Here is a 57671-nt window from a genome sequence, read left to right as displayed (position 1 = left end):
TGACGTATCACGAAGAACTGTGGCCGCGCTTCATCTATGCAGCGATCGCGGTTTTTCTCTTGGATCTCTTCGTTCGTCGCGTGCGCATCTTCGATCGTAAGTTTTTGCCGCGGCGGCAGTCTCCTGGTCGTCCATTCAGGGTCTCGTCTTCTTGAGTGCTTTTCCGAAAGGGGTTGGCGGCACCTTTTCACGACGTCGCACCGTCTGTGGTTCCGTGTTGCGGCGTGAAGTGATAAGAAGGGACGCAAGTTCGTGCCTTTGCGTGAAGTCGTGAGTTTACCGAACGCTCTAGCCGCTCGTCTCGACGCGGGATTGCCGCTGATCATCGGGGGTGATGCGGCTTCGGGTCTCATCGCTCGTGGTGCGGATCTTTCGGGGCCAGCGCCGCTCGGGCGGCTCGTGCGCGAGCACGAGACGGTCTTGACGGATTATTACGGGCACGAGATCTCGGCTGGAGTCGACGTGCTCTTAGCGCTCACAGATGAAACGATGCCGCGGGCGCTTGCGCAGATTGGCATGGCGTTTCGTTCGGCGGCGCTCACGGGCACGGCCATCGAGCTCGCACTCGATGCGGCCGGCAGTGCAAAGCGACCCGTTGCGGTGGCAGGCCTGCTTGGATCGCGCTGGATCGCGCCCGTTTTGCCCGAGCGCATCACGGAAGAGTACGCGATGCATGCGACGCGGCTGTCCACGTCGGGCTGCGAGCTCGTTCTGGCGCGCGGCGTGTCTCCCGAAGCGTTTCAGCACGGCACCGAGCTTGCGCGCGCATCAAGATCGTCCGCGATCGCGAGCGCATGCGCGACGCAATTGCCCACGTGGGCCATCCTCGAAACATCCGACGGCGAGCGTCTCGTCGATGGTGATTCGGTCGAAGATGCGACGCGCGCGGCCCTTGGAGCAGGCGTGCACGCGGTTCTTTTCGACGTACCCACCGAGGCAGCGGGGCGGGTAGCGATCGACGTGGCGTCCCGCGTGGGCGCTCGGGTGGGGGTGCTTCTCGCGGCCAGCTCCACCGCTCGACACGGCGCGCCTGTCACGGGCGTGCCGATCGATGCTTGGACTTCCGCGTGTAAGCGTCTTGTCGAAGGTGGTGCGAGCATCATTGGTGGTGGTGCTGGCACCACGTTGGCGCATCTCTCCGGCTTGTCTCGTGTGTTTGGTGCATCGGACACTCGGTTCGGATCGCACGGCACCACAGCCGCAGGCCATGCGGAGCGACAAACCTCATCCGAGTAAAACTGATGGCTGAAACGAGCGTTTCCTCCACGCCGGACATCATCCGGAACATTGACGACCTATACATTCCGCTGCACACGGCCATGAAGCCGCGTGATCGTTATCGAATTGGAGCGGAAGGCGAAAAGTTCGGGGTTTTCGTAGCCGACGGTTCTCCGCTTCCTTATGAAGGGTCGCGTAGCGTGCTCACCGTCCTACAAGCTCTCGTGGAGCGGCACGGGTGGAAGCCCGAGCCTGAATATCCCGGAGGGCCCCTCATTGCGCTCGAACGAGCCGGTGCGTCGATTACGCTCGAACCTGGCGGACAGCTCGAATTGTCCGGTGCCGCATTCGACAACGTGCATCAGATTTGTCTCGAAATGAGCGGTCACTTGGCCGAGCTTCGCGACATTTCCGGCGAGCTTGGCATTACCTTTCTCGGCGTCGGTTTTCATCCCTTGGCGCGTCAGGAAGATCTCTCGTGGGTGCCGAAATCTCGTTATGGCATCATGAAGCGGTATTTGCCATTGCGAGGGACGGGCGGTCTCGACATGATGCGCCGCACGTCGACGGTGCAGGCCAATTTCGACTATTCCAGCGAAGAAGGAGCGATGCGTTCCCTTTGCATTGCGCTTCGCCTCTCTCCCGTCATCACGGCGATGTTTGCCAATTCCCCATTTTACGAAGGCAAAATTTGGGGCGGCAAGAGCCGCCGAGCGCACACGTGGCTCGACGTCGATCCCGCTCGTCAAGGTCTGCTCGCCAGCGTCATCCACGGGCGCCGCAAGTTCATCGATTACGTCGAATGGGCACTCGATGCCCCCATGTTCCTCATCAAACGTGGCAATACGATCCTCGAAAATACCGGACAATCGTTCCGCAGTTTCATGGACTACGGGTTTCGGGGTCATCGCGCGACGCAAGCCGATTGGAACATGCACCTCAATACACTTTTTCCTGAAGTGCGCCTCAAGCGAACGATCGAAGTGCGAGGTGCGGACGCTCAATCGTCCGCCACGACGTGCGCGCTTTCCGCGCTCTGGACGGGCATTTTGTACGACGACCGAGCGCTCGACGAAGCCGAAGCGCTCACGGAAAGTCTTACCTTTGCCGAGCTCGACGCGCTGCGGCCCGCGATTGCGCGCGATGCGCTCGGGGCCACGTTCCGCGGCGAACCTTTGGCGGCGCTGGCCGAACGCGTGATGTCCATCGCCGAGGGAGGTTTGGCCAGGCGCGCGCGTATGCGCAATGGCCAGGACGAACGAGTGCATCTGGCGCGCCTCGGAGCGCTCGTTTCCAAGGGGCAATGCCCGGCCGACGTGCTCCTCGAGGGGCTCGATGCGAACGCGAGCGGCCCCGATTTGCAACGTGAAATCATCGCGCGCACGCGCCTCGTTTAGTCACCGTGTCGTACTGCGCGTGTTCCGCGAGGTAGGGGGTTCATTCAGCAATGTCGACCATTGGCTATCTTCTTGGGACGGCGCTGCTGATACTGCTCAATGCATTTTTCGTCGCATCGGAATTTGCCATCGTCAAGATGCGCCCGACGCGCCTCGAGCAGCTCGTGCACAGCGGCGATGCGCGTGCCAAGCGCGCGCTCGCCATCTCGCAGCGTTTGGATGCGTATCTGTCCGCCAATCAGCTTGGCATTACGCTTGCCAGCCTGGGCCTTGGCTGGATTGGCGAACCTGCCATTGCCCATCTGCTCCAGCCTCTGCTCGTGCGTGCTGGATTCGGACCCGACGCGACGCACGCCGTATCACTGGGCGTCGCGTTTGTCCTGATCATGTCCTTGCACACGATCATCGGTGAATTGGCGCCGAAAAGCTTGGCCATCCAACGTACCGAAAGTGTTACGCTTTTTGCTGCAAGGCCCCTGCACTTTTTCTACGTGCTCGCCTGGCCGATCATTTGGGTTCTCAATTCGGCAGCCAATGCATTCGTTCGCCTGTTCGGCCTTACGCCGGCGCATGAACAAGAAATTGCCCATACCTCGGAAGAACTGCGCATTCTGCTCACGCGCAGCCCAGCGGGCCTCGATCCTGCCCTGCGCAGCATGCTCGTCCGCATTTTCGACCTGCGCAGGCGAACCGCGCGTCACGTCATGTCGCTACGCAGTGATGCCGCGACCCTCCGCGCGGAAATGACCATCGAAGAAGCCGTCGCCGTCGTTGCCGAGGCGGGATATTCGCGATACCCGGTGCTCGATGCAAAGGGCCATTCGGTTCTCGGATATCTCCATCTTCGCGACTTGTTCGACGTGCTCAGCGGCCGGCGCAAAGCTTCGCGCGTCGCCGAGCTCTTGCGAAAACCCATTTTTGCCAGGGAAACCACGTCCGTCGAACGCTTGCGTCTCGAAATGCAGGCAAGGCAAGTACCCGTCGCGATCATCACGAGCTCCACGGGCGAATTCATCGGGCTCGTCACGATCGAGGATTTGCTCGAAGAAATCGTCGGTGAAATTCGCGACGAAAACGACGAAGAAGTTCCGCCCATTCATCGGCGCGGGCCGGGGATTGTCGAAGTGGATGGTCGCGTGCTCTTGGCCGACCTCGAACGCGAAGAGCAAATTGTTTTATTGCCGGAAGCCAAAACCGTGGAAACCGTCGGCGGCTACGTTCTCGAGCGGCTCGAGCGTCCCGCCGAACCTGGCGAACGAATCGAGTGCGAGGGGTACACGGTGATTGTCACGGACGTTTTTGGAAGACGCGTGCGTCGAGTACGTATCGTTGCAACCGATGCGACCGACAAGCAAGCCGCACCTGCCAACGAGTCTGAAACGAGCGACGTCGCGAAAGATGGTTGAAACGGCACGCGTCCCGGTCTAATCGACTGGGCATGAGCGAGACCAGGGTTCTTCGTACGGGGTTTGTCTTCGCCGCACTCGTCGCGGGTTGTGCAGGACAAACCGATGCTCAACGTCCATTGCGCCCGCTCTTGAGCGAGATGGCCAAAGAAGCGCCGAACGCGTCGCAGAAGGGCGATTCTTCGCGCGGTGCGATCCTTGGCGCGGACAAGAGCCGCATTGGTTTCGAGCGCATCGCGAAGTATCCCGAGCCCGGCGCGAACGTTCCGCGCAAGTTTGGCGCATCGCCCGACGGCAAGCTCGTCACGTGGCTCGCCAGTGAATCCGGCGACATGACGTATTCGCTTTTTGCATTCGACACGTCGACGAAATCGTCGCGCGTCCTTCTCCGAGCAGCCGATCTTCCGGGTGGCTCGAAACCTCTCAGTCGCGAAGAAGAGCTTCGGCGCGAGCGGCAGCGGCAAAGAGCGTCGGGCATATCGACGTACGAATGGGCCGAGAATGCTCCGGTGATGCTCGTGCCCGGCAGTGGCGATATCTTCGTGCGTGCGGCCGATGGCGCATTGAAACGGCTCACGGAGACGCCCGAAGCCGAAATCGATCCGCGCCTTTGCCCCACTGGGGAACGCGTCGGGTTTGTCCGCAATGATGATTTGTTCGTCATCGACGTAGCGACTGGAAAAGAAACGAAATTGACGACGGGAGGTCCACCGGGCACCACGCGAGGTCAAAGCGATTTCCTCGGCCAAGAAGAGCTCGGCGAACCGCATGGGTTTTTCTGGTCCCCGAGTTGCGATCGCCTCGTTTACTTGGAAGTGGACGAACGCGGCGTTGCGGAGCATCCGGTGCTCGGGTATCGCGGACAAGGCCCGGACCTGATGATGCAAAAGTATCCTCTACCGGGCGCGGCGAATCCGAAAGTACGCGCGGGGATCATCGACGTGAAGTCGCGCAAAACGACGTGGCTGTCGTGGCCTGCGGATACCGAGCGATACATGGGGCGTTTTTCATGGGCGCACGATGGATCAGCGGTCTACGTGCAAACGCTCGATCGCCGGCAGCGCCGCCTTGCGCTCGTCAAAGTCGATCCGGCGAACGGAAAAACCAAAGAGTTGGTCGTGGAAAACTCGCCTTCGTGGATTGAGTTTACCCAATTCAAGTCGCTCGAAAAGAAACCGCAATTCTTGTGGCTGCACGATGTGGGAGGCTTCATGCATCTCGAATTGCGGGATGCAGCGACGGGCGCGCCTGTGAAGACATTGACGTCGGGAGCTTGGAACGTGTACGGCATAACGCGACTCGACGAGGCTTCGGGGCGGGTATTTTTCATTGGCAACAAGGACGCGACGCTCGACAGGCAGCTTTATTCGGTGCCTCTCGAGGGAGGCGAAATCAAGCGCTGGACCGAGGAACCCGGCGTGCACATGGCCGGGCTCGACCGTAATGCAAAAATGGTCATGGACATGCATTCGGCGGCCGATCGTCCACCGAAGGTCATTTTGCGCAAGCTTGGTGGCCAAGTGCTCTTTGATCTCGGGCCGAAGCCCGATCCGGAAGTAGCGAGTTTGGAATTGCGAACTCCGGAATTTTTTACGGTAACTGTGGGGTCGGGCGTCGAATTGCACGGGGCGCTGCTTCCTCCGCGGGTCATCGAGCCGGGCAAGAAGTATCCGGTCGTCGTCATGGTGTACGGAGGTCCGCATGCGCAGACCGTGCTGAATTCCTGGAGTCCGCGGCTCATTTGGCAACATTTGGCCGACCGAGGGTTTGTCGTCATGCAAGTGGACAATCGAGGGAGCGGGGGTAGGGGTCCCGCATTCGAGGCGCCGCTCGCTGGAAAGATGGGCGACGTCGAGCTTGCCGATCAAATTGCGGCGCTCGATGCGGTCGCCAAAAGGCCGTACGTCGATGCAAACCGCGTCGGCATTTACGGGCATAGTTATGGTGGTTTCATGGCGGCCCTCGCGATGCTCAAGGCGCCCGACAAGTTCCACGTAGGCGTTTCGGCGTCACCCGTCACGGATTTCCGCTTGTACGACAGCGCGTACACCGAGAGGTACTTGGGTTTGCCCAAGGACAACGCGGCGGCGTACGACACCACGAACCTCACGAAGATGGCGGGCAACCTGCGCGGCAAACTGCTGCTCGTGCATGCGCTCATGGATGAGAACGTTCACTTCCAAAATGCCGCAGCGCTCATCGATGCCTTCGTCGCGGCGAACAAGACCTTCGACCTGCTCGTGTTTCCGGGCGAACGTCACGGGTATCGCAGTCCTGTGGTACGGAAGTACGCTTACGAACGGGTCATCGAGTACCTGGCAAAGAACCTCGAGTAGGGGCGCCACAAACTCTCTTGCTCTTCTGCCCGTCGTCGTCTAAAGTGCGCGCCGTGTGTTGCCCGGTGACGGGTGACGCCAGCAGAACGTGGACACGTCCACGCGCTGCGAGCTCGGGGAGTCGCACAGCCTGGTAGTGCACGAGCTTTGGGTGCTCGTCGTCGTGGGTTCAAATCCCTCCTCCCCGACCAAAACCGTTCGTCAGCTTTTCACCGATACAGATACGTGACCGTGCGGTACCGCACGAGCGTCTCCGGTATGCCGGGACCAATCTCCAGCTCGAGCTCGGCGCTCTCTGCAAAGTCGATGGTGTCCCCGAGCACGTGAAAGCGACAAGCGCTCGATTGGCCCACGAGTCCATCCACGCGCGTGCCCCACCATTGCGCAAAGGGCGTCGAATGCGAGCCAGCCTCGTAATAGAATGCGCCATTGAAGTAATCTTCGGTGCCGGTACCGCGAATGGTCAGCTCGCCGTCGAGCGTCCCCAGCTCATCACCTTCCAGAAAATTCAGGGGTTCATCGAAAAGAGTGCCGTCACCAATGCCTTGGCCTTCGAGCATCATGCACGTTCCCGCCCATCGGCCTCGTCCCGTCACGCTTGCGAGCGGATGCGTTTTTCCCGCGGCAGGCGCAATGGTTTGTCGCCTTTCGACATGGAGATGTCCGAAAGGTGCGGTTGGGACAGTGGACGATCCGCGCATCGAAAGGGTGAAATCTACCGGGTTTGCGTGATTGTTCGTCGCGACGAACTTTACGTTTTTCTCGAACGGCATGGGCAAACGGAGCTCCAGTTGAACCGTGCCGTCCGGTGCCTCGAATCCCGCGAGTCCCAGGCTTGCATTTCCGTTTTCCGGCGCATCGAGTGATGCCGCAAAAAGATCCGACATGGGGAGCGCCATTGCGGGGGTCGCAGCGTCGTCCCAGGTGACTTGAATATCCACGTCCGCGAGATGTGGCAATGCGTCTTTTGCGACCCCCAATCGCAGCGCGCGAATCGTCGTCGGTCCTGGCAAATCGATGATCGTTGCAGTTTGTCCCGGCATGAGCGACACGACCGTAGGTGCTCCGATGGGCTCGCCGAGGTCCCCGCCATTCTGCACCGCCCGGAGGACGATGGACGCATCATCGCGTGCCGGCAAACGTTTGGCAGCCGCTTTTCTCGCCACCGGCACGCGATCCAGCACTACGCCGACTTGATCGTAATAATATTCGAGCGGGCCGAGGTTGTCGAGACCAACGATGATTTTCTTCGCAAAAACCACCGGATAATACCACGCCACGTGATCTCCAGGGCCGTCGCCGAATGGAGGGGCAAACATTTCGCCCGCCGATCCATCGATGATCGCCGCGAGCGGTTCTTCCACGACGGGCGATGGATCATCGTCGACCCATATGCGAAAGATTTCGTCATTCGCAACCCCCCCATTTCGCAGCGAGCTCGCGGTCATCCAAAACCGCGCCAGACGCCCGGATCCTTCGATGCGAGCGAGCGCCACACCGCGCACATACGATTCGGGACAAACCTCGTCGTCGTAGAGGGGCGGGACGATTTGCGCCTCGCTCACCGATGCTTCGACGCCTCGACACGCGAAATGGTTCATGTCGCGATTGCCCCGATCGACGAAGCTCGCCGGCGGAATCGCTCCCGATTCACGGTCGTAGCTACCCGTTTGGAAGTATTTGCCGTCGCCGAATATCGGTAAGCGCCCGGGATCCGTCAGCAATTCGAGCGACGCTGCGTCCGCGAGCTCGTCGCGCGTGCCCACGATTTGCGGCGGCGGGTTACTCGTGGGGTCGGGACCGCAACCCGTGCAAAGCACGAGACCCAACGCTGGTGAGCAGAATCGAAGCAAAGCGCGCAGATGGTTTCTCGAAGCGTTCATCGCTCACGATGATAGCGCCTTCTGCGCCTTCGGGGGCATCATCGAGTCATTTTGACGATGAAGACGTCATTGCTCCCGGCGCTGGTGAGCGGGCCATTGCCAAAGTCCAGCGTACCGCGAAATTCGCCGGCCACCACGATGGCATCCGTACCGCTCAGCGCGATGGCGCGGCCGTATTGCGGATTATCGCTACCCGCGCGGATACTCCATACGGTTTGCCCATTGGGAGCCAATCGCATCACGAATACGTCCGCGTCACCGGGGCCCGCGACCTGGCCGCTGCCAAAATCGACGGTTCCAGCCGCATACCCGGTGACGAACACACCGTCGCTCGTGGCAGCAACGTCCGTCGCGTGTTGATCGTCGGGAGCCATCATCGGATTGGCATCGCCTATCGACCGAATCCATGAGACGGCGCCCGAGTCGCTCATGCGCGCAACGAATGCGTCGACTTTACCTTTGCTCGTGATGGCATTTCCTGCGAGGTCACAAGCTCCTTCGAATTCGCCCACGAGCACGATTCCAGATCCCCCGACGAGCGCCAGCGCATTCGGCTTTTGCGTATTCGTATCCCCCATTCGATGCGTCCACGGCACGGTCGCGTTCGATTGAATCTTGCCGACGAATACGTCGCCCGCTCCCGCACTCGTCACCGGCATGGGGCCCCAATCAATGGCGCCATCGAAAAGCGCCGTCACATACCTGGCTCCAGACTGATCGACCACCATGCTGCGCGCCGTTTGTACCTGCGCATCACCCGAACGCACGGCATCCACGAACGTGCCATCCGACCCGAAACGCGTCACGAAGAGATCTTCGAGGCCCGAGCTCGTGAGCGTAAATCCGCTGAACGTGACCGTACCCGAAAAATCACCGAAGCAGCGAACGTCTTGCGAATTCGGGACAACCGCGACACTCGCGCAACGCTGATTCTGCGCGTCGCCGAATCGACGATTCCATACGAGCGATCCATCCATTGCGGAGAACTTGATGACGAATCCATCGATCCCACCTGCATGCGTGAAATTCGTGGCATCAATGGAAAACGCGCCGCCAAACGAGCCACCTACAATGGGATCCCCGGCCGACGTGAGCGCAATGGACTCAATGCGATCCGGCCCCGCGCCGCCAAATCGCAAGCTCCAAAGTGGATTGCCGTCGGTATCGAGCTTGGCCATGAAGGCGTCCGTGTCACCGGCCGTCGTGAGTGGTGAACCGGTGCCGAAATCGAGCGTTCCGGCAAAGTATCCCACAACGAATACGTTTCCCATGGCGTCGACGGCAACATCCGTAACCGATTGCGACGAGCCATCCCCGAATCGCTTGCTCCAAAATACGGTCGTTGGCGGGCCGCCCCCAGCGCCTCCAGCGCCTCCAGCGCCGCCAGCTCCACCGGCCGATGACGAAACCACGCTGCTCGAGGAGCTTTCGCCGCCCAAGCCTCCGCTTCCGCCACCCAATCCACCGCTTCCGCCCGAAGAATCGCCCAAACGCAATTCTTCGAGCCCGCCGATGATTTGGCAGCCGCCGATGGTGAGAAAGATTGTAAGGAGGGGAAAAGTGGGTCGTAAGGTGCGTGGCATGAACGTGCGGGCCCCGAAAGTGGCCCGCATCGTATCAGATTTGCCCGTCCTGCGAAGGACTCAACTGCACGCCGGGACCAAGGAACACCACGGCCAGTGCCAGTCCGACAAATTTCAGAACCTGGTGAACACGTCCACGCATCGCCGCCCTCCTTGGTGTCAGGTTGAAGAACAATATGTTACAGGACGGTGACAACAAACGCAAGATTTTTCTCGAGCTGCGCCAACAAATTTTGCTTCTAGTCCAGACGTTAAATTTTGACCCTGCTGTCCAAGCGACCCCCCAAAACCTCGGTAAAAACCGCTTCGAGCTCTTGGGCGTGATGCGTCCAGGTGTAACGGGACCGAACGAGAGCCCCACCCGCTTTTGCCACACGCTGACACAATTCCCGATCCTCGAACACCCGACAAAGTAACTTGTGCAACGCGTCGTGATCCTCGGCCGGGTAAAGCAACACCTCGTCGTCCGCCTTGAAGAGCTCTCGCATCCGGGGCGTGTCGATGGTGATGGCCACCTTTTCAAGCGCCATGTATTCCAGCACCTTGATCGGATCGCGATTCATGCCGTGAACACGAAAGATCGGATGCTTCGATGGGGCGTAAGGCGCAATGCATACATCTGCCGCTTCGATGTACGCGCCAATTTGATCGTGCGACACTCGTCCAGCAAAACGGACGCGATCCGCAACGCCCGCAGTTTCCGCAGCTTTTTCGACGCGCCGTTTGTCTTGGCCGTCACCCACCAACAAAAAGACCACATCCGGCCCCGACCATTTCCGAGCCACCGAAACCAAAATGTCCGCACCATGCCAATCGGGAAAACTCCCGGTATACAGCACGATCCGCTCGCCTTTGGGCGCAAATCGCGCTCGCACGGCGTCGGGCGATTGTCCCGCGAGGTGCTCGATGTCGACGCCCCAATGCACGATGCGCAGTTTGTCTCGGTATACTTCAGGAATGAACTCGCCGCTCGTCGCCACGATGCGCGCAGATTCACGAAACGATCGCTCGCTGGCGTCGCGGTCGAGCGTCATGAGCACCGTGGGCACGGAAAGGGCTTTGCCCAGCATGGGTCCCAAGCCAAACGCCGAATAACGTTCGTAAATGACATCGGGCCGAAAACGCTTGATGGCTCCATACACGCGCGCAAACGAGAATGGCAAGAGCGCCTTTTGCAGCACCGGATGCACCGCGAGCCCGCGGGCGAGCACATTCGGTTCGGTCGATCCGGTGCGGCAATAAAGCAAAACGTCGTGCCGCTTGGATAGCTCGCGGTACACGTGCGTGACGTGTGTGGATCCGCCGTGTGTGCCAGGGATGGGAATGTTGGGAGCAAGGTAGACGATGCGCATGGATAGGACGAATGGGCGTCAGGCGGAAGGGTCGGTTTCGGCCTCGGGCGCAGGAGGTTCTTTCGCTGGGGAACGCTTGTTGAGCATCACGAGGAATGCTGGGAGAATGAGCACCGACGAGAGCAAGCAGGTCAATTCACCAATGGCCGCTGCAACGCCGAAGCTCGCAATGCCCTTGTTGATCGAAAACATCAAGGCCACGTAACCGATGGACGTCGTGAGAGAACAAAGCACGAGCGCTCCGCCCGTTTCCACGAATACGCGTTCGAGGTTTTGACCCTTTTCGGCAAGGTAGCGCTGCATCAAGTTGTGCGAATAATCCGCACCAATGCCGAATGTGATGGGCAGAACGATGAAGTTCAGGAAGTTCAGCTTGATGTTGCGGAAGTAGAGGTACGTCACCAGCATGCTCACGCCGAAGAGCCAGGGGACGAAGACCCCGAGCGCCCAGCGGCTGCCGCGGAATGCGACGAGAATGATGATGACGACGCCGATGACGGCGACGAAAATGGGTTTGGGGGCATCTTCGACGATGGCTTGGATCATGTCGGCGTAAATGACCGCGCGCCCCGATCCTTTGATTTCTTCACCCGTCGGCAATGCAGTCTTTCGAAAGCTATCGGCCCAGCGAATGAGGTAACGCGCATCCCATACGCTCTCGCCGCTCTTCGGAACGATGTACACGATGCGTCCGCGCGTGCCGTCCTTTTCCGTGAACGCTCGCGCCACTTTCTCGGGCAAGTCGGCGATTCCAATGGGCTCTAGCTGGCCTTCCGGAATGAAGGGCGACATTTCCACCCAATCTTTTTCCGGAATGAAACCGCGCCGCTGCGCTTTGGTCACGACGCGACGAATGTCTTCGATGAGCGGGATTTTGGCTTCCTGCTCATTGGGAAGCAACGAATGAATCGTGACGATTTTTTCGAATGGCTTCTTTTTTTCCGGGGGCCGCGTCGTAACGCGTTTGTAATTCCTTTTCGAGCAGCGGGACCTGATCGAGCCTGTCGGTCATGATGGCCATGCCGTCTTGCGACAATCGGCCCACGATGGGTGACGCGCGCACCGAAAGCGCAACGGCCGCACTCTTGTTGCGGATGTCGTTGCGCACGTTGCGCATGTCGTACTCCATCGGGTCGCTCGTGAAATACTTGTACGAAAAGAAAACGGACACGAGCCCAGCCAAGACGCCAATGGTCCCGAGCACGCGCGGCGCGCCGAAAGCGAGTTTGGCGAAAAGAACGCCGTAATACCCTCGAAGCTTGGATTTTTCCTTCGTTGGGAAAAACGCCGGACGGATTCGTTCCGTTGCAGCGAGCATGGCGGGCATGAAAAGATACGTGGCGATCCAGCAAATGATCATGCCGTAACCACCGATGATCCCGAAATGCTTGAAGCCCCGGAAATCGGTGAGCACCAAGGCGCCGTACGCCACCATCGCCGTCGCCGAAGACGAAAGGGTTGCGAGCCACGTCGTATGCGCCGATAAAATGGCCGTTTCGACGTTCGCCCCTTCGTCCCGGCGCGCTTCGATGTAACGCGCCATGTACATGATGCCGTAATTGATGCTGTTTCCGGCGATGATCGTCGTGAGAAATCCAGTCGCCGTATTGAAATAGCCAATCGTGAAATACGTCAGGCCAAACGTCCACAAAAGCCCCACGAGCAGGCTTCCCGCCATGACGATGACCGAACGAATGCGCAGGAAAAAGAGGAGCACCGGGACGAGCACGCCGAGCACGCCGGCGACGCCCACTTCATTGAGATCCTCCACGATCGCGTCGTATTCTTCGCCGCTGATGACGAGATCTCCCGTGAAACCCACCTCCATCGTGGAATCGAACTTTTTCGGATCGGCCTCGGCGACGATCGTGCGAACTTTTTCGATGAATTCGAGCCGATCCTTCTTCGACGACAAGCTCGTTCGCGCCACGACCACGGCAAACTTCCCGTCGGCGCTCATGTAGTAGCCGTTCGGGTGTTGCGTTCTTGCGGGATCCGTCTTGACTTCTTCTTTGTCTTTTTTTCCCGTCAAACGCTCACGAATCGACGCGGCCGATATCGGTGGCGGGGCATCCGCATCGGATTCGTCGAGCAGCATTCCCGCCTGCTTCTGCACCTCGTATTCGTACCGCTCGACGACTTCGTCTCGGGCTTTCTGCAGGTCGTCGAGCTTTGCGAAGAGCAGTTTGTTTTTATCGAAAAACTTTTTGGTATCGTGCGATCCCCATTCGACGCGTTCGACCCAAGGCGGCCCGAGGGCTTCGAGCTTTGGTACGATCGTGTCGACGAACTTCACGAGCTGGGCTTCGTTTTTCCCGTCCGCGATTTCCGCAGTCACCGTGAGCGTCGTGATGCCGGGCAGGCGCTTGCTGACGCGCCGCATCTCGACCACGCTGTCCTTGTGATCCGGCAGAAGCTCGGAAAAGTCGGGGCGAAACCCGAGGCGCAGCGTAAAAAAGAGCGACGGCACGAGTGTCAGAAGCGCGATGAGCAGCACGGTGAAAGGCCGACGCGCTTGCACCTGCGAGAGCGAAACGAGGAATTGTGAGGGGGGACGGTCGTTCATCGTAGGGGCCGATCTTGACAGGCCGCGGAGACTAGCAGGTTGTGGATAAGGCCGCTACGCGACCTGTTCAGCATGCTTGAAAACGGTCCCGGAGTTTGGACGCTTGCTTTGCGCCCGGCATGCTCGAAAGCGCGTCTGGGTTTGCACGCTCGCTTCGCATACGGTCGAGATCCTGGCCCGTTTTCCGGCACTCGCGGGACCCCAAACTCGCTCGCTTCGCGGGCTCGAACAGTGGGGCCCCCCGCGCGAGCGCCGGAAAATCGAGCCAAGACCTCTCACCTGGTCCCTGTTATCGGAGTAACCTGTTATCAGAGCCCTGCTACGCTGATTTCGCAGTTTCCCGAACGGCGTGAATGTCTTTCACAGGTGCGAATGTTTGTTTCGAGAGGTTTCCTTTTTTGCTTTTTCGTGTCAAAGGGATGCGCCTCACCCCGGCCCCCTGTCCCCGACGCCGATGAAACTACGCAAAAGCGACGTGATCAAGTCTCCGGATGTCGAAGATCCGGTGAACTTCTACATCCACAGGTCGCTTCAGCTCGTGCTCGCCCGGCCGCTTTTGCGCACGCCGATCACGCCGAACCAGGTCACGTTTCTGTCGCTGTGCGCAGGGCTTGTCGCAGCGTACTTCATTGCGTTCGGAAGCGCAACCGAGCGAGCGATCGCGGCTGGATTGATGTTCGCATCAGCCATTCTCGATGGCGTGGACGGCATGATTGCCCGCGTGAAAAAGCTTTCATCGGAGACGGGTCATGCCATCGACGGAGCGGCGGATTATTTCGTCAACGTTTCCACGACGGTTGCGGCGGCCTATCATCTTGGACAAACCTCGGGCAAACCCATCGTTGCGGCCGCTTTGGGGCTCGCTGCGCACATGGCGTGGGCGCACCACTTGATGCTTTATGACTTCCACTGTGCGCTTTATTTGCGGTTTCTCACCGGGGGCAAACATCAAGGAGGCGACCGAGCGCGCGCCGAAGCGTCATTACAAAAGGTGCGTGAAAGCGGGTCACTGTTCAAACGTGTGCTCATGACGATATTCGTGTGGCAGCTCGGGAATCGCCAAGGATTGCTCGAAAAAGTCAGTCCGCTCGGGGCTCGATTGGCAACGCAGCCGGCCGACGAAGCGTTTGCCCGCGAGTACGTCGAGACGCACCGAGCGCCGATGCGTCTGTGGGCTTATTGCGGTAATGCCCTGCATATGGACCTTTTCGCATTGGCCATCCTCGTCGACCGCTTCGATGTCTATTTCATCCTGCGAATCGTCGGGTTTTCTCTCGTGGCCGTCGTGGCGACCGTTTGGGAGCGTCGAGTGCTCGGCCGTCACGCCATCTTTCGCGAGGCTTCTTCGTGACGAGTGACAATTCCGTGCCCGTTGTGCCTTCGTCGAATGCGGAATCTGCGGAGCGGGCTCGCGTGCGCCGCGTCGTGGGATACGTCATTCTTTTTACGGCGCTATTTTACGTGCCGTCCATTCGTTGCGGCTTTTTTGCCGACGATTGGCTCCACCGCCTGGCGCTCGACCAAATGCCGGACATTTTTCGCGAGCACCTCAACCTTTTCGGGCTCATTCGTTCGACCGAAGAGGTGATTGCGTTCAAGCGATTCGGGCTTGCGCCGTGGTGGACCGACCTCGACGTGCGCATCAATTTTTGGCGCCCCATTCCGTCGATCACGCATTACTTGGAATACCAAGCCTTCGGGCACAGCCCGATCGCCGCGCACCTCATCGGCATCGCATTCTACGCGCTCGGTGTTTTTCTCGTCTACCGGCTCCTTGCGCGATATTTGTCCCACGCGTTGCCGCTCGTGATCGGCGTGGCCGTGTACGCGCTCGATGACGCGCATGCGCTGAACATCGTGTGGATTGCGAACCGGAATGAGACGATCGGCGGCATTTTCGTCGTGGCGTCGCTGCTCGCGTTCATACGTTACCGGGAGGGAGACGGCGCGAAATTCGCGTGGGCTTCGCTCGTCGCTTACATTTGCGCGCTTTTGTCGAAAGAATCGGGGCTCGTGCTCCCGCTCTTCGTCTTGTCTCACGTGTTGGTCTTTCCGGAAAAACAAGGACAACCGTTGCTCGGGCGTATTCGCCCGTTCGTGGGGATCCTCGTCGCGTTTGCCGCCATCAGCGTCGTTTTTCTATACGTGTATTTCGTCGTGCTGGGGCACGGGGCGAACACGGTGTATTACCTCAATCCGGGGAAAAACCCGGGGCTGTGGGCAGCGAACTTTTTCCGCTCGGCATTTTATCATGCGGTGATCTTGGCGACGGGCGTGCCGCTGCACGTTTTGTCGAGCACTCCTGTGCGCGATTATCCGCTCGCGGCCGTGCTTCTGGGTGCCGTGACGGTCGGCTTTTGGGCGCTCGCTTGGAGGTGGCTGAGAAGCGACCGTCCATTGCGCTTTTTCGTGCTCACGATGCTTGCCGGTCAAGTCATCGTGACGACGAGTTTCCCCGATCCGCGCAATCTGCTTTTGCCGTCGATTGGATTTGCGTACATGGTGGCGCGGGTCTTCGAAGAGGCGATGAAGCGGTTCGAGGCGACCAAAGATCGTCGATATCGGGCGGTCAGTTGGGCGCTCATGGGCCTGCACTTGATCCTCGCGCCGGTGCTTTGCCAAGTGTGCATTTACGTCGTGGGCACGTTCGAGGGGCGGTTTCGCGTGATCTCGACGTCGCTCGCGGAGACCATCGATTACCAGCGCTTGCCGCCGGAAAAGATCGAGGTGTTCTTTTTGAATTGGCATCAACGCGAAATGACGGCGCTTTACGGGCTCTATTTGCGTCGCGTCTTGCCGACGGGTATATCGGATTATACGCCCATTACGCACAATCCAAAATTGTCGTACATCGACAAACTTTACCAGGGTTTGGGCGGCGAACGAATTCACTATCATTCGCTTTCGTATGCGATCAAGGACGTGGACGTTCAGGTCGAAAACGAGCGCGAATTCACGATTCGTCCGAAACATGGATCGTTCTTCCCGACGATCTTCGAGCTTTTGTACACGACGGGAAAACCCTTTTTCGTGGGACAAACGTTCGAGCCGGGGCCGTATCGAGCGACGATTGAGAAGATGAACGCGGAGGGGGAAGTCGTGGAAGTGCGGTTTACGTTCCCCGAGCCGCTGAGCTCACCTCGGTACTACTTCATGAGGTGGAACGGGGAGAAGTTCGTCCGGGAATCGCTGATGACATTTGCCGAGCGCAACTGAGGAGGGCGCTGCGTTGGCGCTGCCGGTCGTGCGTTTTCCCTCTTGACAGCCTGCCGGACTGCGACTTGGCAGCCCGGCAGGCTGTGGAGAGTGGAGGCGTTCACTTGCCCTTGGAGGCTTGCTTCTCCTTCTTCTTCTCTTGCTTTTCTTTGGTGGAGAGCTTGGGCTTGTTGTTCTTTCCGGGCTTCTCTTGTCCCTTGGCCATACGTCCTCCTCCGCCGCTATCTGCGGCGCAGCAGCGCAACCATAGCAAAGCGCACGTCGAAAAACTACGCCTTGGTGGGTTCGTCGAAAGTGTTACGGGGCCGCGGCCCGTCGCGATGGATCCTTCTTGAAAAATGCCGAGAGGAGTGAGAGTCTCACAGGCCGTGAGCCGTTCACGCGGTGAATGCTCGCTGCGCTGACGATCCAACGATGGCCGACGAAATCTATGGTGGAACACAAGCGACTGCAAGAGTTCATCGCGCGGCTTCGCGACTCGAAATACCTCGAAGATGCAGCGTCGGTCATCTTGCAGGAAGCGCTCGGGTCGGCGAACGCCGCGCTGAGAGCAAGCCCGTTTGCAAAACTTGGTCGAGTCTTGCGGGGAATGGTGCATTTGCGCCCGGCCGACGGATATCAGCGGCTCGTCGTCGTCGATGAATCTTCGCCCAAGGCGGGGCAAACCGCATCGATGCACTTGCCGAGCGCGAGTGCATGGCGCTGGGTCGTGCAGCGTGTTCGTCCCGTGGCCATCGATGTGCCGATTGGTCGCGTTTGCACGTTTTCGGACGGAACGCTCGAAGTCGTGGCGGAGGGCGGGTTTTCCAGCTCCGAAACCGTGCAGCGACTGACGAATCGCGACGCGACGCATATGATTGCCATTCCCATTCGATCGATGCGGGGAGCCATCGAAGGAATGGCGACCGTGGAGATGGGTTGTCCTATCGCCGTCGGAGACGAATTCATCACGTTGCCCGTGTGCGAGGACGTGCAAATGCTCGTCGACATTGCCGCGCCGTATTTGGTGGGTTTGCCGCTGCGGCCCGTGTCGACGTGTCCCACGGACGATCTTCTGCCCGTCGTGGGTCCGGTCATGGCGCCGATTGTCGAAATGTTACGCGTATTTGCACAGCAAGAGGAGACGCTGCTCATTGGTGGGCCCACGGGCGCGGGCAAATCGCGGCTCGCGCAATGGTGTCATGCGCAATCGGGACGGCGAAGCGGGCCGTTCGAAGTTCTCGACCTGATCACGGTGCCGGAAGACCTGCAAATGGCCGAGCTCTGCGGATGGCGCAAAGGGGCTTTCACGGGCGCCGTGCGCGATGCTCCGGGCGCGATCGCTCGCGCGATGGGCGGGACGCTTTTCATTGATGAAATCGACAAACTTTCGCTCAAAGCCCAAGCAGGGCTTTTGCAATTACTCGAATCCCGAAAATATCGAACGCTCGGGGATGCGGGACGCGAACAGCGTGCCGATGTGCGGTTCATCGTCGGCAGCAATGCCAATTTGTTCGAATTGGTACGGCAAGGGCAATTTCGCGAGGATCTTTATTATCGAATCAATGTGTTGCCCGTGAAAATGCCGTCACTCGACGAGCGGCGCGACGAAATTGCCGAATGGGCTCATTTCATGACGCTGAGGCGACATCGAGAATCCATTCCGGACGGGCAAGTGCGTATTGCGGCGGGCGTCGATCGCGTCCTCTCCGAGCGGACTTGGCCTGGAAATCTGCGGCAACTCGACAATGTCGTTCGGCGCGCCTATGCGCTCGGTCTGATGAATCATCCGCCGGGCGCGCATGAAATCGTCCTCGAGGAGCGGCATTTCCTTCGGGCGCTGAGTTACGAGTCGGGAGGCGGTAAACGATCGCTCGTCGATTGCATGCAAGCTGCGGCGGTGGCATTCGTCGAGGAAGCGGAGCGGCTCGAAGAACGGGGCGGGTGCCTCGATTTGGATCATGGCGAAGCTTTGCGCGGATTCATCGTGGGCACGGCGGTGGAACGCACGGGAAGCCGCGAACATGCTTTCCGAATGCTTGGCAAGGGACAACAAGTGCAAAATCGAAATCACCACAAGATGCTCCGCCGCGAAGTCGAGCGAGTCGATGCGCTTTGCAAAGCCGTGGGCGACGAGGGCAAAAAGCTGTTCACGAGGCTTTTGGACGAGGACGGTTAGCGGCCATGGTCAGCCTGCTACTCGACAAATACGAGATTGTTCGAGTCATCGGCAAGGGTGGCATGGGGATGGTGTACGAGGCGCGCGAGGTGAGTTCGGGGCGTCGAGTTGCGGTCAAGTGGATGCATGGGCAATCGTTTGCCGAAGACGATCCGAATTTGCTCCGATTCGAGCAAGAAGCTCGCATTGCCGGGACGCTCGATTCGCCCCACGTGACGGCTGTCTTCGAATGCGCACGGGAGCCGGAAAAAGACGTCGTCTTTCAGGTGATGGAGCTGCTCGAGGGGGAGGACCTGCGTTCGCTGCTCGATCGCGTGGGCGCTCTGGAGCCGACGGTTGCGCTGCGTATTGCGACGCAGGCGTGTGCGGGGCTCGCGGCGGCGCATGCGGCGGGCGTGGTGCATCGGGACATCAAACCGGAGAACATTTTTCTTTCTCGCAATGAAAATGGTGACGTCATCGTCAAATTGCTCGATTTTGGCATAGCAAAAATTCGCCAATCGAAAGACGGTGTGCCGGGAATGACGGCGCCTTTGAATTCGATGACGTCGAGTGGGGAGATGCTGGGAACGCCGCTTTACATGGCGCCCGAGCAATTCGATGGTGCCAAGCACGTGGACGCTCGAGCCGACGTGTATTCAATGGGCGTGACGCTTTACGCGATGCTCGCAGGGGCGCCCCCGTATGCGAATCTGAAGTCGTTCATGCAGATATTGCGAGCCATCATGACGCAGCCGCCTCCACCGCTATCGCAAGAGGCTCCCTGGGTGCGTCCGGCGGTCATCGGAATCGTCGAAAAAGCAATGCAATCGGATCGGGATGCTCGATATGCCCATGGTGCGGAGCTCTTCGGGGCACTCGAGGCGGTCATGGCGGGCGCGTCGGACATTCGCGCGGAGATGCTCGTTGGTATGACCGAAGCTGAAAAGGCGAGCGGAGCCAAAGGTGGGCAGGCGGGGCGTTCGGCCGATACCGTGACGGAAAAAGCGATGGCGACGGCGGAAACGGTGGTGGATGCAAAAGCGCCGTGGTGGCGGCGGCTGCTCGGACGCTGACGTGTGTCGCTCGTGCCACCGAAAAGGTGCCAGCCACTTTTCGAGGGCGAGCCGCGTCCTTTCGGAACGCGAGCCGCGTCCCGTAGGAACGCAGGGAATGCGCCTTTCGACAACACACATCTCGCGCCATTACTAGACGCGGTACGTTTTGTTACGTCATGGACCGCACACCGTGCCGTACATGGAGGAGAAATCTTTCAGGCGCGAGCCGACGTGCTTCATGCCGCTATCAGGGCATTGGTAACCGCTCTTTACGGGCGTGCACACGTCGCTGCATGGCCCGAGGATGTTCAGGTTGCATTCGAGGGTCGGGTCCGAGTCGCAGATTCGCGTATCAACGACCGTAAATTCCGTGCATGCGTCGTTCAGGTCATCTTCGTAACACGCATAAGCGACGAAATCGGTCGACGTATCGAAGAGGTTCCCCCACAAGCGAGAATCTCGGTAGACGAATTCCGGGTGACTTGCAGACGGTGAATACAGCTCCGTTCGTGCGCCGTCCAGCAGAAGGGGCACTTCCACGTGGTATCCATTCAGGTGCTGGAGCATACACGCCGTGACCCACCACTGGTCGTCGGTTGGCAATGCGCCCGTGAGCCACGGCGTCGACAAATTCAGCCAGCCCCAATATCGATCGCCCGTGAGCGTATCGTAGACGAAGGTATCTTTGGGCATGGCGCATCTCGCGAGGTACTTGAGCGCTTCGGCGCGGCATGCCAGCGGGACCAGGTCCATTGTGCTGTTGGCCGGCAACGTGCCGTAGGTTGCGTTGCTGGGGCTCGTCCAGATGGCTCCGACGGCGTATTTGCGCAGGCCTTCGATCACGTTGGGATCCCAAAAACATGCGGGCAGAAAGCCGTTCTTGCTCCCAGGGGGATCGTCTTGTGGATCGCCTGGAGCCATCGTATCGAGCGGTACGGAAAGGAGTTCCCCGTCGACCGGATTGCCGGTGGGCTCCGTTGCGCACCCAACCGCGATCAAACCGATCGTAACCACGAGACACGAGACCATTCGTTGTGCAAGCATGGGGACCTCCGTAAAGGGCTTCGATAAGTGATATCGCAGGTATCGTGCCAACCCGATCAGGGAGTTATTTGTGTTACACCAAAGAGTCTGACGCATTTCGTTCCAGGTGTCGACGTTTAACGAAGTTCCCGCTGCAAGGCTTTTCGTCGATATGCATATTGTGCTGACATGATGGGGTTGCGGCGAGCGGCGTCTTCGAATGCGGTGGTTGCTCGTGCTGAGGCTTCGGCGGCCGCGGTTGACGTTTTCGCGCGATGCGCTCGAGCGAGATGAAGGAGCCCTTTGATGGCAAAAATCTGTGCGAGGTCCGGGCTCTTGGCGAGAGCCTCGGATGTCATTCGAAGGCCTATTGCAATGTTGTGCTCGGGATCATTCTCCGTGGCAGCGCGTAATGCATACACCTCGGCCATGATTTCGTACGGTGCCGATTCCTCGCTTTTCGCATCGACCAAAGGCCGCACGTATTGAAGGACGGCCTCATGACGGGCGCCACTTTTCAATTTCAACGGTAACGTGCTCCACAGGCTTTCGAGCTCGATGCGCGCAAGGAGAATTTGGGTCGCGAGCGTCATGCTTCCACGCGCGGCGACGACGGCCAGCGCGGCTCGACGAGCCTCATCGATATGGGCTGTCGCATCGAGGTTCTGGTGCAGGGCGTGGGTTGCTCTTGCCCAATGGCATCTAGCGATTTCCGTGAGAAAAAAGGCGTCTTTGGGTGCGTCCCCCGCAAATTTTCGAATAGCGTCGAGTGCCGATTGTATGAACGACGAAGGGTCGCGGTCGAGATACAATTCATGCATGCCAATCGTGCGATAAGCTCGAGCGCTCCAGTAGGCCGTTCGCCATGGATCGCTCGTCTTACGCCGCTCGATGCGTTTTAATGCTTCGAGCAGGTTCTTTACGTGTTCGTCGGCGGCTTTGCCAATGTCGAGAGCATTGTCGACGAGTTTGGTCAGGGCATCAATCGATGCGAAGATGGCGAGCGAAAAATTGGGATCTTGCGCTTCGGCTCGACCGAATTCTTCGAGCGCTCGTTTGATGGGATCGCGCATGTCTTTTCCACGGCGTCGATCCAACTGGGCCGCGTGCATGAATGCTTCGCCGAGCTCGTGGTGTGCCCAGGTGAATTGCGGGTCTTTTTCGAGGACACCTTGGTATTCGCGGATGACATCGTCGATGGGGGCCTCTTCGCCCCGGCCCAGCGCGAGTCTTGCGCGTTCGAGCAATACCGCCGCATGGGCATAGAGTGCCATGACGTGTCCGGGATTCGCACGTAATGCACTCTCCGCCGCCTCGACGGCTTCTTTGATGGCCGCCGTGGATGCCTCTCCCTTGTCGTTGCGGCCGAACGCATGACTGCGCACGGCCAGCGCCAATGCTCGCTGCAAGATCGCTCGCCCATCCCGGGAGCTCGATTGAACGGCTCGCGTACATGCTGCATTGGCAAAATCGATTGCCTTCCAGGGGGGGCCACCTTGACTCAATTCAGCGAACGCCATTTTCTCCCACAGCTCGCATTCCGCTCGATGGACCTCCGGATCGCTGCTCCCCATCTCACCTGCCAATTTGTACGCTTCCGCCGCAGGATCGAAATACTTCTTCATCTTGTCGTAATCGAATGCCGCGTCGTGCCGGTATTTGCTCCCCTCGGCAAAAAGCGCGTCTGCTTCGAGCTTCTTAGGCTCGTACATCCAAGGCGCCTTTTCGAATGCGGCCCGCGCTTTCTCGATGGCTTCTTCGTTTTTCCCTTCGTAAAGCGCCACAAGCCCCTCGGCATACAGTGGCGATTCGAGCCGCGCGCCCCTTGCCGCGCGCAAATGCAAAAGCGCCGGATCACGCAACGATGTTTCCAGCTCGGCCACCTTCTTTTTGCGTTCTTCTTCATTCGCAATGCGCTTCGTCTCCGCGAGCGCTCGATGAAAAAGCTCACCGTAGGCTCGACCGAGCGCATATTCGACATCGGGCGTCGAATATCCCGCCGCAATCGCGAGCCGCAGGTGTTTTTGCGCCGAATCAGGATCACCCAATGCCAAGTGCCCTCGACCAATCGCATAATACCCGGGCCCTTCGCCAACATCTCCCGCCAAACTCATCCGCTCTTCGATTTCGCGCAGTCTTCCCCGCACCACGTCCCGTTCGCGTTCGACGTCGTGCATCGGCAATTCGTACGCGGCTCGTAAAAATAACTCCATTTCTTTGACGCTTTCGCCAAGCTCCCGAGCGAATGTTTCTCGCACGGCAGCCTGCCGCTGAGCTCGCACCCATACGCCCGTGAACGTCAACGAGCTCGCCGTGAGCACCACGAGCAACGTCGTCAATAATTTGTTTTTCCGCGCCTTCTTGAACAGCACGTACCCAACCGATGCGCGTTTTCCCAAAATGGGCTCGCCATCGAGGAACCTTTGCAAGTCCTCCGCGAGCGCCCTGGCCGAATCGTAACGCCTCGAAGGCTCGCGCTCGAGACACTTCATGATGATGGTCTCGAGGTCCTCCGGGACGTCTTTCTGCACTTTCGTGATGGTAGGCGCGTCGTCGTAACCGACCATCATGAGCAGTTTCCACGGATGTTCCGCGACAAACGGAGGGCGTCCGGCGATGACGTCGTACAGCGTCGCCCCGAGCGCATACACGTCGCTGCGGCGATCCATCGCTCGAACGTCGCCTCGCGCTTGCTCGGGCGGCATGTACGCGACGGTTCCAACCACGGCCCCCGTTTGAGTTTGTCCTTTCGCATCGACTTCGCGCGCCAAGCCGAAATCCATGACCCACGGCTTTTTCGTGCCGTCTTCGCGCTCTTCGACGAGGATGTTGGCCGGTTTGATGTCCCTATGAATGATCCCGATGCGATGCGCTTCGTGCACCGCGAGCGCGACTTCCTTCATCACGTGCACGCATTGCTCGACGGTGAGGCGATTTCGCACGACAGACAAAGGCTCCCCATCGATGAATTGCATCGAAATGTACGGCTCGCCGTCCACCTCGCCCGCCTCGTAAATGCGGCAAATGTGCTCGTGCTGAATGCGCGCTTGTGAACGCGCTTCGCCGACGAAACGGTCTCGCATCTCCGCATCGGCCGCTTTGAGCAGCTTCAGTGCAACGGTTCGACCGAGTTTTGGATCGACCGCGCGGTAGACAGTGCCCATGCCGCCTTCGCCGATGAATTCTATATCTTCGTAACGTTTGGAAAGCGACGAAGGGATGGTGCGGCGCGTTGGGCGTGCTGATGGCAGGTCGATAGGGTCGATGCTGGGCGTCGGATCCGACATGGAGCCGGTGATTGTATGCCGGGATTTCGCGGGCGGGCCACGGAAAAATGCGGGCAATTCGAAGGGCCGAGCGTTGCGGCAGCTCGATTCGTGCCTTTTCGGGGCGCCCAGTCGAATTCGCTGGCCTGCTGGCGAAACATGCGATGAAATGGTCGTTCTTCAACCGTTACGTTACGGTAACGTGAAGATGGTTCTTAAGGAGAAACTATGCGCAAGATCAGGTATCTTCAGGGGGCCTGTGCCCTCGCAATCACCGCCGGGGCCGCGTGGGCCATCGCGGCAGATCACCTCGACGGCCCCACCGTCAAGATGGATGCAGCGGCCGATATCACCGATATTTACGCTTGGGCCGCGAGTGACAAACTGAACCTTGTCTTGAACGTCTCGCCGCTCGCGACGACGTCGTCGAAGTTCTCGGATGCCGTTCAGTACGCGCTTCACTTGGAGACGAGTGATGCGTATGGCGTGCCCGGCAAAAAGAAGGACATCGTCTGCGAATTCGACGCGGATCAGAAGATCTCCTGCTGGCTTGGCGAGCCTGGGGGGGCGGTCGAAGACTTTGTCAAGGGCGATGCAAGCCCGACGGCGGGAATCACGAGCGACACGCTCAAGATGAAAGTGTTTGCCGGCCTTCGGGCGGATCCCTTCTACTTCAACTTGGCGGGCTTCAACGACGCTGTCGCCACCGTGAAGGCGGCGGCCCCCGGACTCCAATTCGACGCTACCGGTTGCCCCACACTCGATGCCGCTACGTCGACCATCCTCATTGGCATGCTTCAAGGCACCAACATGGGCGCAGGCGCGGCTGAAAACTTCTTCGAGAAGGTCAACGTACTTTCGATCGTCATCGAGCTCGATAAGTCGTACGTGACCGGTGGCGGCAATATCGTTGCGGTGTGGGCCAGCACCCACCAAAAGTGAGGTTTGACATGAAAATCCGAACAATTTCGCTGGCACTCGTCGCACTTCTCGGTCTGGTCGTCATTGGCTGCGAAGAAGAAACGCCAACCACGACGACCAGCTCGGGTGCCTCCAGCTCGACTGCCGCGGGCGGCGGTGGCGGCGCTGGTGGCAATGGCGGTGGCGGCGCTGGTGGCGGCGGCATGACGATGCCGGCGCTTGGCAAGCAGGTTGATCGAATGGGTCGTCCGGCGATCAACACCGCGACGAACGAGACGTTCAACCCCAACGACGCGCAAGCGAACACCAACAAGGATGCATACAACGCCGCCATGCCCGACAAGTGGGCGGACTACGTGGGCGAAATCCAGGCGAACTTGGGGATCCTCGACAGTCTCGACACCGTGTGCGGCAATCAGCTCCTTGCCGACATGAACAAGAACGACCCGACGCGCTACAGCCAACTTGCGACGGTGCTCGCGGACGATCGGCTCTACGTCAACATGGTCGGCCCGATGTGCACGACCTACCTTGGTGTCGAGGCGAATGCCGTGGGCGTCATGAACAATGATTGCGGTGGTCGTACGTTGGGTTATGACGTCATCGACGTCAGCTACACGGTCCTCGCGACGGGAGCGCTCGATGCGAGCGTCGGTGACGACGTTCCCATCAGTGAAGCGGCCAAGGGCACGACGTTCCCGTATTTGGCCAATCCGCAGTGACCTTTGCCATTGGCCGCCATGCTCGACCTCATCCGACGAAGCTTTCCAGTGCGGCCAGCGGTAATCGTGACGATTGCGGGAATTGCGATTGCATTCGCATGCAGCAAGGCCGATCCGAAGGGCGCAGCGCCCGTCGGATCGGCCGCATCTTCGGCGCTTCTGCCCCACGTGCAAAAGCACCTTCCGCCGTCGAAATCCACCCGTCGCACGACGTCGGGCGATATTGCGCTGGGCAATCTCGACGGGCAGATCAGCAGCCTGGAGCGATTGGTGGCCAAGCCATCAGCAGACCCTCAGCGGCGGCGCAATTTGATTGAATTGCTGATGGTTCGGGGCGAGATGGCGGGGCGAATTGCGGATATCGAGCGCGCGGCGGCGCTGGCCGAACGTTTTCCGCAGGATGTGCCGGACAAACCCGACGCGTACATCACGCGTGCAAAGGCGCGAGCGGCGCTGCATCGTTTCGACGATGCGTGGGCGGACCTCGACGAAGCCGAGCGTCGTGGTGCGCAGCCTGGGCAAACGCGGAGCAAACGGGCGACGATCCTCGCGGCGCAGGGGCGTCTGGAAGACGCGCTCAGGCTTGCGCTCGAGGTGCGAAAGGAGCGGCCGAACATCGACGCGATTGGCATCATTGCGGTGTTGCTCGGACAATTGGGGCGACAAACCGAGGCGATTGCGGCATTTCGTGAAGCGTTCGAGGCGAATGACGACAGCTCTCCGTTCCCCGTTGCTTGGCTCTTTTTCAATCAGGGTCAATTCTGGGAGCGAGAAGGCAACAAGGATTTGGCGATTGCGTTTTACCGGGCGTCGCTCGAGCGGCTGCCCGCTTATGCACACGCGGCCGCGCATTTGGCGCGGCTCGAAAAGCCCGATGTTGCCGAGGCAATACTAAAACCTCTTTTGGGGACGTCCGACGATCCTGATTTGCATTTCGTTCTCGCCGTGAAGCTGAAGGCGCGCGGTGACGATGCTGGCGCGAAGGCGCATGTTTCATCGGCAATGGCGCGTTACGACGAGCTCGTCGCGCGGCATCCGGCGGCGTTTGCGGATCATGCGGCGCAGTTTTGGCTCGACGCGGGCGGCGATTCCAAGAAGGCGTTCGAATTGGCGAAGCGTAATGTACTCGTGCGAAAAACCCCGGAGGCGTACGAGCTTGCGGTCACTGCGGCGCTTGCGAGTCATGATCGAAAGGCGGCGTGCGAGATTGGGACGGAGGGGCTCGAGCTTTCGCGTGTATCGTCCATGTTCCGAGCGATTGTCAAAGGCGCGTGCGAGCGGCGTTGACGGGCTTTGCGCAATCGGAGATGGTCGAATAAGGCGTAGGCGGCGTGTGCAAGCGGCGTCCACTTGGCAAAACCTTCCCGTTCGTCATGACGCATTCGCGCTTGCGCCGACAAACCTTTTGGCGCATCGTGCGCGTATGCCCAAATCGGATCGAGCTTTTCGAGCTTTATCGCGAGCGCAGCCAGACGTCGTTGCGGCAATGCTGCGTGTGCTCACGCCTCGCCTTTTGCCTCACGATGCGCAGCTCGTTCCGGACGACGTGGTTCCGACGCAGCTCGATGGTCTTCCTCCGGAGCTGGATGCGGACTGGGCGGCGCGTGTCAATCAGGACGAGCTTTTGCACATCGAATGTCAGGGTTACAAGGACACGACGTTTGACGAGCGGACGTTGTGGTATCACGTCGGGTTTGCCCTGCGCAACCGGGGCAAACGTCGCGTTCGCACGGTAGCGTTGTGGCTGATGCCGCTTCCGACGGGGCAGCGGCGCAATGTCGTGGCGGTGGCAGATATCAGCGTGCGAGTCAAGACCATCGTTCTTCCGGACGTACCCGCGGCGCGACTGCTTATCGATCCGGCGACGGCGTGCTTTGCAGCGGGGGCCAACGCGGGAAAGTGGACCGACGAAGCGTTGTGCATGCGTGTTGCGTCGGTGCTCGCACAGCGTCGAGCAAGCTGGGCCGAGCGGCACATGGCGGTGGTTGCGGCCGCGATGCGGAAGCGGTATGAAATGATGGTGGCAGCCATGGAACAAGCGCACCTGGAACCCGTCATCATCGAGGATCTCGTCAAGTTTGGCGAAGATCGAGGCGTCGATCGCGGTCGCACCAACGCTTACGCGAGGTGGTTCGCGCGAGCCCTTGGACGCCCGCTCAGCGAGCGCGAGATTGCAACGCTTGCACAGCGTATCGAAGTGCTCGGTATGGACCGTCTCGATGACGTGTACTTCAACTCGAGCCGAGACGCGCTTGCCGCATGGCTCGCCGACCCAACAGCACGGTGATCGTCACGGCGCGCTGAGTGCCGTTGCTTGGTTATGGTGGCGATGTTCAGCCGAAAACGTGTGCTGGGCTCAGTCCGCTCAACTCTCCGTCGCACCTTCTTCGCCGGACGCTGACGTATCCTCGACCTCTTCGACCTCGGCAGCCGTTTTGCTCGGCCTGCGCGTCGACGGCCGCATATTGCATTGCAAAGGCCTTCATTTCGCCCAAAGCGGGGCCTTTTTCGCGGCAATGCGCCATCCATGGTCGAAGATCGCTCCTTGTCGTCGAAAGCCAGCGATTTTTCTCCAAAAAACGCGACTTGCAACGAGAACATCGCGTTTTCTGGCGGAAACCGTGAGGTTTGCGCCTGGTAAAACGCAAATCTTGACTTTTTCTGCACCTTCGGGCAAGACCGCCGTCCATGCCGCGTTGGTTCAACACTGCCGGGCCGAACAATCCTCGCAACAACTACACGCTTCCCGTACTTCGGCGCTTGCCTCGGGTGCGCGAGCTTGTCGAGCAGGAGCTCTACTTCGTCGTGCATGCGCCTCGTCAGGTCGGCAAGACGACGGCGCTGCGGACGTTCGCCCTCGAGCTCACGGAGGAAGGCAAATACACGGCGCTGCTCGTATCGATGGAGACGGGCGCCGGGTTGCTCGATGACACGGGGGCTGCGGAGCTGGCGATGCTGCAGGCATGGCGGCAGGCAGCCGAGATTGATTTGCCAGCGGATCTTCAGCCGCCGCCGTGGCCGGATGCGCCAGAGGGATCGCGCATTGGTGCGGCGCTGGCTGCTTGGGCAAGAGCTTCATCCAGGCCGCTCGTCGTGTTTTTGGACGAAATCGATGCGCTCGAAGGCCCGCTGCTCGTTTCGGTGCTTCGACAACTTCGAGATGGTTATCGTTTGCGCCCTCGTGGTTTTCCCATATCGCTAGCGGTCATCGGCATGCGCAACGTGCGCGACTACAAATTGGCGTCGGGCGGTACCGATCGAGCGCATTCCGCAAGTCCTTTCAACATTGCGGCGGAAGCTCTCACACTGCGCAACTTCGCCCTCGGTGAAGTCGGCGAGCTTTATGCGCAGCACACGGCCGAAACGGGGCAGGTGTTTCTACCGGAAGCCGTGGACCGAGCGTTTCATTGGTCCCAAGGCCAACCGTGGCTCGTCAATGCAATGGCTCGGCAGCTCGTATCCGTCGTCGTGCCGGATCGCGCGATGCCCATCACGAAAGCGCACGTCGATCAGGCGAAAGACATTCTCATCGAACGACAAGACACGCATCTCGACAGTTTGGCCGAGCGTTTGCGGGAACCGCGGATAAAGGCGGTCATCGAGCCCATTTTGACCGGAGGGCGCATCAGCGACGTGCCACCGGATGATCAGCAATTCGTCTCTGATTTGGGGCTCATCCGGATATCATCGGGGGGACGCGTCGAGATTGCCAATCCCATCTACGAAGAAATATTCATCAAAGTGCTTTCCTGGGCGATTCGTGCATCCATCCCCGAGCTTCGCCCTACGTGGCAAAAGCCCGACGGTCGTATCGACTTCGACAAATTGATTGAAGCGTTCCTTCTCTTTTGGCGCCAGCATGGTTGGCCCCTGCTCGGGTCGACGTCTTATCACGAGCTGGCCCCGCATTTGGTGTTGATGTCGTTTTTGCACCGAGTCGTCAATGGGGGAGGCTCCATCGAACGCGACGTGGCGATTGGTCGCGGTCGCATGGATTTGCTCGTTCGCCGAGGGCTGGACGTTTTTGCCATTGAAATCAAGGTATGGCGAGCCGATGGGGACCCCGATCCATTGCCCGAGGGCCTCGAACAAATCGAGGAATACCTTTCCGGGCTCGATATGCGCTCGGGCTGGCTCGTGATTTTCGATCGGCGTCCGAGCGCTCCGCCACTTTCGCAAAGACTCGGAGCATCCAAAGGAGCGACGGCGCGAGGGCGAGAAATCACGGTCGTGCGGGCGTGATTGGCGCTCTAGGGCGAAGGTCCACGTTGTGATTGTTCGGTTGAGAACGAGTGCCTTGCGCCAAACGCGGCGCTGACCGGTGTTACTCCGACGCCGGACGGAAAAGCAAGCGTTGCGGGGGCTGGGACGAAAGCGGTGCGGCTCATCGCCTTCGTTCAGAGATGAACGGTTTTAGGTGACAACTGCGCGCGAGGCCGTGTAGGGTGAGAACGTGTGCGTGTGAAGGAGGTCGTCATGGGTCCGCGCGTCGTTTTTAGCTTGGGTCTCGCTGGTGCGCTTGCTTTGGGCTGTGAAGCGTCTTCGTCCAACAACAACCTGCAGGACCAGACGGGGGGCAGCGGAGGAACCGCAGGCGCCGCAGGCATGGGTGGTATGGGGGGCGATGGCGGCGCCGTCGGTGGCGCAGGTGGTGACGCCGGTACGTCCGGCAGTGCCGGGATGGGAGGGGGAGGTCCGCCGCCCGAGTGCACGACATCGGTCGATTGCGCAGCATCGCCCAAAGGGCCCGTTTGCAATCCGACGACCAATACGTGCGTCGCGTGTCTTCCTGGCGGAGCCGACGACGTATGCCCGCAAGGGCAATATTGCACGAACTTCAATACATGCGAGGTGGGGTGTACGGATGCGATCGACTGCCCAGCGCCATTGATTTGCAATCCGCAAGAAAACAAGTGCGTCGGATGCGTCATCGACACCGATTGCCCGCAAGGTTCCGTTTGCGGTGGCGGTACATGTTATCCGGGTTGTTCGGGCGTGCAGCCGTGCATGCCTGGAATGTCCTGCTGCGGCGGCAATTGCTACGATCTGGCGACCGACGTCAACAATTGCGGATCGTGCAACAATCCATGCCCGACCTTGCCGAACGCGACGCCGGCTTGCGTGGATGGTTTGTGCACCATGGGGACGTGCGCGACGGCATTTGCCGATTGCGACAAGAACGTCATGAATGGTTGCGAATGGAACGTCCTTCAGGATGGGGCGTGCAAGTGCGTGCCAGGGACGACGCAAGCATGTTATCAAGGGGCTCCGGGCACCGAGGCGGTGGGACCCTGCAAAGCTGGCGTGCAGACGTGTAATGAAACGGGCACGGGCTGGGGAACTTGCGTGGGCCAAGTGCTTCCCAAGGCCGAGGTTTGCAGCAACAACATCGACGAAGATTGCAATGGCACGGTCGATGACGCCGCCGATTACGACGGCGATGGCTGGACCATGTGCGGTGGCGACTGTTGCGATTCGGTCTTGCAGGGTTGCACGAGTCCGAAGCTCATCAATCCGGGCGCGTTCGAAGTCGTGGGCAATGGCATCGACGACGATTGCGATCCGACGACGCTCGATACCATGCCCCCGGCGGCATGCAGCACGGCTGCCAAGTTCACCGGCGTGACGGCTGCCGATGTCCACAAAGCCATGGAGCTTTGCGAAACGACGACGGCCAATCCTCCGCAAGCTCAAAAGAAGTGGGGCGTCATTTCCGCTGATTTCGTCCTCGCCAGTGGATTCCCGCCAAACGCGACGGAGCTCGCCAACATGCAGAACAAACAGGCGGCCATCATGGTCGATTACGGCACCGGCGGCATCGTGCCCAAGAAAAACCTCACGATGGCCGGCTTGTCATCGGGCTACATGCGCGATAAGAACGACCCCGGCTGGCCAGGTTCGTACAGCACGAGCAATGGTTCCTATGCCGATCCGCCCTCGGCGTACCTCAACGCGCACGGCGGCAACTTGCCATCGTCCGCCAGTTGCAACGGAGCTTGCCCGGCAGGCGACGGAGCCAACGACTCCATCAACGTGAAGCTATCGATTCGCGTGCCGACGAATGCGCAATCGTTCTCGTACCAGTTCAAGTTCATCTCGTCGGAATACTGGATCTACTCGTGCTCCTCCTTCAACGACTTCTACCTCGCACTGCTCCAGTCCAGTGCCATGGGCATCCCGGCCGACAAGAACATTTCGTTCGACAGCCTGAACAACCCCGTGTCGGTCAACAATGGTTTCTTCGACGTATGTACGCCGAAAGGCTGCTACACGTGCCCCGGCGGCTATACCGAGCTGACAGGGACGGGCATGGAAGATGGGAATTCGGGTGGCGGTACGAAATGGCTCACCACCGAAGCCCCGGTCGTTCCTGGCGAAACGATGCAAATCGAATTTATGATTTTCGACGTCTCCGACACGGCGCTCGATTCGGTCACTCTGCTCGACAACTTCCAGTGGGGCCTTGCCTCGGCGAGCGTCAACACCCACGAATAGCCTCACCCCCTGGCCCCCTCTCCCTATGAGGGAGAGGGGGAAAAGGCCTCACCCCCTGGCCCCCTCTCCCTATGAGGGAGAGGGGGAAAAGGCCTCACCCCCTAACCCCCTCTCCACAAGTGGAGAGGGGGAAATAAGGCGCAAAAGCGGGATGAGTTTCGTGACCGTGTCGAAAAACCGTTTCAACATTGCTGAAGGCTCTTCACCCCCTCTCCCATTTGGGGAGAGGGGGTTAGGGGGTGAGGCATGTCCCCCCTCTCCGCGTGCGGAGAGGGGGCCAGGGGGTGAGGCAAACCTCCGCATCTGCATCGTCTCGTCCATCGGTGGTCACCTGACCGAAGTCATGCACTTGGCGCCCATTTTGCGCGATCACGAAGTCGTGCTCGTGCTCAATGATGCAGCTCCACTTCCCGATTTCCCATTCGCTCGCGTCTATCGCATCGTGCACGCCGAACGGGACGTGAAGGTGCTCTACAATTTCCTCGAATCGGCGCAAATTCTCCTCCGCGAAGATCCAGACATCGTCCTGTCCACAGGGGCCGGTCCCGCGGTTCCTTTTGCCCTGCTCGCTCGCCTCTTCACCCGCTCGCGCATCATCTTCGTCGAATCCGCGGCAGCCGTGTCACGCGCGACGCTCACGGGACGCTTGATGTACCCCCTCGCGCATCGGTTTTTCTATCAATGGGACGGAGTCGCCCGTTTTTATCCCCGCGGCGAGAAAGCGAGCGTGCACTTCGGATGAGAATTTTTGTTACTGTCGGCACGGCGTTCAATCCGTTCGAGCGGCTTCTGCAATACACCGACGAAGCCATTGCAGCGCTCGACGTGCCCGTCTCCGGCGTTTGCCAATACGGCTACAGCCAAACGCGCCCGCGTGTTTTGTCGTGCCAAGAAACGCTCTCCCGGGCTGAATTCGACGCCGAAATGGCTCGAGCAGACGTGGTCATTTGCCATGCGGGCGTTGGAACTTTGTGGTCGGCCCTGCGCGAAGGTCACAAACCACTGGTCGTTCCACGGCTCGGATCGCTCGGAGAACACGTCAACGACCACCAGCTCGAAATCGTGGAAGCCTTGAACCAGGAAGGGCGGATCGAAATCATCGAAAGCGCGGCCCAATTGCGAGAAAGTCTTTTGCAGCACGCTCGAGGCGACGTTCGACGTGGTCCGCGCTCAGCGGATGACCCATCGCGCCTTTCAAGAGTCGCCGCGGCCATCGCCGAAGGCCCGATGCGCGAAAAAACGCCGGCCCTCGGAAAGCTCGTGCTGCGCGCTCTCGCAGCATTCGGCCCGTCCATTGAAAGCTTGCGCTTCGATTGAAGCCACACTTCAATCGCTCGGTGGTACACCATCGCGGCGCCGCGACCGAATGACGGTTTCGTCGTCGAGTCCCATGGCTTTCAGCTTTCGCCAGAGCGTGATGCGGCTATACCCCAACAAGGCCGCAGCCTCCTGCCTGTTTCCTCGCGCCTCACGCAATGCTGCAAGGATTTTCCGTTCTTCCGGACCAAGCTCCCGCGCAGGCGTTGCCTCCGCCTCCACGTCCACATCGTCCACCGGATCGTCGGCAAAGTCCAATCGTTCTCCACGTACTTCCGGCGGCAAATCGGCTTCCGTGACAATGGGACCGTCGCCCATGACGAACGCATATTCGATGGCGTTCATCAGCTCGCGCACGTTTCCCGGCCAATCGTACGTTTCGAGCGCGTGAATGGCTCCGGGGGACAGCCGAGCCACGTGACGATCGCCGCTCGCATTCATGCGTTCGATGAACCGCCACGCAAGGAGCGATATGTCCCCGCGTCGTTTGCGAAGCGGCGGCAGAAACAAGGGTACGACACGCAATCGAAACATCAAGTCTGCGCGAAATCGACCCGCCGATACCTCCTTCCGCAGTGCCCTGTGGGTCGCTGCGACGAACCGCACGTCCACGTCGATGGGATCACGACCGCCCACGGGCACGACCACTTTTTCCTGCAACACGCGAAGCAGCTTCGCCTGCAATTCGAGCGGCAATTCGGCGACTTCATCCAAAAACAAAGTTCCTCCGTGCGCAAGCTCAACGTGGCCTTTTTGATCCCGCACCGCACCCGTGAATGCCCCACGCACGTGTCCAAAGAGCTCGCTTTCCAATAATGCCGGCGGCAATGCTGCACAATTGAGCGTCCGCAAAGGACCTTTGCTGCGCGGACTTAGCGTATGCACGGCGCGGGCAATCAATTCTTTTCCGCTGCCCGTCTCTCCCCGCACGAGCACGCTTGCATTGGTGCGCGCGACCTTGCGCACGTCGCCCAATAACTTTTTCATGTTTTTGTCGCGCGTGAGCACGCCGCATATCTCCACGGGCGCATCGGGATGCTCCGCCGCAAGCAAGTCCGTATCGAGGAGCAAGAGCCAACCGATTTTTGCATCATTGCGCCGCAGCGGAATGGCTCGCACGGATAAAAATCCCGTATTTTCCGCAGCTCCTTTTCGATGAATCGTCGCCGAAACCGGACGCCCCTGCGACAGCGCTTCCGCAACCGGACGCTCGGGACCGTCTCCGCAAAGAGCCTCGGGCGCCAATGCTCCCATGGGCAGCGATTGACCCACGAGCACTTCGGCCTCGACCGTGCGATCGACGATGCGCAAGTGTTCATCGAGCACGATGGCCGCTCCAGCGACCTCTTCGAGCGCCGCGAGGATGACTTCGTGTGAATCGGTGGGCTTCATGCGGAGGGCATCATGGCACGGTCAGGCTTGCCAGGAAAAGGTGCCAGCCACTTTTGGAGAAGGTTGTTTGTGTTGCAAAATGACCAGGGAGCTGATCAATTGGAACAAGCTCAATCGGGGGGTATGGGGGGGCCGAGCCTCGCCGTGCTTTGGACGCAGTCCAAAGCACCGGGAGGCGAGCCTCGGCCCCCCCATCGTAAACTAGCCTCGCGAAGCGGGCGTTCCACGCCCGCGAAGCGAGCGCGCGAATCCTGGCCCGGATTCGAACGGAACGGCTGCCATCATTTCGGCTGCGGAACGACGCGCAAGTACGGCTTCACCGTCTTCCAACCGCCCGGGTACTTTTGCTTCGCTTCCTCGTCGGAAACCGACGGCGCGATGATCACGTCTTCGCCTTGCTTCCAGTTCACGGGCGTCGCGACTTTGTGCTGCGCCGTGAGCTGCATCGAGTCGAGCGCGCGGAGGATTTCGTCGAAGTTGCGGCCCGTCGACATCGGATACGACAGCATCAGCTTGATCTGCTTGTCGGGCCCAACTACGAAAACCGTGCGCACCGTGGCATTGTTCGCCGCCGTGCGACCTTCGGACGTCGTGCCTGCGTCTTCCGGAAGCATGTCGTAAAGCTTCGCGACCTCGAGCTTCGGGTCGCCAATCATCGGGTAGTTGACCTTGTGGCCCTGGGTTTCCTCGATGTCGGCTGCCCACTTGCTGTGACTGCCGACCGGATCGACGCTGAGGCCGATGATCTTGCAGTTGCGCTTCTTGAACTCGGGCTCGAGACCCGCCATGTAGCCGAGCTCCGTCGTGCAAACGGGCGTGAAGTCTTTGGGGTGCGAGAAGAGGATGGCCCAGCCGTCGCCGATCCATTCGTGGAAGTTGATGGTTCCATGCGTCGTTTCGGCCGTGAAATTCGGTGCTGTTTGGTTGATTCGCAGGGTCATGGTGTTCTCCGTCGGAATGGTGCGAGGCGCGGAGAATACTCCGGAACAGGCGGAAATCAATCCTCGAAACGAAGACCGCCGTGCGCGACGTCCGTTCACTTGGGACGAACGCTGGTCTCGGCCGCTTCGAGCCGCTCGCGGGCGCCCTTGACGCCGTAAATCGTATTGCCTTCGGGAGGAACGATGGGGGCGAGCAGCACGGACGCCAAGATTGCTGCGACACGAAGAGGGGCATTTCGATCGTCGCCGCTCGTGAGCTCGTTCGACACTTGCCAAATGCGTTTGGCACGGGCGACGAGAACATCCATGCCGGCGCCACCGATGGTTCGAGCGGCGGCATCGCCGACGTTGCGGATGAGGTGATCTCTTTCGATGGGCCACGTGACGACGAAGACGCGGGTGACGGCGCTGCTACGTTTGCCGAGCGGCGAGACGTCGACGTAGGCTGCGTCGGAATCGGGCGTTTGCCCGTCGGGGTACGCTTTGGCCTGGCCAAGCTCGAAGCCGGTCGCAAAAAATTGGCGGGCTTTGTGCGCGCAGAGGGCAATGTCGATGCGGGCCGAAGGATCGGCGGAAAAGAGCGTATAGGCGGCGTTTACCGGCAATGCATCGATGGTACTGATGGCCCAGCCGTGACGATCGAATTGCACGGGCGGGAGCATAGTCGGGTAGGGGCGAGATACAAGGAGAAATCCGGGATCAAACCGACGGCGCGAGCGTAAAGGAAAACGTCGTTCCTTCGCCGGGTTTGCTTTCGACCCAAATGCGGCCACCGTGGCGGTGGACGATACGCTGTACGGTCGCCAAACCGACGCCGGTTCCTGGAAACTCTTTATTGGAATGCAAGCGCTGAAATGGCGCGAAGAGCTTGGCGGCGTACTTCATGTCGAAACCAGCGCCATTGTCCCGCACGAAAAACGTGCCCTTGTCGCTGCACCCGACTTCGATTCGTGCATGCGGCACGCGTGCCGTGAACTTGAAGGCATTGCCGAGCAGGTTTTCGAGCACCGCGCGCACGAGCGACGGGTCCCCTCGACTTTGCAGACCATCGGCAATCACGATGTCGAATTGCCGGTCCTTTGCCTGCCGCACGAGATCCTCGGCAATGGAACGCGCAAGGCTCGAAATGTCGACCACTTCGTCGCGAAGTTCGCCTCGGCTGACCTTCGACAATGTCAAGAGGTCGTCGATGAGCACGTTCATCCTCGAACAGGCCGCGCGAAGGCGTGAAAAATGCTCGCGATCCTTCGCGCCGAGACGATCGGCGAGGTCCTCTTCCAGCGCAGTGCCGTAGCCATCGATGCTTCTGAGCGGCGCGCGTAAGTCGTGCGAAACCGAATAGCTGAACGCTTCGAGCTCGCGGTTGGCTGCTTCGAGCTGCGCGGTTCGCATGCGTACGCGCGCTTCGAGCTCCGAGAAGAGCTGCACGTTCTCCATGGCAATGCTCGTGCTGTTCGCCAAAGCTTGCAGAAGCTCGAGCTCGTCTTGGGTCACGCGTCGCGTGGTCGCCCAATAAGTGCCGATGGCACCGATGGGCGCTGCCGTGCGAATGGGCACCATGGCCAGACTTTTCACGAACGTGGGTCGGTACGCGTCGTGAGGGATTCGCGCGTCGGCGTAGATGTCTTCGATGATGACCGCTTCGCGGTGGAGCATGGCCCAGCCGCTGATGCACGCTTCCATGGGGAAACGCTTGCCCTTCCAGAGCGGCGCGATGGCGTCTTCGTCCGCGTAAAAGCACTTGCCGTCGTCACGCAGCACGAACGTGGCTCCATCGGCGCCACACAGCTCGCGCGCCACGCTGCGCACGATGCGCATGACCGCGTCGAGGTCGCGCGTGAGCGACAACTCTTGGATTGCGCCTACGAGGCGCTCCATTCCACGCAGCTTGACGGAGGAATCGCTCGACATGAAAGCAAGATAGCGCATGGATTCCGAGGCGCGCATAAAAAGTGCTTGTGCCACGCGCTCGACACGTGCACCTTGCGAATGTCCAATGGCAACCGAGCTACGCGTCTTGATGGTCGAAGACAACGAAGACGATATGTTTCTGACGTTACGTCAGCTTGAAAGAAGTGGTTACGCGCCCACGTGTCTGCGGGTCGAGGATGCGGCGGCGATGCGTGCTGCTTTGGCGGAGCGCGCGTGGGACATCGTGATATCGGACTGGTCGCTGCCGCAATTCAGTGGCCCGGAGGCTCTGCAAGTCCTGAAGGAAAGCGGGATCGACATTCCGTTCATCATTGTGTCGGGGACCGTTGGAGAGGATGCTGCCATCAGCGCGATGCTCGGAGGGGCGCGTGACTTTATCGTCAAGGGAAAGCTGGGACGATTGGCGGCGGCGGTCGAACGTGAGCTGAACGAGCACGAGCAGCGGATTGCGCGTCGCAAGGCGGAGGATTTGCTTGCACGCACCGAGAAGACTCGGGCGATTGGTCAAATGGCCGCTGGTGTGACGCATGACCTCGTGAACATCTTGAACCCGCTATCTCTCCACTTACAAGTGCTCTCACGCGCGATCGATCGTGGCAGGACCGACGAGGCAAAGGAGAGCATTGCTGAAATGAAGCAAGTTCTCGAATGCGGCATGCAGACGCTGGTGAGATTACGGAATTACAGCAGACAGACGGCCGAGGCACGGGCGGAGCTTGTCGACTTGGATCGTTTGGTCCGTCAGGCTGCTGAAATCGCGAAGCCTCGAATGGCTGCGCGCGGGCGATTGTTACGCATTCGGGAAGAGCTGGGCGGGCCGCCGGGCTTTTGGGGGCATTCGGGCGATATCGTGAGCGCTCTCGTCAACTTGATCGTCAATGCGATCGACGCGCTGGCCGAAGGCGGCGGCTCGATTACGCTGCGCACTGGGCAAACGGGCGGGCAAGCCTGGGTACAGGTAGCCGATGATGGTCCGGGAATGCCCACAGATGTCGAAAAGCGCGTTTTCGAGCCGTTTTTCACGACGAAGGGCGACGAGGGAACGGGGCTGGGGCTTGCGATGGTTCATGCGTGCATGGAGCGCCACGGCGGGTCGGTGAAGCTCGAAACGGCGCCCGGCAAAGGGACGACATTTACGTTGTCGTTTCCGATGCCGGTCGATGCATGAAGGCCGTGTACGTAATCAAGGCTGATAGGGTGGGGTATCGAAGGCGCCGCCGTAATACAGGCCGACTTTCCGATTGGATTCGGTGCCCGCGAGCCCGCAGTTGCTGACGGTGCCGTACACTTCGCCGGTGAAGTCCGTGTAGGCGCAGAAGTTTTCGGCGCCGTTCTTCAGGCGCACGGGGAAGTTCGTGTCGAAGCCGCCTTGATCGTATTTTTCGAGGTTCCACCGCTGCTTGCTCGAACCGTCGCACGGCGCGGTGATGACCGTCCAGGGCCCGGCCAAAATGCCCTTTTGGCTCAAGCATTCACCATTTCCGAGATTGCGGAATCCAAATGCAGTGCCGTCGGGGAACATTTCCCATTGTTGTTTGGGATCGGCCGGCTCGCAGGTGCTCGTGGATTCCACTTTGCCATCACCCAGAATCAAGCATCGATTTCCGGTTTTGAAGCGGATGACGACGAAGCCCGAGTCTTTGTCGCAGGCGTCGCCAATGCCATCTTTGTCGATATCGGCTTGGTCGGTGTTTGCGTCGTCGGGGCAATTGTCCGCGTCATCGGGAATGGCGTCTGCATCTCTGTCGGAGCCCATGCACGTCCCGGTCATGGCAATGGGGCAAATGTTACCATGGCAGCTCCAATCCGGGTAATCGAACGCGATTTTCGCGCCCGCCGGAGCGCATTCTTTGCCCTCGAATGGATCGGCCGTGCAAGCGGCGTCGAAGCTACCTCCGCCGCGGCCCTTGTTGGCGACCACGATGCGTGAAACGACGGTGCCCGTGAAGTCGCCGGTGACCGTGAGGGTTCCGCCTTCATTGCCATTGCCATTGAAGTCGGTATCTTGAACGATTTTGCCGGACACCACGAGGTTGACCTGCCGCGGAGCCACCATGCCGTTTTCGTCGACCTCGATCGTGACGGCGTGCTCGCAGGCATTGAAGGTGAAGGTGCTGATGGCGCGTAGTCCATTGAGGCTCACGTCCCAATCGACTTTTCCGGAGCCGGAATCGCATTGCGCCGACCAATTGCCGGTGCTCGACGGGTTTTCGCATCCGTTCATCAAGCATCGGACTTCGTCTTGCCAAACGGCAAATGCGCGCACCAAGTCTTGGTTGGACCAGGGCACCACCGGGTCGCAGCTCGCCTTGCACGATTCGCTTTCGACGATGTAGTTGGCTTCGTCCGTGCCTTTGGACCACGCGATGCGGATGACGTTGAAGCCGCAATTGGGCACGGCGATTTGCCGCGTTGCATCGAGCTTGTTGACGCAGTTTCCTCCATTGAACTCGGCCGGCGAGCCGTCGGTGGTAAAGCAAATGACCGGCTCGTCATCGAGGTTGATCACCTTGACGAGCGAATTGACTTCGGGGAGGGTCGTGGCGCTGGGCGGATCGAAGTGCGGCACGGGCGTTACGACTCCGCCGCTGCCGCAACTCACGAGGAAGAACGCAAGAATTAGTGGGGTGAACGGAAGACGCATGGCTTCAGCATATCGCGAATCGGCGCTGGTCGAGCGAGAAATGCGCATGGGGCCGTGAATGTGCGTGTCAGGCGCGTCTCTGCGGCTACCGGCACTTTCGAAAGGCGATGTAGCGTGGAGGGCGAAGGAGAGCCCCTTCAATTCCGCACGGGGCTGTCCGAACCCCTCCGACTCATCATCAATTCGGCCATCAATGATTCGAGCGCCTCGAGCCTGGGGGGCTTGGCAATGTGCCGGTCAAACCCCGCCCGTCGCGATTTCTCGACATCATCGGCGCTGGCATACCCGCTGAGCGCAATCAGCGAAGCGGTTTTCAATTCCGGGTCGGCGCGAATCGCTTGGGCCACGGCATATCCATCCATGCCCGGTAGGCCAATGTCGCAAAGCACGATGTCCGGCCTGAATGTGCGCGCCTTCTCGAGCCCCTCGATGCCCGTGTGGGCGACCTCGACCTCGACCGCCCCATCGCCTAGCTCGAGCACTTCACGCAGGCTGTCGGCCGCGTCGACGTTGTCCTCGATGATCAGCACGCGGCAAGCCTCATCCGAGCACAAGCTCGTTTCGCCATTGCGGGCGGACATAGGCGCCTTGCGAATGGGAAGGCGAACCGTGAATTCCGTACCTTTCCCAGCGTCGTCGCTCGTTACCCCCACCGAACCATCATGCATCTGCACCAGGTTTTTGACCAGGACCAACCCAAGCCCAAGGCCGCCCTTGCTGCGATCGAGCGTTTTGTCCCCCTGCATGAAGGGCTCGAAAAGACGCGGCAACAATTCGGGCGCAATGCCCGCGCCCGTATCGCGTACGCGCAAGACCGCCTGCTCGCTGTGGTTGTCCGTGCCGACGGAAACCGTGGTTTTGCCGCCGCTCGGGGTGAACTTTGCCGCGTTTTGGAGCAAATTGCCAATGATTTGAGCAATGCGCGTCCTGTCGCCTTCAATCCAGACTCCAAAAGGTGCCGTGAGCACTTCGAGCTCGATGCCACGGCCTGCAAATATCGACCGGTGATCCTCGACCGTGGCGTGCACCAGCTCGTTCAGCTCGATGCTTTCGATTTGAAGCCGGATTTTCCCCTGGGTGATTCGCGTCAGGTCGAGCAGGTCATCGACGAGCCGCGTCAGGTGCGTGAGCTGACGGTCGATAATGGCGAGCGCACGCTTCGATTGCGGTTTCGCGTCGCCAATTCGCTCGAGGATGTACAGGCTATTGCGGATGGGTGCGAGCGGATTGCGCAATTCATGCGAAAGCACCGCGAGGAATTCGTTTTTGCGGCGGTCGGCTTCTCGCAGCCGAGCGTCGGCGCGCCGGCTCTGAATGGCGACGGCTGAAAGGCGCGTAAACGCTTCGATGAGCCGCACTCGAGCAAGCGCAGGAGCTCGGCTGATGAACACGGCGGTGCCAAGGTAATCCCCTTTGCGAGCGAAGGGCTGGCCATAGAAAGAACGAACGCCCAGGCGTATTTCGAGGTCGCGACTGAATGCAAGGGGCCACGAGTGGAAGGTGGCCTGGTGGAGCCCGCCCTCCAGGCGCAAGAGTTTTCCCTCGGCCAAACCTTGTCGGGCATCGTCATCCACTTGAAACGTGAGCCCAATGAGGTCGACTCCGATCAAATCGCGGAGCTGTGCGGTCATGTCCGGCGGGCCCACGATGGCGCGCACGGTGGTCGCGTCGGTGCTCGGCTCGTAACTGCTCGTGACGACCAGGGTATCCGGAGCAAGCGTGGCGAGCTGTTCGGCGATGAATTGAAAGATGTCCCCTTCCGGTTCGGGACGGACCTCGGCCAGCTCGAGCGCTGCGTTCGACAGGAAGTCGAGCTCGTCGAAGTCTCCGCATTGCCCTGCACAGCGCGGTCTGCCGGTAATTGGGGGCTCTCCATTCGTCACGGACGATGTCCTTGGTCCTATGGATGCTGGTCCGGTACTATGGATGCAAGGAGCGGCAGCTTGGTCGTGGATCGGAGCGAATCCATTCCCGGACGTCGCTCCTTGGACGCTGGAGATTTTGTAGCGACCGCGAAGAAAGTTGCCCCGCGCGGCGTTCTACCGTCATGTCGCTCTCGACGCCCCTCCGCGCCGCCTCCTCGCTCGCCTTGACGCTCTCTGCTCTGCTCTTCGCGAGCGCGACCGGGGCGGGCTCGCCGGCGCCCAAGGTCGAGCGCGTCGACATCGATGGTCAATGCGGGATGAGCGTCATACCCGTCTGGAGCGTCGACGTAATTCGCTGGACCCCCGACCGCGGGCCGCCGGCCAGGTTCGTGGCCGATACTTACCTCGCGCAGGGGCCGGATGTGTTCATCGCGCTCGGGGTCGCGCAGGGCGCCTTTTGGGCCATCGAGGGGGTGACTCCCAACGACGCTTGCGACGATTGCGCGCTCGTCGATCTGGTCGCCACGTCGCTCGTCGACGGCAAACGTCGCGTTCTTCACGTTCTTACCGAAAAAGATCGCGACGCGCTCGTCGGCGGGGCGCAGGCAGACGTGCATGCCCGTGTCCTCGGACGGCTCTTTCAGCTCGCTAACGGGCCTTGGCCCGCTGCAGAGTTGAAGCACGATTACAGCCTGCGTTTGCCCGAGCGGAGCCCGGAGGGCCTCGTCAAGCAATATCAAGGGTGGCTCGTCGAGGTGAAGAAGGCAAAACAATGGGGGCTGCGATTCGGCGTGAAAAGCGAAACCCTCATGTGCTGGTGCACCTACGCATGGGAGACAAAGAAGCTTTCTCCCTGAGCACATAAGGAAAACAAAAGCGGAATTTCGCCATTGACGCGTCTAGGCCGCCCTGCGCCACTCGGGGGAATTTGTGCGCATCAATTCACACTCCCAAAGTGATGCGCCCTCAAATACTTCGGCACGCCGGTCTTGAACTGCCTCGCCGTCACGCGTATCCTGCCCCCAGCCCTATGCAAACGCTTGCCTCTTCGCGCCTTCGTTCTCTCGCGTTCGCCCTTCCTCTTGCTCTCGCCGCGCTCACGGTTGCTCCTTCGGCCGATGCGTTTTGCGGCTTTTACGTCGCAGGAGCCGACACGAAACTCTACAACAATGCAACGCAGGTCGTGCTGATGCGCGAAGGCACTCGCACGGTCCTTTCGATGCAAAACAATTACCAAGGGCCTCCCGAGGCCTTTGCGATGGTCGTTCCCGTACCGGTCGTCTTGCACAGTAACGAGGTAATTGCTAGACACAAGACGGGTCAGGAACGTTCATGAAATCAAGCACTTACGGTGCACAGCGGATGCCTTGACCCCACCCTGGATCCCATGGTGTGACGTTTAATGTCCGATCTCGATTGGACAACGAAAAAACACGGTGATAACGTGGGCGATATGCGCGCGAGCGATACGAAGGGCAGCAAAGGGCATCGAGGCAAGGCAATACGTGCGCGCGTGCAAGCTCCGAGCGGCGCGCATGCGACCGGTCACGCAGGACCGGCCATTACGCGCGTTCTGGCGTATCGGCGCGTCAGTACGTTGGAGCAAGGGAAGCAAGGCAATTCACTCGATTTGCAACGCGACGAGATCCGGCGTTACTGCGAATATGCCAAACTGCCCGAACCGATCGACTTCGAAGAAACGGAGTCGGGATCCGCGGAAGCACAAGAGCGACGCGAGCAGGTTGCGAAATTGCTAAAGCAAGTTCGTCGCGGTGATCTTGTGCTCGTGAGCAAGATCGATCGTTTTTCTCGCGATATCGTTTTCACGATCAGCTCGGTTCGTGAAATCATAAAACGTGGCGCGCGATTCCTTTCCATTGCGGAGCACTTCGATCCATCGACGCCCGAAGGCGAGACGCAAATGGCCTTATGGGCGAGCATCGCGCAAATGGAGCGCGCACGTATTCGCGAGCGTACAGAAGGGAATCGAAAACGCTTGCGGGCGATGGGATACTTTGTCGAGGGCAAACCTCCATTTGGTTATGTGCGTGCGCAAGGCGAGCTTCCGAATGAAAAACCAAGGCGCCTTGACGTGGATCCCGAAAAAGCAAAGATTGTCCGGGAAATGTTCGATCTTTGCATCGCCGGAAATAGCGCGGTCAAGATAAGTGCGATATTGCGCGATCGATATCCGGGGGTCCTGAGCTTCGAAAGCGAATGGATCTTGAACGCGTTGAAAAATCGTGTTTATGCGGGACAACTCGCATTGACCGCGGTAAAACCCAAAGGGCACACGAGCACGATACGACGTCCCGCGGAATGGATCGACGCGCACGAACCGATCGTCTCGATGGAGACGTGGTTGACGGCGCAAGATGCTTTGGTGAGTCGTCGCGCCTATGGTGCCGTACCGAGGAAGGAATCGAAAACGGCAAATTGGATCATGCGTGGAATCGCGCGGTGTGCGATTTGCGGATCGGTCATTGCCGCGGCACCAAACTCGGATTCAGGTAGGCACACGCATGCAGGCTATTACGTCTGTCATCGACGATTGAAATGCAAATCGGGTGAGCGATGCAAAACGGCACCGTTTCATAAGCAAGCCGAGACGGACGAATTTCTATTGAGCGAAACCGAAAAGCATTTCGAGGAAATACGCGGCGAGTTAATGCAAAACCCCGAGCCGGTACGAAATCCGAACGCGGATCAATTCGAGAGCAAGCGAGCGGATCTCATTGCCGCGCGTGAACGTTTGCTCGCGCTCGTGATGGCCGGGACATGGAGCCTTGAAGTTATCGATCGCAAAGCGAAGCAGATCGAATCGGATTTGATGGCCCTCACGATCGAGGAACGGCGCAGCACGATCCAAGAGACGGACGATACGATCGAAAATCGAAATGGTGCGCGACAATGGCTCGAAAAAGTCGCGGCGCGATGGCCGAAGATGGATCCAAATCAACGACGCGCCGTCATTGCCGCGATGGTCGATCGGATCGTGGTCGGCACGGACAAGATCACGATGCAATGGGCGAACGCCGCGACGATGGCCACGCGATACGCAAACGGCGCGCTCGTGAATTTGCGTGGCGAAGTGGTCGAACCGAGACGTCATGGTCGTCCACGGAAAATGGAACCAGTCGATACGGGGGAAGGGCTCGATTTGGAGGCAGATGACGCGGACGAGGCGTAGGGACCACGCGGGAATTGGCCTTACCGGGGACCATGCCACGGGTCGGGACATGGCACGCGGCGGTTGCAAGGTGGAATTAGCCGCATGTGCAATGAAAAATGGGTTTTCATCGGGGCGAGTGGGGCGCCGATGTGGACGATGGTGCCGGGGGCGAAGGTCTGTTTCGATGCCCTGCGCGTCGGGGCCATCGGATCCAGCATCACGACTTCGCACTGATCGGGATACGTGGGACAAGGGTCGGAGCAGAGGTAGACTTTGTCGGGTGCATATGGCATGTCGCCATTAACAACGGCTCCACCGAACGCAATTGAGCCACCTCTTGACCCAATCGAGACGTCCCAACTATGGCCGGGACACCAAAATCCAATGCACGCTCGTTCCATCCAGCGTGACGTCAAAACAACTTCTTCATTCTCCGCGAGTGTCAATGGCTCGGTGGCGGGTATGCAACCGCGACGCATTGGGTTGCTCGATTCAAGTTTTGTTTGAATCGCAGTGTTCGCGTTTACGGAAAACCAAGCAACATAGTCCCCACCTGGTACGTCAAGTGTGAAGCGACGCGTCGCGCGAGCAGGATCGAGATGCCATCCCTCGTTTTTGTCAAAGAGAAAACCGGCTGTAAGGTTTTCGCGACCCATGATATCGCCTCCCTCGCAGCGAAAGAACGACACCCTGGTGAGGGGTTGTGGTTGGGTCACGACGGGCGTGGTCAAGGCATGCAGCGTTTTTCCTTCGGTGACGTGAAATCGAAACAGCGCCTGCTGAAATGATAAAAAACTTCCAGAGGGGCCACATCCGGGATGGACTTCGCCATCCGTGAGATGCGGAATGCCCGGACCACACTCCATAAGCCGCAAACACACATCGCCCGGCAACTGCGGGGGCATTTTCCGCCAATCCGCCAGAGCATCGTTCAGACGTACTCCCATTTCGTTTTGGAAAATCTTGCATGTTTCGTCATATGTGGCGTCCAGTTGGGCGCGTGCGTAAAACCTCAAAAACTTTTCAATGCCGAACCTGTCCAGAAGGTACCTGACGAAACTTGCTGCAGTTGGATAAACGTGAGAGCTAAGGTCCTCCCGATATGGTGCGAAACTCGAGGACTCCACAAGATCTTCTAGCGGGGTTGACGTGTTGATCCACCCACTCGTATCCGAAGTCGCCATACAACCGAGAACCTCCGCAATCCCTTCACTAAATAGGAGTGGCGGATGGCCCAGCAACGAAGCATTTGCATGCACGATTTCATGGGGAAGAATTGCAGGTCCAGATACATAAATATCTGTTTCGACGGCACAACCAGTGGCGTTCGGGCAACCTGCCCACGCCATGGTTTCGGCGCTGCGGACCCGATGATAATTTATTTTCGCACCGGGCGGGAGTTCCACCCCAAAAAATTTCGCATATGCGTCGTAATACCGTTCGAGCCATTCACCTGTTTCATCGCATGGCGGTTTTGCGCCGTGTTCGACGTAAAAATCGAAATGGTCCGTGCTGAAGAGTTTTTCAAAGACGGGTTCGGTGCAACCGCAAAGGGTGCCGAGGGCTATGGTCGCAATTCGTGTGGCGAAGTAGTGCGTGGGGCGAGGCATGGCTGGAACCCTTCGTCATGAATGGGCGTGAATGGTTTGCCCAGCGCATAGACGACACGCTGGACAAACCATTCTACTGTCTACCGCTGGTCAAGCTCAGTGCATGTCATGGGCATTCGGCAAGGTGCTGCTGCGAAGCGTCCACCACAATGTGCTCGAACCCGACGACCGTAACGCCGGTCAAGTCCGCAAGCGGCACAGGAATGATCAGGGTGTCGTCTCCAGAACCGCCGTTCAGCAATTTGCGCGAATCAAGTTCACACGTCGCGTAGAAAATCACTGTGTCGTCACCGCTACCAGCGCGGATGTTGTCTTTGCCCGGACCAGGGTAAATCGTATCGTTACCGCCGTCGCAGGTCACTTGGTCATCGCCTGGACCTGCGAAGATTTGCGATGTCGGTCCAAATGCCAGGTGAATCTTGTCATTACCGCCGCCACCGCTAATGACGATTGTTCCGTTGCCTTGGTAGGTAATATCGTCGTCACCGTCGTCGCCGAAGATAACGTCGTCGCCGCCCTGACTCGTGAGCTTATCGTCACCTGGGCCACCGGAAATGAAATCAGCGAAATCGCTAGATTTTAGCGTGTCCTTTCCTTCGTAGCCGAACATGCAGTATCCGGTGCTGGCATTCGGGTCAATCTTGCTGTCGGCGCCTGTCGTCCCCTCAAAGAGCACTTGCGATACCGCACAGCATGAAACGTCGGCGCTGCTTGAGATCTCAATGGTCTGTTCCAACGTCGTCGTTCCGCCGTCTGTCGATGCCGTCCACACCACGATGGCGGTACCGGAGGGTAACGCAACCGCGCCGGTGACCGTATCGACGGGAATTGGCGTTACTAGGACGACACCATTGAGCTCAACAATTTCGCCCGCGACCGTAGGCGAAGTGGCTGAACAGAAGTCGATCACCTCTGGCGGCGAAAGGATGACCAAGCCCGGCGTGCATGAAGGTACGGTCATTGATGAAGGCGCATCGAAAACCGGCGGCGCATCGTGAAAAACCATTACGGTCGTGTCCGTGGAATCGAATTTGCCCGTGGAATCGATCGCATACGCCGTGACATTATGTGTTCCTACGACAAGCTCAGTGCTTAGTGTTATACCCGTCCCCAATGACGTGTCGCCATTGTACCAGGCAATCGTCTGAAGATTGCCATCGGGATCAGAGCTTGTGCTGCCATCAAGCAATGCCATTCCGGTGCCCGTTAACGGATTACACGACATGGTTTGCGATGCTCCCGCGTTTGCGACTGGTGGGCGCGCGGTAATCGTACCATTCAGGTTGACCGTCAGCGTAAGATCCCCGTCCAGTTCCGTGAAATGCCCAAATAGGCTGAATTCCGCGGTGCTCGGCACATGAACCCCACCAAGGTTCTCGCCAGGTGTAGGTGTAAAGACAAGCGACTGTTGAATTCCATTGACGTACCCATTCACGAGCATTTGAACGTTCGCGCTCGGAATTGTGAAACTTCGCCCCGATTGAGTGCCGAGCAGATTGCTATTATTCCGGATCAACGCGTCGGTGACGTCGAAGGTGCCCACAGACGTTGGTATTGAGAAGTTGTCTGGAACGAGGTACACGCGATTGAACTCGATGGGGCACGACCCCGCTTCGCAGCCACCGGTAAACGCTGCGTCGCCCGTAACGTGAAATGTAGTGGGCGTACCGCCGGCGTAAGTAACCGTCCCGATGCTGTCGCTGTACATCAAGCTAGCGTCGCTGGAGTTGGGCATGGCCCCGGAGCCTTCCGGTTGGAAGTTATCTGGGTTGCAGTTGTTGAAGCGAAGTTCCGAGTGCGTACCTGCATAGTGACAGTTAACGCCAGGGGGTTGTTGCCTACATTTCGCATCGCAAGCGGCAGTTATACTGTCCGCGAGGACATTGTCACTCTCATTGTACTGAACGCAGACGTCGCGAACGGGGGGCTCACCCGGCAGTGTCAAATCGCAAAAGCAGTCGCACGTCGTCTCGACCCCTGTAAGAAGAGGATTGCCTACGATATCGCACCCCAGCCCCATCAGCATCACCGCCAGCACCGCACTGTTCCGCAACACGTTCCAACCAAGCGTACCAAGTTTTCTTCCGTTCATGACGTCACCTCTCGTGGTTGAGTCGAGGCAACTCTAGAAAAATGTGCGCTTGAATTGTGAAAAAAACAAATGCGCCGCAGTGTGCGGAATTTGTGATGCAGCAATTCATGAGGACAAACACTCTTGACGGGATGCGCGATCTGTGCGGTGCAGGTCAGTACGCCGTTGCGCATCACCGGCTTGGATGCGTGCCATCGTTCCACGACCTCTGACCGCTATCTGCTACAAGCTGCCGCTGATATTCCGATCTTCCTCTGCTTAGGCGAAGTGCCTCCTTGGGTGTGCTGTGTGGTTCGCCGTGCCACGACACACTCGACGTGATCGACACACTGGAGAACCACTGGCGATGCTTGCGTGGCTCGCAAGGTAGGGCGATCCGCTACTCGCATGCGAGTAGCCTTCGACGCACGCAGTGCCTTTAGGCGGTACGCCGTCGAGTCTCCGCACGAACAGGCTCAACTCAGTTGTCAAGGGCCCCGATGCTAGGCGCATGAAGATTCTTGTCTCATGTTTCGCGACGGGCATGTCTCACGAGACACAGGGGGCGCGAGACATGCGAGACAACACAATCGCGACGGGAACACGCGCGGCGCGATCATGCTCGACGTCCTCTCGACACGCCGCGCGTTCGTGCGCGCGTGCTTGCGCTTGTGCGCGTCATGCTTGCGTCGCAAGCCGCTTGTAGGCGCAAGCGCAAGCCCATTCGACGAGCACCTCTTGACGGCGCCGCGCGCGATCGTTGGCGCAACAAGCCGCATGGTCGTGCGCGTTCTCTACGCTCCGCGCGCATGCACAACGGGGCGAAGTTCCATCAGGACGCACCGCGATCGACGGTGTTTCACGTGCACGATGCATGTCCCGCCGTCTCACTTTCCTCGGTTGCCCTACCAGAGAACGAGGGTGTTCTCCGCGCAGAGAACATGCGGCGCGAACCATCATCGTGTCATGCGTTTGGCGCGAGGGTTTTTCCGTAGTTCGTCCTTCGCATACATCGTTCTTGTCCGGGTTTTTCCGGTCGTGTAGACTCGCGTTCGTGCGTCGTTCATCGCGCGTTTTTCTATGTCTTGCTGGCCTTCTTGCGGCGCGCGTGTCGCCCGCGAACGAAGCCGACGACGATCGTCGGCGCCCTGAAAAGCAACTCAGTGAAGCTGACGAAATGCGTTTTCGCGCGTTAGTCAAGGAAGGCGCTCGCGCTGCCGACGAAGGGCGGCTGAACGACGTCGTCAAGGCATACACTGCCGCTCTACAAGTTCGCCGCGACCCCTTGATCAGTGGACGCCTTGGTCTCCTGCTCGCCACGGTGAACGATCCGTCCGCGCAAGTCATCGCCGCGATGAACCTTTATGACGCCATTACGGAGCACGCCGGTGTCTCGCGTGCGGAGCGCAAGGCATTCTTTGACGCATTCGATTTGGTTCAAAGCAAAATTTGCAGAATCTTCGTGACCACGAATGACGTCAATGCAGTCGTGCAACTGGACGACAATAAGCCGTTCAAGAGTCATGGTTCATATTGGGAATTTGCCGAACCGGGCAAACACGAAATCGTCGCAAGGCTCGAAGGTCACGACGACGTGCGCAAGTCCATCGAGTGCCCCAAGGGAAAGCGGATCGAAGTATTTTTGGACTTTGCACATAACGAAGTTCCCATCAAAACGGTCGAATCGATCCGAGAGAAACTTGTATTCGTCGAACCTCCGTCACCGACGTCGAATGCAGATAAGCCGTCGAACCCCGCTCCTGCGACAAATCGCCGTCTCAATTTCGCTGTGGGTCCGGCCATGGTGTTTGGCGTAGCCCCTTCACCGGCCTTCGGGATTTCCCTTTCGGGTGCGTATGATCTTGGGAACGTCTCGGTAAATGTCACGACGCGCGGTGCGTATGCAATCGAACCGTTCACGGGTGTACCGCTTGACCGCTTCTCGTTTAATGCATTGGCAGGTCCGTGCAAAAGGTGGAGTTGGTTTCATGGGTGTGCCTTTGCAAGTATGAACATCATCAAGTCACGAGCCACAGCAGCCGTACCTGATGATTTCCACACGACTGCGCAATTCGTTCCAGGACTTGGAATCGGAATCGGAGCAAGGCATCTGCTCGGGCGCAACGTACGCGTGTATGCGGGCGCGGATGCGATGATCTTGGCGCAAGAGACGACAGCCATCGTGCCGCGAACGAATGGAACGTCGTACATCTGGAATGGGAGCCATTTGCTGGCGTCATTATCGCTTGGATTAGAGTTTGCCCCGTGAAGTGATCGGTACTCGAAAGGATTGATCGGCCAATGTTCGGAAAAAGTCATGGCGTTGCAATAACCGGATTTCTGGTGACTGTCGCGATTTATGGCACGACATTCGTCACGAATGGTTGTGGCCTCAATACTGGAGGGGAACAGATTCATTGCGGCACGGACGCTGATCCCGAGATTTGGCCCATCTGCTACGAAGATGCAGGCACCGGTATCGAACCCCTTGCGTGCACGGGTCAATGCGTGGAAATGGGCACGGCTGATTTTCGTGAACGACCAGTGCTTTTATGGATGGGCGCGGAAGAAGAACAGCCCAAATGCCCGGAACGAGCGAATAGCGAGTTTTACACCGGGTATGCAGATCTGAACGTCGCTTTGCCGTGCCAGAAATGCGAATGTGGACCGGCCAAATGCGTGATGCCGAGCGGTATGGTAGCGAGTTCGAATAACGCTTGCCAAGGGAGCGCGACGGCATACGATGGACCAACGGAATGGGACGGCTCATGCGTATCCCCTGCGAAGCTGCCAGCGGGAAGTTTTCACTCTATCGGCTTGACCCCTGCGAGTGTTTCATCGTGCGAACCGATAGGCAACGCCGAACCCAAGGCTCCATCTTTTGCGCCCGAAATCTCGTCATTCGCGGGGGGCGTATACTGGAAGAACTATGTGAAAGCGTGCCAAGGGACGGCGCAAGGATTTTGCCCGAGCTCGGGTGATCTATGCATACCGAGCACCGAACCGCCCCCGCCTGAGTTTCGTTATTGCGTGCAATACGCGCTACCCGTGGACGAAAGCAATTTGCCGCAATGCCCCAAGGCATTTCCCGAACGATTCACGTTTTACGCCGGGACGAAGGGCAAAGTCGAATGCTCGCCTTGTCAATGCGGCGAGCCAGTCGGGGCACAGTGCTCGATTTCATTTTCGGCGTATCAGGACGCTACGTGCTCGGGCGCTCCGATGCCGCTGTTTCAAAACGTTCCCGCATTCGACGGAAGTTGCATCGATTTTGGTGCTGCTTCCGTTGCTCTCGCTTCGATGGAAGCGAAATGGACGGTCAACAAGCCGGGCACGTGCGAAGTGAGCGGCGGCGAATTGATCGGCGAAGTGAAACCAGTCGACCCGCGCGTGTTCTGTTGCCAAGCGCCTGCGCCTTCGGCTCCGCCTCCCACCGAATGAGCGCGAGCTTCGGACGACGATCGTGACCGCTCTGGCGCTACGCGTCACGATAAGCATTCGCGACGCCGTCAATCCCAGAGCATGCTGCCGAGGTTCTTGTCGTGTGCCCTCGTTCGAGGGTCACCGGTGAACGCCGCAAAACCCGTAGTTGCTGCGCAGGGCGTTATTTCGGCAGGGCGAACCATCCGCACGCGTTGCGCGACACATTGGTGCAGATCGACGTCCCGCGCCACCAGCGCGACTGTTCTTTGAAGGCAACCCGCCGGTGGCTTTCTTGTACCGATCTAGGAGAGCACGCTCGTTCTTCAATGCGGCAGCTTCCGAAGAGTGCCATTGGATCTCAAAGCTATGCCACTGGATTGATGTATAGCGGCCAGAAAGGTACTGCTCCACGGCGTCTCGGCTCGGCTCGCGAACAGTCCCTTTGCCAATGCGAACGATCCGAGACTTTCGTTTGAGTCGGTAGGTGAAATGAGGCATAGCTGCATTCTCTCCCAACTGAGAGACGAAAACAAGCGGGTAAAGTAACCCTTGGCAAGAAAATTCACTCCTGCAAGGAAAGCGCCAATTCCCAGCTATAATCTTGACCGTCCAACCATCGGCCGGTCAACTCGACATCGTCTCCGGTCCTATTCACCCTCGCATTGACCCGATTCGCTCGACCCGCCGACGTCCATTCGCCCACCCACTGATCCGCCTTGGGATGCGGCCGGAGAACCACGTGATAGGTGCCCATTGGATATGGTGCGTCAAATGCGATGTGGTCGAGATCTACGATCGCGTCGCGCACGATTGACCGTTCCCCATTGGACCAAATCAAAGTTCCTTCGTAACGCATCTTCGCCTCATCCTTCCTTACGCGATCTTTTCCTGAACGCGGATCCATTGCGGATAGAACTCACTCCGACGTAGTGCGGATCCTTGCGGGCAAAGATGTTCGCTGATTTTGCTTCATTGCCTTGCTTATCGGTCGCAACGACATACAGCCCAGCATCCTTTTTGCCTCGACTCTCCAACGCTTCGTCACAAGAGAGGTTCTTGCCGTGCATGATTACAAAGTCTGGCCAAATGACGCCATGCGCGCGAAGTTGGTTTTCGAGTTCTGCGATAGTCTCATCCCACGATCTCCCGGCTCGACAGTTTTTGCATTTCTCGCAGTTCTCTGCGTCGATGTTATCGGATCGTCGAATTGTCATCGTGTGTTCCTGCATTTGATCTTCGTAAGGCTTCAACGCGGTGCGAACGCGCGTAGATCGGCGCCTACTCCTATTCGTTTCACGCGTCAAGCCGGATCGTTGCCACGGAGCTATTGCGCAACACGCCCAAAGAATGCGTCGCCCGTGTCGAGCAACACGCACGACCCTCGCGAACACCCAGCGCACGCTCCTACGTAACCCCTCGCACGCTTGTGCGGCTCTCGCTTCGCGTATCCCAATCTACAAATGAGGCTCCATCCTGATGCGTCAAAATTGGGCGAAAGCTAAAATCTTACGAGCACTTAGCTCCGACCCACAACAAGAGTGTTTAGGAATCACCTTTCCCTTGCAACAAGAAAATGTCAAGACGCTTCCGACGGCCGTGTTCGACAAGATCGACAAACTGGCCTCGCCGCGGCTCGTCGAATACTGGGAGCAGGATCCGTGCGCGCCCGAGCCGCCGATGCTTTCGCCCATGGCTCCCGTGCGGCGCATGTCAGCCCCAAGGCCCGAGGCGAAGGGGGCGAGCGCGGCCGATCTTGGCGTCACCGTCGAAGCGCAATTCACGGTGGGCGAATACGAAGTAGTCATTTTGAGCGCCCGTGATTCCGCGGGGCTCGATACGTGGCTCAAGCAGGAGAAATACAAGATTCCGGCAGGATCCGAACCTTTGCTTCGGCCCTACGTGCAAGGTGGTAGCAAGTTTTTCGTGGCCAAGGTCGACACGAAAAAGGTGCGATCAGAAAATGGCATGGCGCAGCTTTCGCCCTTGCGTTTTCATTACGACAGCGAAACGTTTGCATTGCCCGTGCGCCTCGGGCTCGTCAATTCCGGCGGAACGCAGGACTTGATCGTACACATTCTTGCCAAAGGACAGCGGTACGAAACGGCGAATTCGAACGTCGCGATTCCAACAATTTGGACGTGAAGGACAAAGTTCGCAATGATTTCGGCGCATTCTACGCGGCGCTCTTCGATAGAACCTTGTCCAGGCAGCCGCGTGCGGTGATCACCGAATACGCGTGGGACGCGAGCACGTGTGACCCGTGTCCCGGCCCGACGCTCGATGGCAATGACCTGATGACGCTCGGCATGGATGCGCTGAATGCTGCGCAAGTGGCGACATCGCCGGCTCCGCCACCTGCTGGAGGCCCTCCGATGACTCCCATGCGGCGGCCAATGCCGCGACGGTGGGGTGGAGGCGGATTCGTATTGACGCGTCTTCACATGCGTTATGGCAAAGAAGGGTTGGGGGAGGATTTGGTTTTCACGGCACCACCCATCGTCGGCGGGCGCGAATTCTTGCAAGAGGGGGCGGAAAGCTCGAAACGGGTGCGGTGCAAAGCAGCATCAATAATTTCCAGGCGCGTTATGCAATCAGGCATGCGTGGACGGGGCCTGTTGCATGTGCGAATCCGCGTCGTGGAGGTGGGGCGGGCCGCCTTCGGGCGTGGCGCACAAGGCACCGAAGCTGCGCAGAAGCTTGCATTTGCAAAGCGTGGCGGCTTTGACTTGGTGGCGATGGTTGCGCGCGACGACAATGAAACGAAGATCGACAGCGGGCCGCTGGTGCCCGCGCCGTCGATGTACGGGGCGCCAATCGATACGACGCCTGCGCCGACGCCGACGAGCGTGGCGACGTCGACTCCATCGGAAAGCGGCGCGTCAGGGCCGCCCGCGACGCCGCCTCAAAGTGGGTGCGCGGGGTGCCGCGTGGGGGATGCGAATGACGCAATGCCGAGCGGCGTGGGAATTATCGCTGCAATTGGGATTGCGCTTGCGAGGATGATGCGGTCGCGTCGGCGGAAGTGAGGAGTGGTTGCTCCATCCGTTTGCCGCGCCAAACGCCGTAAAGCGCCGGCAAGACCAGCAGCGTCAGCAGCGTCGACGAAATCACCCACCACATGACCACCGTGGCCAATGGCCGCTGCACTTCCGCGCCAACACCGTATTCAGCGCCATCGGCACGAATCCGAGGCTCGCCACGAGCGCCGTCGCGAGCACCGGCCGCAGCCGCCGCTCCGCCGCCTGCTCCACCGCTTCACGCAAAGGCATGCCCGTCGCCAATAGCTGCCGAACCGTCGACACCAGCACGATGTCCGCGAGCACCGAAACGCCCGAAAGCGCTACGAATCCAACGCCGGCCGAATGCTGAATGGCATTCCGCGGAACCACAAGGCCACGATGCCCCCAATCGCCGCAAACGGAACGCCCGTGAATACGCGGGCCACATCAAATGCGGCCGTACGTGAAATAGAGAAGCGCGAATATCAACGCAAGCGCCGCAGGCTCGACGATGAACAACCGCTCCTGCGCCCGCTCGAGGTGCTCGAATTGACCACCATAACGCACGTAATGGCCCGACGGTAATACGACTTTTTCGCGAATGAGCGCGCTCGCTTCGCGCACGAACGAGCCGACGTCGCGCCCGCACACGTTCGATTGCACCACGATCCGACGCCTCGCCCACTCGCGGTTGATCGTGGACGGGCTCTCGACCAATCGTAATCGCGTGACGCTCGAAAGCGGAATCTGCGTCCCATTGGCCGCCGTAATCAAATGCTCCCGACGGCCGCGACATCGGTCCGATATCGATCATCCAGCCGCAACGCAATCGGAAAACGCCTTTCACCCTCCTGCATCTGACCCACTTCACGCGTACCGAGCGAAGCGACCACATCCAGCACCTCGTGCGCCGGAATTCCATGCCGCGCAATCGCCGCACGATCAACCTCGACCTGCAGCAGCGGCTGTCCCGTCACTTGCTCGGTCACCACATCGGTCGCGCCCGGAATCGATTTCAACACCGCCTCGATCTCACGTGCCTTTTCCTTCAAAATGTCGAAATCGTCCCCGAACAGCTTCACCCCCACGTCCGAGCGAATGCCGGCGGTCATTTCATTCACCCGCATCTCGATGGGCTGCGTGAATACCATGCGCATGCCAGGCAAATTCCTGAGCTCGCCCTGCATCGCTCGCACGAGTCGTCTTGCGTATTGCCTCGTTTCCAGTTTTCTCGCGGCGTGAGCGTCACGAATACGTCGGAGAGCTCGATGCCCATTGGATCCGTCGCAACCTCGGCCGTTCCCGTGCGAGTCCAAACGCGCGCAATTTCATCGGGAAATTTTTCGCGCAACGTATTCTCGATCCGAAGCCCGTAACGAATAGACTCGTCGATCGAAACACCCGCCAAGCGAATCGTATTGACCACGATGACGCCTTCGTTCAAACGCGGAATGAACTCGATCCGAGCCGCGTCGATAGTGCAATCGCCCCCACCCAGAAGCGCCACCGCACACGTCAACACCAACCGACGACGGCCGATGACGAAATGCGGCACGTGACGATAGCCTCGCAAAGCCCCCGACCAAGACGTTATCGCGCTCGGCACCCGGCGAGGCAATAAAAGCTCGCAAGTACCGGCATCAGCGTGAGGGACAACTGTCATCGATCCCGCGGCGCAAAGATCACCGTCAACGCCATCGGCCGAAAAGTTTCCCCTCGATGCCTT

General features: G+C 59.3%; 40 protein-coding genes, 1 tRNA gene and 2 pseudogenes (1 of these 43 running past the window's edge). 25 read left to right on the top strand and 18 right to left on the bottom strand.

The features are described from left to right. From IPM54_41495 to IPM54_41470, 6 genes are all read left to right on the top strand, one after another. On the top strand, positions 1 to 155 hold the final stretch of the coding sequence (locus IPM54_41495; protein ID MBK9266248.1) for a VWA domain-containing protein. 2647 nt of this gene lie to the left of the window's left edge; only the last 155 of its 2802 coding nucleotides appear in the window; its start codon lies off the left edge, out of view; it ends in the stop codon at positions 153 to 155. A gap of 244 nt (positions 156 to 399) precedes the next feature. After that, the gene (locus tag IPM54_41490) at positions 400 to 1236 is read left to right on the top strand and encodes a homocysteine S-methyltransferase family protein (protein MBK9266247.1); all 837 of its coding nucleotides are present in this window, start codon (positions 400 to 402) and stop codon (positions 1234 to 1236) included. 41 nt (positions 1237 to 1277) lie between these two features. Continuing rightward, the gene (locus IPM54_41485) at positions 1278 to 2615 is read left to right on the top strand and encodes a glutamate--cysteine ligase (GenBank protein ID MBK9266246.1); all 1338 of its coding nucleotides are present in this window, start codon (positions 1278 to 1280) and stop codon (positions 2613 to 2615) included. Between the two features lie 50 nt (positions 2616 to 2665). Then, on the top strand, positions 2666 to 4021 hold the full coding sequence (locus IPM54_41480; GenBank protein ID MBK9266245.1) for an HlyC/CorC family transporter: 1356 nt from the start codon (positions 2666 to 2668) through the stop codon (positions 4019 to 4021). A 32-nt stretch (positions 4022 to 4053) separates the two neighbouring features. Beyond that, a complete protein-coding gene (locus tag IPM54_41475; GenBank protein ID MBK9266244.1) occupies positions 4054 to 6357 on the top strand; it encodes an alpha/beta fold hydrolase in 2304 nt (767 codons plus the stop codon). Positions 6358 to 6471: 114 nt separating this feature from the next. Further along, positions 6472 to 6548: transfer RNA gene (locus tag IPM54_41470), tRNA-Pro, on the top strand. A gap of 18 nt (positions 6549 to 6566) precedes the next feature. On the opposite strand, the gene IPM54_41465 is transcribed toward IPM54_41470, so the two are convergent. The 5 genes from IPM54_41465 to IPM54_41445 form a co-directional block, all read right to left on the bottom strand. Further along, positions 6567 to 8240: a DUF2961 domain-containing protein gene (locus tag IPM54_41465; protein MBK9266243.1), complete on the bottom strand. Its 1674-nt coding sequence runs from the start codon at positions 8238 to 8240 to the stop codon at positions 6567 to 6569. A 38-nt stretch (positions 8241 to 8278) separates the two neighbouring features. Beyond that, positions 8279 to 9853 carry a hypothetical protein gene (locus tag IPM54_41460; protein MBK9266242.1) on the bottom strand — a complete coding sequence of 525 codons (1575 nt, stop codon included), beginning with the start codon at positions 9851 to 9853 and terminating at the stop codon, positions 8279 to 8281. 221 nt (positions 9854 to 10074) lie between these two features. Continuing rightward, on the bottom strand, positions 10075 to 11175 hold the full coding sequence (locus tag IPM54_41455; GenBank protein MBK9266241.1) for a glycosyltransferase family 4 protein: 1101 nt from the start codon (positions 11173 to 11175) through the stop codon (positions 10075 to 10077). Positions 11176 to 11193: 18 nt separating this feature from the next. Further along, on the bottom strand, positions 11194 to 12075 hold the full coding sequence (locus IPM54_41450) for an MMPL family transporter (GenBank protein ID MBK9266240.1): 882 nt from the start codon (positions 12073 to 12075) through the stop codon (positions 11194 to 11196). After that, positions 12062 to 13741 carry an MMPL family transporter gene (locus tag IPM54_41445; GenBank protein ID MBK9266239.1) on the bottom strand — a complete coding sequence of 560 codons (1680 nt, stop codon included), beginning with the start codon at positions 13739 to 13741 and terminating at the stop codon, positions 12062 to 12064. The genes IPM54_41450 and IPM54_41445 overlap by 14 nt, the downstream gene beginning before the upstream one ends. Before the next feature lie 454 nt (positions 13742 to 14195). On the opposite strand from IPM54_41445, the gene IPM54_41440 reads away from it, so the two are divergent. From IPM54_41440 to IPM54_41425, 4 genes are all read left to right on the top strand, one after another. Then, entirely contained in the window at positions 14196 to 15092 is an 897-nt protein-coding gene (locus tag IPM54_41440) for a CDP-alcohol phosphatidyltransferase family protein (protein ID MBK9266238.1), read from the top strand. Next, positions 15089 to 16957 (top strand): glycosyltransferase family 39 protein, encoded by a 1869-nt coding sequence (locus tag IPM54_41435; protein ID MBK9266237.1) that lies wholly within the window; start codon positions 15089 to 15091, stop codon positions 16955 to 16957. Before IPM54_41440 ends, IPM54_41435 begins: the two co-directional genes overlap by 4 nt. 430 nt (positions 16958 to 17387) lie before the next feature. Continuing rightward, positions 17388 to 19115, top strand: a complete 1728-nt coding sequence (locus IPM54_41430) for a sigma-54-dependent Fis family transcriptional regulator (GenBank protein MBK9266236.1) — start codon at positions 17388 to 17390, stop codon at positions 19113 to 19115. Between the two features lie 5 nt (positions 19116 to 19120). Beyond that, complete coding sequence (locus tag IPM54_41425) at positions 19121 to 20170, top strand: serine/threonine protein kinase (protein ID MBK9266235.1); 1050 nt, start codon at positions 19121 to 19123, stop codon at positions 20168 to 20170. 156 nt (positions 20171 to 20326) lie between these two features. On the opposite strand, the gene IPM54_41420 is transcribed toward IPM54_41425, so the two are convergent. Further along, entirely contained in the window at positions 20327 to 21196 is an 870-nt protein-coding gene (locus tag IPM54_41420; GenBank protein ID MBK9266234.1) for a hypothetical protein, read from the bottom strand. 116 nt (positions 21197 to 21312) lie between these two features. Next, the gene (locus IPM54_41415; GenBank protein MBK9266233.1) at positions 21313 to 24462 is read right to left on the bottom strand and encodes a protein kinase; all 3150 of its coding nucleotides are present in this window, start codon (positions 24460 to 24462) and stop codon (positions 21313 to 21315) included. A 207-nt stretch (positions 24463 to 24669) separates the two neighbouring features. On the opposite strand from IPM54_41415, the gene IPM54_41410 reads away from it, so the two are divergent. From IPM54_41410 to IPM54_41375, 8 genes are all read left to right on the top strand, one after another. Continuing rightward, positions 24670 to 25383 carry a DUF4331 family protein gene (locus tag IPM54_41410; GenBank protein ID MBK9266232.1) on the top strand — a complete coding sequence of 238 codons (714 nt, stop codon included), beginning with the start codon at positions 24670 to 24672 and terminating at the stop codon, positions 25381 to 25383. Between the two features lie 8 nt (positions 25384 to 25391). Beyond that, positions 25392 to 26084, top strand: coding sequence for a DUF4331 family protein (locus tag IPM54_41405; GenBank protein ID MBK9266231.1), 693 nt, complete (start codon positions 25392 to 25394; stop codon positions 26082 to 26084). 18 nt (positions 26085 to 26102) lie between these two features. Continuing rightward, the gene (locus tag IPM54_41400; GenBank protein ID MBK9266230.1) at positions 26103 to 27371 is read left to right on the top strand and encodes a tetratricopeptide repeat protein; all 1269 of its coding nucleotides are present in this window, start codon (positions 26103 to 26105) and stop codon (positions 27369 to 27371) included. Between the two features lie 46 nt (positions 27372 to 27417). Continuing rightward, positions 27418 to 28371, top strand: coding sequence for a hypothetical protein (locus IPM54_41395; GenBank protein ID MBK9266229.1), 954 nt, complete (start codon positions 27418 to 27420; stop codon positions 28369 to 28371). A 401-nt stretch (positions 28372 to 28772) separates the two neighbouring features. Beyond that, entirely contained in the window at positions 28773 to 30326 is a 1554-nt protein-coding gene (locus tag IPM54_41390) for an ATP-binding protein (GenBank protein MBK9266228.1), read from the top strand. A gap of 234 nt (positions 30327 to 30560) precedes the next feature. After that, positions 30561 to 32579 carry a choice-of-anchor L domain-containing protein gene (locus tag IPM54_41385; protein ID MBK9266227.1) on the top strand — a complete coding sequence of 673 codons (2019 nt, stop codon included), beginning with the start codon at positions 30561 to 30563 and terminating at the stop codon, positions 32577 to 32579. Between the two features lie 343 nt (positions 32580 to 32922). Beyond that, entirely contained in the window at positions 32923 to 33321 is a 399-nt protein-coding gene (locus tag IPM54_41380; GenBank protein ID MBK9266226.1) for a hypothetical protein, read from the top strand. Then, positions 33318 to 33896, top strand: a complete 579-nt coding sequence (locus IPM54_41375; GenBank protein MBK9266225.1) for a hypothetical protein — start codon at positions 33318 to 33320, stop codon at positions 33894 to 33896. The genes IPM54_41380 and IPM54_41375 overlap by 4 nt, the downstream gene beginning before the upstream one ends. Before the next feature lie 9 nt (positions 33897 to 33905). Here the strand turns inward: IPM54_41375 and IPM54_41370 are convergent, their stop codons facing one another. The 4 genes from IPM54_41370 to IPM54_41355 all read right to left on the bottom strand — a co-directional run bounded on the left by IPM54_41370 (position 33906) and on the right by IPM54_41355 (position 38176). Then, positions 33906 to 35288: a sigma 54-interacting transcriptional regulator gene (locus IPM54_41370; GenBank protein MBK9266224.1), complete on the bottom strand. Its 1383-nt coding sequence runs from the start codon at positions 35286 to 35288 to the stop codon at positions 33906 to 33908. Between the two features lie 281 nt (positions 35289 to 35569). Continuing rightward, on the bottom strand, positions 35570 to 36229 hold the full coding sequence (locus IPM54_41365) for a peroxiredoxin (GenBank protein ID MBK9266223.1): 660 nt from the start codon (positions 36227 to 36229) through the stop codon (positions 35570 to 35572). 95 nt (positions 36230 to 36324) lie between these two features. Beyond that, positions 36325 to 36879, bottom strand: coding sequence for a hypothetical protein (locus tag IPM54_41360; protein MBK9266222.1), 555 nt, complete (start codon positions 36877 to 36879; stop codon positions 36325 to 36327). Positions 36880 to 36928: 49 nt separating this feature from the next. Then, positions 36929 to 38176, bottom strand: coding sequence for a GAF domain-containing protein (locus IPM54_41355; protein ID MBK9266221.1), 1248 nt, complete (start codon positions 38174 to 38176; stop codon positions 36929 to 36931). A gap of 49 nt (positions 38177 to 38225) precedes the next feature. Here IPM54_41355 and IPM54_41350 point away from each other — a divergent pair, with 49 nt between their 5' ends. Next, positions 38226 to 39329 carry a response regulator gene (locus IPM54_41350; GenBank protein ID MBK9266220.1) on the top strand — a complete coding sequence of 368 codons (1104 nt, stop codon included), beginning with the start codon at positions 38226 to 38228 and terminating at the stop codon, positions 39327 to 39329. Between the two features lie 15 nt (positions 39330 to 39344). Here the strand turns inward: IPM54_41350 and IPM54_41345 are convergent, their stop codons facing one another. Both IPM54_41345 and IPM54_41340 read right to left on the bottom strand, forming a co-directional pair. After that, the gene (locus IPM54_41345; protein ID MBK9266219.1) at positions 39345 to 40853 is read right to left on the bottom strand and encodes an RICIN domain-containing protein; all 1509 of its coding nucleotides are present in this window, start codon (positions 40851 to 40853) and stop codon (positions 39345 to 39347) included. Between the two features lie 89 nt (positions 40854 to 40942). Beyond that, complete coding sequence (locus IPM54_41340; GenBank protein MBK9266218.1) at positions 40943 to 42688, bottom strand: response regulator; 1746 nt, start codon at positions 42686 to 42688, stop codon at positions 40943 to 40945. Positions 42689 to 42894: 206 nt separating this feature from the next. On the opposite strand from IPM54_41340, the gene IPM54_41335 reads away from it, so the two are divergent. The 3 genes from IPM54_41335 (at position 42895) to IPM54_41325 (ending at position 45860) form a co-directional block, all read left to right on the top strand. Further along, positions 42895 to 43527: a hypothetical protein gene (locus IPM54_41335; protein MBK9266217.1), complete on the top strand. Its 633-nt coding sequence runs from the start codon at positions 42895 to 42897 to the stop codon at positions 43525 to 43527. A 173-nt stretch (positions 43528 to 43700) separates the two neighbouring features. Then, a complete protein-coding gene (locus tag IPM54_41330; protein MBK9266216.1) occupies positions 43701 to 44006 on the top strand; it encodes a DUF2330 domain-containing protein in 306 nt (101 codons plus the stop codon). A gap of 66 nt (positions 44007 to 44072) precedes the next feature. Beyond that, a complete protein-coding gene (locus IPM54_41325; GenBank protein MBK9266215.1) occupies positions 44073 to 45860 on the top strand; it encodes a recombinase family protein in 1788 nt (595 codons plus the stop codon). A gap of 20 nt (positions 45861 to 45880) precedes the next feature. Here the strand turns inward: IPM54_41325 and IPM54_41320 are convergent, their stop codons facing one another. Both IPM54_41320 and IPM54_41315 read right to left on the bottom strand, forming a co-directional pair. Then, the gene (locus IPM54_41320) at positions 45881 to 47452 is read right to left on the bottom strand and encodes a hypothetical protein (GenBank protein MBK9266214.1); all 1572 of its coding nucleotides are present in this window, start codon (positions 47450 to 47452) and stop codon (positions 45881 to 45883) included. 106 nt (positions 47453 to 47558) lie between these two features. Next, positions 47559 to 49544, bottom strand: coding sequence for a hypothetical protein (locus IPM54_41315; GenBank protein ID MBK9266213.1), 1986 nt, complete (start codon positions 49542 to 49544; stop codon positions 47559 to 47561). Between the two features lie 1033 nt (positions 49545 to 50577). Between IPM54_41315 and IPM54_41310 the strand changes: the two genes are divergently transcribed. Both IPM54_41310 and IPM54_41305 read left to right on the top strand, forming a co-directional pair. Continuing rightward, positions 50578 to 51792: a hypothetical protein gene (locus tag IPM54_41310; GenBank protein MBK9266212.1), complete on the top strand. Its 1215-nt coding sequence runs from the start codon at positions 50578 to 50580 to the stop codon at positions 51790 to 51792. Between the two features lie 32 nt (positions 51793 to 51824). Beyond that, positions 51825 to 52964, top strand: a complete 1140-nt coding sequence (locus IPM54_41305; GenBank protein ID MBK9266211.1) for a hypothetical protein — start codon at positions 51825 to 51827, stop codon at positions 52962 to 52964. 544 nt (positions 52965 to 53508) lie between these two features. Here the strand turns inward: IPM54_41305 and IPM54_41300 are convergent. Both IPM54_41300 and IPM54_41295 read right to left on the bottom strand, forming a co-directional pair. Continuing rightward, positions 53509 to 53802 carry a hypothetical protein gene (locus IPM54_41300; protein MBK9266210.1) on the bottom strand — a complete coding sequence of 98 codons (294 nt, stop codon included), beginning with the start codon at positions 53800 to 53802 and terminating at the stop codon, positions 53509 to 53511. Positions 53803 to 53809: 7 nt separating this feature from the next. Further along, positions 53810 to 54196 carry a hypothetical protein gene (locus IPM54_41295; GenBank protein MBK9266209.1) on the bottom strand — a complete coding sequence of 129 codons (387 nt, stop codon included), beginning with the start codon at positions 54194 to 54196 and terminating at the stop codon, positions 53810 to 53812. Positions 54197 to 54422: 226 nt separating this feature from the next. On the opposite strand from IPM54_41295, the pseudogene IPM54_41290 reads away from it, so the two are divergent. Then, positions 54423 to 55972: pseudogene (locus tag IPM54_41290) on the top strand (DUF2330 domain-containing protein). Here the strand turns inward: IPM54_41290 and IPM54_41285 are convergent. After that, positions 55914 to 57671 (bottom strand): annotated as a pseudogene (locus IPM54_41285) (efflux RND transporter permease subunit). The pseudogenes IPM54_41290 and IPM54_41285 overlap by 59 nt on opposite strands.

Source organism: Polyangiaceae bacterium (genome assembly GCA_016715885.1).
Taxonomy (GTDB): Bacteria; Myxococcota_A; Polyangia; order Polyangiales; family Polyangiaceae; genus Polyangium.
The sequence above is the reverse complement of the archived record's forward strand: the minus strand, read 5'-3'. Positions and strand labels throughout refer to the sequence as shown.

What these genes read in the sequence shown, in the direction of transcription:
- IPM54_41355 (MBK9266221.1), bottom strand. Translation starts at nt 38,176, where the DNA reads ATGCGCGCCTCGGAATCCATGCGCTATCTTGCTTTCATGTCGAGCGAT.
- IPM54_41465 (MBK9266243.1), bottom strand. Translation starts at nt 8,240, where the DNA reads ATGAACGCTTCGAGAAACCATCTGCGCGCTTTGCTTCGATTCTGCTCA.
- IPM54_41405 (MBK9266231.1), top strand. Translation starts at nt 25,392, where the DNA reads ATGAAAATCCGAACAATTTCGCTGGCACTCGTCGCACTTCTCGGTCTG.
- IPM54_41385 (MBK9266227.1), top strand. Translation starts at nt 30,561, where the DNA reads ATGGGTCCGCGCGTCGTTTTTAGCTTGGGTCTCGCTGGTGCGCTTGCT.
- IPM54_41475 (MBK9266244.1), top strand. Translation starts at nt 4,054, where the DNA reads ATGAGCGAGACCAGGGTTCTTCGTACGGGGTTTGTCTTCGCCGCACTC.
- IPM54_41400 (MBK9266230.1), top strand. Translation starts at nt 26,103, where the DNA reads ATGCTCGACCTCATCCGACGAAGCTTTCCAGTGCGGCCAGCGGTAATC.
- IPM54_41425 (MBK9266235.1), top strand. Translation starts at nt 19,121, where the DNA reads ATGGTCAGCCTGCTACTCGACAAATACGAGATTGTTCGAGTCATCGGC.
- IPM54_41455 (MBK9266241.1), bottom strand. Translation starts at nt 11,175, where the DNA reads ATGCGCATCGTCTACCTTGCTCCCAACATTCCCATCCCTGGCACACAC.
- IPM54_41305 (MBK9266211.1), top strand. Translation starts at nt 51,825, where the DNA reads ATGTTCGGAAAAAGTCATGGCGTTGCAATAACCGGATTTCTGGTGACT.
- IPM54_41415 (MBK9266233.1), bottom strand. Translation starts at nt 24,462, where the DNA reads ATGTCGGATCCGACGCCCAGCATCGACCCTATCGACCTGCCATCAGCA.
- IPM54_41410 (MBK9266232.1), top strand. Translation starts at nt 24,670, where the DNA reads ATGCGCAAGATCAGGTATCTTCAGGGGGCCTGTGCCCTCGCAATCACC.
- IPM54_41460 (MBK9266242.1), bottom strand. Translation starts at nt 9,853, where the DNA reads ATGCGGGCCACTTTCGGGGCCCGCACGTTCATGCCACGCACCTTACGA.
- IPM54_41350 (MBK9266220.1), top strand. Translation starts at nt 38,226, where the DNA reads ATGGCAACCGAGCTACGCGTCTTGATGGTCGAAGACAACGAAGACGAT.
- IPM54_41345 (MBK9266219.1), bottom strand. Translation starts at nt 40,853, where the DNA reads ATGCGCATTTCTCGCTCGACCAGCGCCGATTCGCGATATGCTGAAGCC.
- IPM54_41440 (MBK9266238.1), top strand. Translation starts at nt 14,196, where the DNA reads ATGAAACTACGCAAAAGCGACGTGATCAAGTCTCCGGATGTCGAAGAT.
- IPM54_41320 (MBK9266214.1), bottom strand. Translation starts at nt 47,452, where the DNA reads ATGCCTCGCCCCACGCACTACTTCGCCACACGAATTGCGACCATAGCC.
- IPM54_41420 (MBK9266234.1), bottom strand. Translation starts at nt 21,196, where the DNA reads ATGCTTGCACAACGAATGGTCTCGTGTCTCGTGGTTACGATCGGTTTG.
- IPM54_41390 (MBK9266228.1), top strand. Translation starts at nt 28,773, where the DNA reads ATGCCGCGTTGGTTCAACACTGCCGGGCCGAACAATCCTCGCAACAAC.
- IPM54_41375 (MBK9266225.1), top strand. Translation starts at nt 33,318, where the DNA reads ATGAGAATTTTTGTTACTGTCGGCACGGCGTTCAATCCGTTCGAGCGG.
- IPM54_41315 (MBK9266213.1), bottom strand. Translation starts at nt 49,544, where the DNA reads ATGAACGGAAGAAAACTTGGTACGCTTGGTTGGAACGTGTTGCGGAAC.
- IPM54_41330 (MBK9266216.1), top strand. Translation starts at nt 43,701, where the DNA reads ATGCAAACGCTTGCCTCTTCGCGCCTTCGTTCTCTCGCGTTCGCCCTT.
- IPM54_41430 (MBK9266236.1), top strand. Translation starts at nt 17,388, where the DNA reads ATGGTGGAACACAAGCGACTGCAAGAGTTCATCGCGCGGCTTCGCGAC.
- IPM54_41325 (MBK9266215.1), top strand. Translation starts at nt 44,073, where the DNA reads ATGTCCGATCTCGATTGGACAACGAAAAAACACGGTGATAACGTGGGC.
- IPM54_41380 (MBK9266226.1), top strand. Translation starts at nt 32,923, where the DNA reads ATGCACTTGGCGCCCATTTTGCGCGATCACGAAGTCGTGCTCGTGCTC.
- IPM54_41480 (MBK9266245.1), top strand. Translation starts at nt 2,666, where the DNA reads ATGTCGACCATTGGCTATCTTCTTGGGACGGCGCTGCTGATACTGCTC.
- IPM54_41365 (MBK9266223.1), bottom strand. Translation starts at nt 36,229, where the DNA reads ATGACCCTGCGAATCAACCAAACAGCACCGAATTTCACGGCCGAAACG.
- IPM54_41445 (MBK9266239.1), bottom strand. Translation starts at nt 13,741, where the DNA reads ATGAACGACCGTCCCCCCTCACAATTCCTCGTTTCGCTCTCGCAGGTG.
- IPM54_41300 (MBK9266210.1), bottom strand. Translation starts at nt 53,802, where the DNA reads ATGCGTTACGAAGGAACTTTGATTTGGTCCAATGGGGAACGGTCAATC.
- IPM54_41370 (MBK9266224.1), bottom strand. Translation starts at nt 35,288, where the DNA reads ATGAAGCCCACCGATTCACACGAAGTCATCCTCGCGGCGCTCGAAGAG.